Here is a 55,849-nt window from a genome sequence, read left to right on the forward strand (position 1 = left end):
CTTGGTGTCCAGGTCGAACTCGGTGACCTCGTCCATGACGCCGAAGGTGTACGCCGCCCAGATCTCCGCCGGGAAACCACCGCCGTTGACGCGGTGGTCGACGCCGCCCGCCTTGTACATCGGGACCTGCGGGTGCGGTTCCTTGTCGTCCTCGCCGAACAGGCCGACCGTGGTGACGAGACCGGGTGTGAATCCGCTGAACCAGGCGGACTTGTTGTTGTCGGACGTACCCGTCTTGCCGGCGACCTGCTGGCCGCGGCGCAGCGGGTTGTCCCGCACGGACTTCTTGGCCGTACCGTCGTCGACCACGCCGGTCAGCACGGACGTCACCGTGTCGGCGGCCTCCCGGCTGATGACCTGCTCGCCGATCGGGTCGGGGAAGTCGACCTTGCGGGAGTTGTGCTCGACCGACTTGACGACGGCCGGGGTGACCTTCTTGCCGTGGTTGTCGAAGGTGGCGTAGACGCCGGCCATCTCCAGCGGGCTCGCGCCCATACTGCCCAGGGTCTGCGCGGGCACGGCCTCCATGCCCTCGGTCTCCATGCCGAGTTCGCCCGCGACCTTCACGACCTCGGACATGCCGACGTCGATGCCCATCTGCGCGAAGACGGAGTTGACGGACTCGTTCATCGCCTTCTGGACGGTGATGGGGCCGTAGTCCACGTCGTCCTCGTTGGGCGGCGCGAAGCCGACCTCGCGGTCGCCGTCCATCGCCGGGCGCCTGCTCGTACCGTCGTAGATCGTGTTGGCCGTGATCGGCACGCCGTCCTGGGTCTCGGCGTCCTGGTCGACGGCCGCGGCCAGGATCACGGGCTTGAAGGTGGAGGCCGGCTGGTAGTCGTCGCGGGTGGCGTTGTTCGTGTAGTGCTTGACGTAGTCGACACCGCCGTACATCGCCACGACGCCACCCGTCTTCGGGTCGACGGACACGGCGCCCGCCTGGACGTCGGCGTCGACGTCGCGTTTGCCGGGGTCGAGCTTGCTGGTCAGCTGGGTCTGGACGGCCTTCTCCAGCGCCGCCTGCTTCTTCTTGTCGATGTTGAGCGTGACGGTCCAGCCGCCGGCGTCCACCATGGCGTCGGCCTGCTCGGCGTCCTCGGCGGTGCCCTGGGCGACGAGCCGCTCCTTGAGCGCGGTGTCGGCCGCCTCGACCAGGTAGCCGGTCTGGCCCTCCATCCCGGGGACGGGCTTGGGTTCCTCGGGCACCGGGAACTTCATGTTCCGGCGCTCGGCCGCGTCCAGCCACTTCATCTCGACCATGTTGTCGAGGACGTAGTTCCAGCGCTGCTGGACGAGCTTCTTGCCGGTGTCGCTGGCGATCGCCCAGTCGTACTGGTTCGGCGCCTGGAGCAGCGCGGCCAGGTAGGCGCCCTGCTCGACCGTCAGGTCCTCGGCGTCGACGCGGTAGTAGGCCTGGGCGGCGGCCTGGATGCCGTAGGAGCTGCGGCCGTAGAAGCTGGTGTTGATGTATCCGGCGAGGATGTAGTCCTTGGACTTCTCCCGGTCCAGCTTCAGGGAGATGACCAGCTCCTTCAGCTTGCGGGAGACGGTCTGGTCCTGCGTCAGGTAGTAGTTCTTGACGTACTGCTGGGTGATCGTCGAGCCGCCCTGCGCGCCCTTGCCGGAGAGCGTGTTCAGGATGCCGCGCGCGGTGCCCTTGAGGTCGACGCCGGCGTCCTTGTAGAAGGTCTTGTTCTCGGCGGCGACGAAGGTGTGCTGGACGTCCTTGGGGACCTTGGCCAGGTCGACGATCTCGCGGTTGTAGCCCTTGCGGGCCATGATCGAGCCGTCGCTGTACTTGTAGACGTTGCCCTGGGAGTCGGCGTCCTCGTTGCCCGCTGCGGGGATGTCGATCATCAGGTACAGCACGATGAAGCCGCCCATGGCGAGCAGGCACAGGCCGAAGAACGTGCCGAGGATCTTCTTCCAGGTGAACAGCCGGCGTATGCCGGTCTTCCCGTCCGCGCGCGACGAGCGGCGGCGTTTCGGCGCCGCGCGGCGGCCACCGCGCTGTCGCGCTCTTCTCTCTTCCGCTCGTCCCATGAGTCCGATCCGCTCCGATTCGGTCGTGTGTGCTCACCCGTCACACAGGTTCGCCACTCGGGTCAGCTCAGAAAACTAACACCGGGAGATATGACAAACGGCTGCGGATCCGGCCTTGTACGGACGTGAGAATCAGCACCCGCTCCATGGGAACCGACGTACGAGAGGGGTTCAGGGTTGCCGTGTACGGGTAAAGTGATATCACTTAGCTAGACCAGAGATAGATGGCGAGAGCGCCGGAGACAACCGGCGAGAACGGGGGATCCCTCATGTCCACACACGACACGTCGCAGGTCACCGCGGATGTGCCCGAGATGCCGGCCCCACGGGTCCGGGAGTTCACGGCGCACAGCATCGGCGGCGGGCTGGCGCTGCTGCTGGGCCTGGTCGGGCTGCTGGCCGGCGCCGGCCTGATCGTCGCCGCGACCGCGGTGTCGGCGACCGGCGCCAAGGCGGCGCTGATCATCGCGGGCATCCTGGTCGCGCTGGCCGCGTTCCTCGCGATGTGCGGCCTGAACATGGTGGCGCCGGGCGAGGCACGGGTCGTGCAGCTCTTCGGGCGGTACCGGGGCACCATCCGGCAGGACGGGCTGCGCTGGGTGAACCCCCTGACCTCCCGCAGGAAGATCTCGACGCGGGTGCGCAACCACGAGACGGCCGTCCTGAAGGTGAACGACGCCTACGGCAACCCGATCGAGCTGGCCGCCGTGGTGGTGTGGCGGGTCGAGGACACCGCCCAGGCGACCTTCGAGGTGGACGACTACGTCGAGTTCGTCTCCACCCAGACCGAGGCGGCCGTGCGGCACATCGCCATCGAGTACCCCTACGACGCCCATGACGAGGACGGCCTGTCGCTGCGCGGCAACGCCGAGGAGATCACCGAGAAGCTCGCCGTCGAGCTCCACGCGCGCGTGGAGGCGGCCGGTGTGCAGATCATCGAGTCCCGCTTCACGCACCTCGCCTACGCCCCGGAGATCGCCTCCGCGATGCTCCAGCGGCAGCAGGCCGGCGCGGTGGTCGCGGCGCGGCGGCAGATCGTGGACGGGGCGGTCGGGATGGTCGAGGCGGCGCTCGCCCGGATCACCGAGCAGGACATCGTGGAGCTGGACGGCGAGCGCAAGGCGGCGATGGTGTCCAACCTGATGGTCGTGCTGTGCGGGGACCGCTCCGCGCAGCCGGTCCTGAACACGGGGACGCTCTACCAGTGACCGATCCCTCCGAGGGCCCGGCCCCCAAGCGCCGGCCGCAGCAGCGCAAGCAGGTGCTGCTGCGGCTGGACCCGCTGGTGTACGAGGCGCTGGCCCGCTGGGCCGGCGACGAGCTGCGCTCGGCCAACGCGCAGATCGAGTTCCTGCTCCGCAGGGCGCTCGCGGAGGCCGGGCGCCTGCCCGGCGAGGCGGGCCCGATGCCGCGCCGCGGCCGGCCGCCCGGGGGCACGACCCCCGGGCCGCCGTCGTAGCGGAACCGTGACAAACGGCCTTGACCTGGAGCCCGGTACCCCCCGCCACGACCTCTGCACTCGGCGTATACACCCCACGTATACACCGTGTGTAGAGTGCTGGCATGTCCATCGGTCACACCCTCCTGGGGCTCCTTGAGTCCGGGCCGCGTCACGGTTACGACCTGAAGCGCGCGTTCGACGAGAAGTTCGGTCACGACCGGCCGCTGCACTACGGCCAGGTCTACTCGACCATGTCCCGCCTCCTGAAGAACGGCCTCGTCGTCGTCGACGGCATCGAGGCGGGCGGCGGTCCCGAGCGCAAGCGGTACGCCATCACCGACGCCGGCATCACCGACGTGGCGCAGTGGCTCGCCACGCCGGAGAAGCCGGAGCCGTACCTGCAGTCGACCCTGTACACCAAGGTCGTCCTCGCCCTGCTCACCCACCGCGACGCGGCCGACATCCTCGACACCCAGCGTTCGGAGCACCTGCGCTCCATGCGGATCCTCACCGACCGCAAGCGCAAGGGCGACCTCGCCGACCAGCTCATCTGCGACCACGCCCTGTTCCACCTGGAGGCGGACCTGCGCTGGCTGGAGCTGACCGCGGCGCGCCTGGACAAGCTCCGTGAGGCGGTGGCCGCCCAGTGACCGCCCCCGCCGGATCGCTGCTCGCCGCCGAGCGGCTGCGCAAGGCCTACGGCCCGACCCTCGCCCTCGACGGCGCCGAGTTCTCCATCCACCCCGGCGAGGTCGTCGCCGTCATGGGCCCGTCCGGGTCCGGCAAGTCGACGCTGCTGCACTGCCTCGCCGGGATCGTGACGCCCGACTCCGGGACGATCACGTACGACGGGCGGGAGCTGTCCGCCATGGGCGACGCCCGGCGCAGCGCGCTGCGCCGCAGCGAGTTCGGGTTCGTGTTCCAGTTCGGGCAGCTCGTGCCGGAGCTGACCTGCGTGGAGAACGTCGCCCTGCCGCTGCGGCTGAACGGCACGCCCCGCAAGGAGGCCGAGCGGGCCGCGCTCGGCTGGATGGAGCGGCTGGAGGTCGACGACCTGGCGAAACAGCGGCCGGGCGAGGTCTCCGGCGGCCAGGGGCAGCGCGTCGCCGTGGCCCGTGCCCTGGTCACGGGCCCGCGCGTGGTCTTCGCCGACGAGCCCACCGGCGCGCTCGACTCGCTCAACGGCGAACGCGTGATGGAGCTGCTGACGGAGGCCGCCCGGTCCACCAACGCCGCCGTCGTGCTCGTCACCCACGAGGCGCGGGTGGCCGCCTACTCCGACCGCGAGATCGTCGTACGGGACGGGAAGTCCCGGGACATGGAGCGCGCCCTGTGAACGCGCTGCAGTGGACCCGCGACCTGGCCATGGGCGTGCGGTTCGCGCTCACCGGCGGGCGCGAGGGCTGGACCCGGGCCCTGCTGACGGCCGTCGGCGTCGGGCTCGGGGTGGCGCTGCTGCTGCTGACGACGGCGATACCGAACGCGCTCGCCGTCCGGCACGAGAGGGAGGCCGCCCGCACGGACATCACCTTCGTCGACTCCGCGCCCCTGTCCCGGGCGGACGACACGCTCCTGGTCGCCAATGTCGGCACGGACTTCCGTGACGAGTCCGTCCGGGGCCGCGAGCTGGAGCCGGAGGGACCGCGGGCGCCGCTCCCGCCCGGTGTGGCGGAGTTCCCGGCGAAGGGCGAGATGGTCGTCTCCCCGGCGCTGAAGGAGCTCCTGGAATCGGACTCCGGGAAGCTGCTCCGCGAGCGGCTGCCGGACCGGATCGCCGGCACCATCGCCGAGGAAGGGCTGATCGGCTCCTCCGAACTCGCCTTCTACCGGGGCGCCGACGGGCTCGCCGCGCATCTCGGCAGCGGGAGGGTCACGCGGATCGACCATTTCGGCGAGGCCGACGAGCGTGAGCCGCTGGACCCGGTGCTGCTGCTGCTCGTCGTCGTCATGCTCGTCGTCCTGCTGATGCCGGTGGCCGTGTTCATCGCCACGGCCGTGCGGTTCGGCGGCGAACGGCGCGACCGGCGGCTGGCGGCGCTGCGGCTCGTCGGCTCGGACAGCCGGATGACCCGGCGGATCGCCGCCGGCGAGGCGATGGCCGGGGCGGTCCTCGGGCTGCTCTTCGGTGCCGGGTTCTTCCTGATCGGGCGGCAGCTCGCGGGACACGCCGAGGTGTGGCACGTCAGCGTGTTCCCGAGCTACCTCGACCCCTCGCCCGCACTGGCCCTGCTGGTGGCGGTGACGGTGCCGGCGGCGGCGGTGCTGGTGACGCTGTTCGCGCTGCGCGGGGTGGTCATCGAACCGCTCGGCGTGGTGCGCACGGCCAGGCCCGCACGGCGCCGGCTGTGGTGGCGGCTGCTGCTGCCGCTGGGCGGCCTCGCGATGCTCTACCCGATGTTCGGCCAGGGCAACGACGACGGGGAGTTCAACCAGTACCTGGTGGTGGGCGGCGTCGTCCTGCTGCTGGTCGGCGTGACCGCGCTGCTGCCGTGGCTGGTGGAACGGGTCGTCACGCGACTCGGCACGGGCGGGGTGTCCTGGCAACTGGCGGTGCGCCGCCTCCAGGTGAGCAGCGGCACCTCGGCCCGCACGGTCAACGGCATCGCGGTCGCCGTCGCCGGCGCGATCGCGCTGCAGATGCTGCTCGCGGGCGTCGACGGCGACTACACGAAGGACACCGCGTACGACGTCACGCGCGCGCAGATGCAGGTGAGTCTGCCGGAGGACGTGCCGGTCACCTCGGCCGCCGCGAAGTTCGGGCGCACGAAGGGCGTCCGGGGCGTGGACGCGTACTCCGAGGGCTACCTGGGCGACCGCCGCGAGGATCCGGAGCGGAGCACCATGCTGACCGTCGGCGACTGCGCGGCGCTGCGTGAGATCGCCACGCTGCCCTCCTGCCGGGACGGGGACGCGTTCGCCGTGATCGGGGCCGAGTACGACACCGACACCGAGAAGCTGGCGGCGCCGGGGCGGACGCTGTACCTCGACCCGTCGTACGAGGGCGGGCCGAAGAGCAAGGAGATCCCCTGGACGGTGCCGGAGGGGGTGAAGGAGGCCCGGCCGCGGATCGGTCCGACCGGCACCGAGCAGATGGGCTTCCTCGTCACCCCCAAGGCGCTCGCGGCCACCGCCGGACCCGCCCTGACCGGGCAGATCTACCTCCGGCTCGACGAGTCGGTGCCCGACGTGCAGGACCTGGTGCGCAACACCGCGGCGGCCGTCGACCCGCTCGCCTCGCCGATGACCTGGTCGGCCGTCGAACGCAACGAGCGGTTCACCGCGATCCGCACCGCCCTGTTCGCCGGCGCCGCCTGTGTGCTGGCGCTGATCGGGGCGAGCCTGCTGGTCTCGCAGCTGGAGCAGCTGCGCGAGCGCAGGAAGCTGCTGTCGTCCCTGGTCGCCTTCGGCACCCGGCGCCGCACCCTCGGCCTGTCCGTACTGTGGCAGACGGCGATCCCGATCGGGCTGGGGCTGCTGCTGGCGTCGGCCGTGGGCGTGACGCTGGGCGCGGTGCTGCTGAGGATGACGGACACCACCGTGCGCGTCGACTGGAGCGGCGTGCTGTCGATGACCGGCATCGGTGCCGCGGTCGTCCTGGTGGTGACGCTGCTGAGCCTGCCGCCCCTGCTGCGCCTGATGCGACCGGACGGCCTGCGCACGGAGTGACGCCCCGTCACACGCCTCACCCGCCCGGCCGGCCTCCCCGCCGGCCGGGCCCCGGCACGCGGGCCGGCGTGCCCGTACGGCGCTCGCTCAGCCCTGGACCGTGCGCACCGGCAGTTCCCGCATCGCCTCTCTGAGGGCCGCCGCCAGTTCCTCGTACTCCGCGGAGCGTGCCGCGCCCGTGCGCATGGCGAGGGCGATGCGGCGGGTGGGGGCGGGATCGGCGAAGGAGCCGGTGAGGAGCTGGCTGGAGCGGGAGGTCTCCACCCGGACCGCGGTGCGCGGCAGCAGCGTCACGCCGAGGCCGCCCGCCACCAGCTGCACCAGCGTCGACAGGCCCGCGGCCGTCGTGGTCGCCGGGACGTCCTCGCGGCCCGCCTCCCGGCAGATGTCGAGCGCCTGGTCGCGCAGGCAGTGGCCCTCGTCGAGCAGCAGCAGGTTCAGCTCGCGCAGCGCCGAGCGCGGGATGCCCTCGCGGCCGCCGAGCCCGTGGTCGAGCGGGGTGACGAGCACGAAGTCCTCGTCGAAGAGGGGGAGTTCGGTGACGCCGGGCACGCCGAGCGGCACCGCGAGGAGCAGCAGGTCGAGCCGGCCGGAGGTGAGTCCGTCCAGGAGGCTCGCGGTCTGCTCCTCGTGGACCTGCAGGTCGAGGGCCGGGTAGCGGTCGTGGACTAGGCGCAGCACCGTGGGCAGCAGATACGGCGCCACGGTCGGGATGACGCCGAGGCGCAGCGCCCCGGTGAACGGCGCCCGTACGGCCTCCGCCTCCTCCATCAGCGCCCCGACCTCCGCGAGCACCGCCTTGGCCCGCACCGCGAGCCGCTCCCCCGCCGGTGAGAGCAGCACCTTGCGCGTCGTACGCTCCAGGAGAGTGACACCGAGTGCCTCCTCCAGTGTGGAGACGGCACCCGACAGCGCGGGCTGGCTCATGCCGATCGCGGCGGCGGCATCGCGGAAGTGCAGATGCTCGGCGACGGCGGCGAAGGCGCGCAGCTGCGCCAGGCTGGGCTGTCGTTTCCTGCCCGTGGCCGCCCCGGTCATCCCCATGCTCATGCCCTCGACTCACTCCCGGTCACTGATAGACACACCCGATCAACCCGACCGAGTGTAGCTATTTCACTAATCAATGCACCCTGTGCCAACATCAACACCGTCCAACCCATGGGAAACGCTCGCAAAATGGGTGTTTCTTCGCTGCAAGGAGAGCGTGTGCTCACTGTCGGTGACAAGTTCCCCGAGTTCGAACTGACCGCCTGCGTCTCGCTGGAGAAGGGCAAGGAGTTCGAGAAGATCGACCACAAGACCTACGAGGGCAAGTGGAAGGTCATCTTCGCCTGGCCCAAGGACTTCACCTTCGTGTGCCCGACCGAGATCGCCGCCTTCGGCAAGCTGAACGACGAGTTCGCCGACCGCGACGCCCAGGTCCTCGGCTTCTCCGGCGACTCCGAGTTCGTCCACCACGCCTGGCGCAAGGACCACGACGACCTGCGCGACCTGCCGTTCCCGATGATGGCCGACTCCAAGCACGAGCTGATGCGCGACCTCGGCATCGAGGACGAGGAGGGCTTCGCCAAGCGCGCGGTCTTCATCGTCGACCAGAACAACGAGATCCAGTTCTCCATGGTGACCGCCGGCTCCGTCGGCCGTAACCCCAAGGAGGTCCTGCGGGTCCTGGACGCCCTGCAGACCGACGAGCTCTGCCCCTGCAACTGGAGCAAGGGCGACGAGACGCTGGACCCGGTCGCGCTGCTGGCCGGGGAGTGACCTGAGATGTCGCTCGACTCCCTGAAGTCCGCCATACCGGACTACGCCAAGGACCTGAAGCTCAACCTGGGCTCGGTCATCGGCAACTCCGACCTCCCGGCGCAGCAGCTGTGGGGCACCGTGCTGGCGACCGCCATCGCCTCGCGCTCCCCCATCGTGCTGCGCGAGCTGGAGCCGGAGGCGAAGGCGAACCTCACGCCGGAGGCGTACACGGCCGCCAAGTCGGCCGCCGCCATCATGGCGATGAACAACGTCTTCTACCGCACCCGGCACCTGCTGTCGGACCACGAGTACGGCACCCTGCGCGCCGGCCTGCGGATGAACGTCATCGGCAACCCCGGTGTCGACAAGGTCGACTTCGAGCTGTGGTCCTTCGCGGTGTCCGCGATCAACGGCTGCGGCATGTGCCTGGACTCGCACGAGCAGGTGCTGCGCAAGGCGGGCCTGGACCGTGACACGATCCAGGAGGCCTTCAAGATCGCGGCCGTGATCCAGGCCGTGGGCGCCACGCTGGACGCCGAGGCGGTCCTCGCCGAGTAACCGGACCGTACGACGGTACGACGAGGCCCCGCTCACCCGACGGTGGGCGGGGCCTTCGCTATGCCGGAGAGCCGTCCGAGGGGGGTTCGCGCCGCCGGTCCGGCTCGGGCGGCGGCTCCGCGGCCGGGGAGACGTCCGCCGACGTCGCGCCCCGGGGCCTCGGCGCCTGCCGTACGGCGGTCTCACGGGAGTACGCCCGCAGGTACCCCACGACGGTGTTCGTCACCGCCACCAGCGGTACGGCGACCACCGCGCCGCCGATGCCGGCCACCATGCCGCCGGCGGCCACCGAGAGCACCACGGCCAGCGGATGGACGCGTACCGCGCGCCCCAGGATGAACGGCTGCAGGATGTGGCCCTCGATCTGCTGCACCGCAAGGACGACGACGAGCGTCATCACCGCCGTGAACACGCCCTGCGTCACCAGCGCGACCACGACCGCCAGCGCGCCCGACACCACCGCGCCGACGAGCGGGATGAACGCGAACAGGAAGATGAACACGGCCAGCGGCACGGCCATCGGCACATCGAGGAAGTAGATGCCGAGTCCGATGAAGATGGCGTCGATCAGCGCCACTATCACCGTGCCGCGCACATACGCCGTCAGCGTCCGCCACGCGCGCGGACCGGCACCGGCCACGCCCGGCCGGGCCGCCGCCGGCACCAGCTTCAGCGTCCACTCCCAGATGCGCTTGCCGTCGTAGAGCAGGAACAGCGTCGAGAAGACGGCGAGCAGAATGCCCGTCAGCGCCTCGACGACGACGGTCACGCCCTCCAGGCCAGCGGAGGTTATCTGGTCGGTGTTGGCGCCGACCGCCTCGCGCAGGTTCTTGGCGATCTCGTTGATCTGCTTGTCGGTGACGTGGAAGGGGCTGTTGAGCAGCCAGTTGCGCAGCTCGTCGATGCCGTCCTGGACCTGGTCGGAGAGGTCGTCGATGTTCTCCATGACCTGCCAGGTCACGAACCAGCCGATCAGGCCCATCACCACGAACCCGAGGACCGCGGTCAGGGCGGTGGCCAGCCCGCGCGGGACCCCGTGCCGCCGCAGCCGCGCCACCGTCGGCTGCAGCATCGCCGTCATCAGCAGCGCGATCACGAAGGCCAGCACGACCAGTTGGACGGCGCTGATGACCCGCATCAGCACCCACACCGTGCCCGCGAGGACCAGCAGCCGCCACCCGGCCTCGGCCGCGACGCGCACGCCCCACGGCACCGCCTGCGCGGGGTCGGGGCGCACGGGGACCGCCGGCGGGTGGACCTCGGGCGGGTACTCCGGGGGCGGTGGCACGTGGTCGGGCGGCCGGGTCCCTTCGGCGCCGTCGGCGTCGCCCTCCCGTTCCACCTCGGCGCGGCGCTGGTCCAACCGCTTGCTCATCCGGGTCAGTCCGGCGCCGAGCCGGCCGAGCCACCCTGGCACTCGCGACATGATCCGTCCTCTTCCCCCGTCTCTCCCCACCACTCCCCCCTGGAGTCGTCCGCTCCGACCGTACATGGGGCAAGCCCCTCACCGTAGGACGGTGAGGGGCTGTGCGGGGTTGAGCGGCGGCCGGGTGGGCCGGGCCGGCTCAGTACCAGTGGTTGGCCTGCCAGAAGGACCAGGCCTCGCACGGGCTGCCGTAGCGGCTGTCCATGTAGTTGAGGCCCCACTTGATCTGGGTGGCCGGGTTGGTCTGCCAGTCGGCGCCGACCGAGGACATCTTGGAGCCGGGCAGGGCCTGGAAGAGACCGTAGGCGCCGGAGGAGGGGTTGACCGCCTTGTAGTTCCAGCTGGACTCGTGGTCGACGATGTTGCTGAAGCACTGCCACTGGCCGCTCGGCACCATCTGACGGGCCATCGCCTGGATCTGCGCGACGGTGTAGGAGCTCTGGACGGCGAAGGTGGTGGTCTCGCGCGCGGCCTCGCGGCTCGCCCGCTCCTTCTCCTCCTCCGCCCGCTTCTTCGCCTCCTCGGCGGCCTTCTCGGCCTGCTCCTTCTTGGCGATGGCGGTTTCGGCGGCCGCCTTGCGGGCCGCCTCCTCGGCGTCCTTCTTGGCGCTCACGTCCGCGGCGATGGCCTGCGCGTCGGCCTGCTGCGTCAGGGACGCGGTCTGCACCTGGGCCTGCTGGCCCGCGGGGATGTCCGCGAGCAGCGTCATGCCCGTGGCCGTCGCTTCGGCGTCGTTGTTCTGCGCGGTGCTGCCCGAGGCAACTCCGACGACGCTTCCGACAGCGGTGACCGCCGTGGCCGAGGCCACTGCGAATCCCCGGACCGAGATCCGGCTCACACGGTTTCCTTCCAGCATCGCCCGCTTCGGTGACCCTCGCGGACGCAATCGTGCCCCTGGCACTGGCCTCCCCAACTACGGGTCACGGGAGGCACGGGCCCGTGGGCAACTCCCCGGGGGGAGCGCCGCGTACTGCTCGGGCGGCATACGACGCTGCTATGGAGTTGAACTGGTGCATTTGTGGTGCCGTACCGCTGGGGGTACAGATGTGTCGTATGCGGGGCCTGACAGGAGTGAGACTCTGCCGCAACCCGACGGGGCAAGGCAATTCCCCGTTGCGTGTGAAAGCTCACATCCCGTTTGGCCCAGGGGATTCACAGAAACGCCAACATGCGAAGGCGCCGCCCGGCTAGGCTCTTCGCCTTTCCGGACGGCGCCGACCGACGCGTAACCGGCCCTTGTCGGGCCTGAATTCTCAGATGTGCCCGTCCTCCAGCATTTCGGTCACAAGCGCCGCGATCTGGGACCTCTCGGACCGCGTCAGCGTGACGTGGGCGAAGAGCGGATGCCCCTTCAGCTTCTCGACGACGGCGACGACTCCGTCGTACCGGCCGACCCGCAGGTTGTCCCGCTGCGCCACGTCATGCGTCAGCACCACCCGCGAGTTGGCCCCGATCCGCGACAGAACGGTCAGCAGCACGTTCCGCTCCAGCGACTGGGCCTCGTCCACGATGACGAACGCGTCGTGCAGCGACCGGCCGCGGATGTGCGTGAGCGGGAGCACCTCCAGCATGCCGCGGGCGGTGACCTCCTCGATGACCTCCCGGCTGGTGACCGCCGAGAGCGTGTCGAAGACCGCCTGCGCCCAGGGGCTCATCTTCTCCGCCTCGGTGCCGGGCAGATAGCCGAGCTCCTGCCCGCCCACCGCGTACAGCGGACGGAAGACCATCACCTTCTGGTGCTGCCGGCGCTCCAGCACCGCCTCCAGACCCGCGCACAGCGCCAGCGCCGACTTGCCGGTGCCGGCCCGGCCGCCCATCGACACGATCCCGACGTCCGGGTCGAGGAGCAGATCGAGCGCGATCCGCTGCTCGGCGCTGCGCCCCTTGATGCCGAACGCCTCCCGGTCGCCGCGCACCAGCCGGACGTTGCCCTCGGCGGTGACGCGGCCGAGGGCCTTCCCGCGCTCCGACTGGATGGTCAGCCCGGTGTGCACGGGCAGTCCGGCGGCCTCGGGGACGAAGACGTGCCCCTCCTCGAAGAGGACGTCCACCTGCTCGCCGGGCAGGGTCAGCTCGGACATCCCGGTCCAGCCGGAGGCGTCCGTGATGGCCAGCTCGGCGCGGTACTCCTCGGCGAGCAGGCCGACGGAGGATGCCTTGATCCTGAGCGGGAGGTCCTTCGACACGACGGTGACGTCGAACCCCTCGGCCTGCAGGTTGCGGGCGACCGCGAGGATGCGCGAGTCGTTGTCCCCCAGGCGGTAGCCGGTCGGCAGCACGCTGGGGTCCGAGTGGTTGAGCTCGACACGCACGGTCCCGCCGAGGTCCCCGATCGGGATCGGGGCGTCGAGGCGGCCGTACCGCACCCGGAACTCGTCGAGCAGGCGCAGGGCCTGCCGGGCGAAGTAGCCGAGTTCGGGATGGTGCCGCTTGGCCTCCAGCTCCGTCACCACGACGATCGGGAGCACGACCTCGTGCTCGTCGAAGCGGTTCAGGGCGTTCGGGTCGGCCAGCAGGACGCTGGTGTCGAGAACATAGGTGCGCCGATCTGGTTTGTGGCGCTTTGTGCTGGTCACCACGGAAGGACGTACCCCCTCGGATGAGGTCGGGGAGCGACGGAGTGGACGCTGGGCCGGGAAGGCGGGAGCGAGCCGGCCGGTCGACGGCCGCCATGCACTGGCGCGGGCCGAGAACCGGCCCTCCGCTGCTTCTTCCGTGTCGTGACCGCACGGTCGGGCTGGTGCAAAGGGCCTCCCGGGCGGACGGCTCCGTGCCGCCCGCTGAGATCCGACACCCGGGGTTCGGGCATCGACCTGCTTGCCTTATGCCCTCGAACGAGCGCGGCCATGCCATGCCACAGGACGGCGCACCGGTGAACTCCTCGTTACGCCGGCCCCTCGTTCCACGCCGGGACGGGTCGCATCGGGGGCGCGGGGAGCGCGGGAGGGCGGGGACAGAAAAACGGGCCGGTCCGTGGGGGGGAGACGGACCGGCCCGAGGGGGGGTTTCCACCATAACCCTTCGTAAGTGATGCTGCGTGCATCGGCGTGCCACAACTACTCTCCGAAGTCGCCCGGCGACGCCGTGGTGGCCACGGAACCCCTTATTCCAGCTGGAATCATGGCCAAAACACAGTGGAATCCCAGGGGAATGGTCTGACGAAGGCGGTCTTCCGGTGGAGCCGCCCGCGTCGGCCCCGCTGCGGCCGAATGCCCCCGCATCCCCCGACCGGGTGAACCCTGCGGCGAACGCCGACTTGACCGCGGCACCGCGCAGCCCCCTCCACTGCACGGTGCCGCCCGCGCAGCTTTGCTGACGCGAATTACGTTGGTCCGAACTTACGCGATCACGCGGGGCGGGCGCGACCCCCGCAAGGCAAGGCCGGATAACGATGTGGAAACCCTGTGAGGATCGGCGGGCGATTCCGCACATTCCTTCCGGCCGCGGGGATATTTGCGAAGGTTTGCGGTTTACCCGCAGAAGTCCCGATCTTCCGCTTCCGCCACGACGAGGACCGGCCGCCGCCCCCGGACCACCCGAATGGACGCTGGCAGGACAAGAGCTGTCCTACTACGCCCATGACGACGGCCAGGAGGATCAGCTGGGAAGCGGCGACCGCCCGACGGCCGGAACGGCAGTTCCTGGCCAGTGCCGCCCGGATGGGCACACCGGTGGAGGACGTGGTCGGCACGATGCCCGCCGACCGAGGGCCCGTTGCCTACGCCTGCGGCTTGCGGGCCTCGACGAGCTGGCGTGCGCTGTGGGCGACGAAGGGCCCCTCCGCCTCGATCCGCTCGTGCAGGGCGCGCAGCCGGGGCTCGTACGCCTCGACCGTGAATCCCGGGACCATCCACACCACCTTGCGCAGGAAGTGGACGACGGCCCCGACGTCGTGGAACTCCATCCGCAGCCGCTCCGCCCGCAGATCGACGACCTCCAGCCCGGCCGCCTCGGCACCGGCCCGCTCCCGGTCGGGGTGGCGTGCGTTGCGGTTCTCCTCGGGCTGGGGCCCGAGGAAGTACTCGACGAGCTCGAAGACGCTGCTGGGCCCGACGTGCTGGGCGAAGTAGGTGCCGCCGGGCGCGAGGACACGGTCGATCTCCGTCCAGCGGGGCACGACGGGATGACGGCTCACGACGAGATCGAAGGCCCCGTCCGCGAAGGGGAGCGGCGCGTCCTCGGGCGAGGCGACCACCGCGACCCCGCGGGGCCGGAGCCGGGCGGTGGCCTTGGCGACGTTCGGCGGCCATCCCTCGGTGGCGACGACGAGCCGGGGCGGGCGGGAGGCGGCCCCGAGCGCGAAGTCCAGCACCTCGCCTCCCCCGGTCTGCACGTCGAGCACGGCGGTGGCCGACTCCAGCCGGCCGGCCATGGACCGCGCGTACCCCCAGGAGGGCCGGGCCTCGGTGGCCCGCCCCTCGAACCAGGAGAAGTCCCACCCTTCGGTGGGGACGGAGGCGCCTTCGGCGACGAGTTCCTCGAAGGTGCGGGGATGTTTCCGAGCCATGAGACCGATCATTGCAGGGGACGGACATTGGCAGGGGGTGGCGACGCCCGGGGCCGGACGGGTACGGCCGTGCGCGGACGGCGGGCTCAGGCCACCAGCGGGCGGACCTCCTGGGCCGCGAACCGTACGAAGCCCTCCGGGTCGGGCTCGTCCCCGGTCGGCTGGAGGATCACGGTGTCGGCCCCGGCCTCGGCCAGCCGCTGGACGGCCTTGGCGACGGCACCCGCGTCCCCGGCGACCGCCAGATCCGGAACGGAGCCGAGACCTTCGGCGACCAGTTCGGCCCGCAGCCGGTCGGCGGCACCGGGCCCCGTGGCGGCGAGGAGGTAGACGACGACCTCGTGCGGCTCGGTCCGCCCGGCCGCCTCCCGCCCCTCGTCGATGAGCCGGCGGGCGCGCCGCACTCCGTCGGGCGCGGTGGCCGCGGTGAGAATCGTCCCGTCGGCGGCCTCGCCGGCCAGCCGCAGCGAACGGGGCCCGGTGGCACCGGCGAGCACCTGGACGTCCCCCTCCGGCGGCCAGTCGAGCGCCACGTCGTCGAGCCGGACGTACCGCCCGTCGGTGGTCACCCGCTCCCCGCGCAGCAGGGCCCGCAGGGCGAGCAGGTGCTCGCGCAGCAGGGTGACGGGCGACTCGACCCGCGCCCCGACCTGCCCCATCCAGTCCTGCACACCGTGACCGACGCCGAGGATCGCGCGTCCCGGGAACATCCGGTGCAGTGTGGCGGCCTCCATGGCGGTGATCGCGACGTTCCGGAGCGGCACGGGCAGCAGCCCGACCCCGACCCGCACCCGCTCGGTCCACGCCAGCGCAGCGCCGGCCGTCGAGATCCCTCCTTCGCGGAAGCAGTCCTCCCAGAGCCACAGCTCCTCCAGGCCCGACTCGTCGGCGGCACGGCAGACGTCACGCAGGCGTTCGGGGGCCAGTTGGGGACGGAAGACAGCACCGAGTCCAGTCATGGGGTCTTCCTATCTCGGGCGGCGCCGGCCGACAACAGCATTACGGGGCGCCGGCCCGTGTGGGGCCCCGGTCTTCGTGGGTACGTTCGGTCGGGACACCGGTGGTACGGAGGGGGCCTGGTTCATGGGGCGGCGCTGGGTGGACGGGCGGGGGGCCCTGGTCGTACGGGGTGGCCCGGGTGCGGCGGACGTCCGGGTGCCGCTGGAGGTAGCCGCCTCCTACCGGACGCGCACCAAGGGCCTGTTGGGGCGCGACCACGTCGACGGGGCGCTGCTGCTCTCCCCCGCGAACAGCGTGCACACCTTCGGCATGCGCATCCCCATCGACGTCGCCTACCTCGACCGCCGGCTCACCGTCATCGCCGTGCGCACCATGCGGCCGGGGCGGCTGGGGCTGCCCCGGTTCCGCTCCCGGCACGTGGTGGAGGCGGAGGCCGGGGCGATGGCGGGGTGGGGGCTGCGGGTGGGGACGCGGGTGGAGGTCGTGGAGGGCCGGCCGTCGGGTTCCTCGGGCGAGGCCCCGGGCCCTCTGGGCTGAGCGCGGTGACGTGACCCCGGCCCGCCGTGGCCGGGGAGCGACCGTGCTCACGGAACTGGCCGGGGAACTCGGGGCGCGGTAGCGGTGGGTGACGTTCATCGGTTGGCGGCTGCGACGGTCACTCTTCTGAGCGGGGGAAGGAGACTTCGACCCGGCGGTTCTTCTTGCGGCCGGCCTCCGTCGAGTTGTCGGCGATGGGGTACTGCTCGCCGTAGCCCCGGACCTCGTACGTGATGCCGGCGTCGTTCAGCTCCTGCACCAGGAGTTCCTGGACGGCGTTGGCCCGCTGCTTGGACAGGACGTCGCCGTGTGCGGAGGAGCCGAGGTTGTCGGTGAAGCCGAAGACGCGGACCTTGGTGGCGTTCTGGGTCTTGATCTCCTCGGCGATACCGGAGATCCGGGACTTCGCCTCGGCACCGAGCTTGGCGCTGTCCTTGCCGAACAGCACCTCGGCCTGGAGCGCGAACTTCACGTCCGAGTTGGTGTCCTCCCGCCGCTCGTCCCCGCTCTGATCCTCCACGACCGACTTGATGTCCAACACCTTGGCCTGCGCGAGGGTCGCCCCGTCGGGAAGCTTCAGGTCGGGGTCGTCGGGGTCCACCTCGACGGGGGCGGGGGCGGAGGCTTCGGTGCCGGGGGGGACGTTCGGGTTGTCGTCGGCGTGGGCCCACGTCGTGCCGACGACGTTCGTGGCCACGAAGAAGGAGGCGGTGAGGAGGATTGTGAGGCGGGTGTTCATTGTCGGCCTCACCCGGAGATCTCAATGGGCGCGGACGCAAAAGTGGGCAGCTGGAAGGTGACTTCCTCCGTGTCGGCGGGAGGTGCTGGGAACTGCATGAAGACAGAGATGGACGCGCCCGGCTTGATCCTGGGCATGTCCGTGGTCGTCAGAGGACGGCCGTCGGTGTCACGCAGCACGTAGTACCGCTTTTTGTTGGCGGAGTCCACGAGGGTTGCCCCCCCGAGCGACCCGCCGTGCCGCATGATCTCGGTCTCGTCACCCCGTGTCTGAATCGGAATACGAGCGGCCTCCGCACCGTCATTCTTGATCTCCCCGCTCACGGTCACAAATCCACCCGCGTCCCGGGCCGCGGAATCGATCGTGAGAATCAGGCCGTCCTGCCCTTTCAGTTCAGCCAGCGGGGCGTCCGTACCCTGCTGGGAGCTGGGTCCTGCCTTACCACCGGAGGTGGCGGACGCCGATGCCTTGGGCTTTTCGTCGTTGCCGCTCCCGCCGCCGCAGCCGGCCACACCGAGGGCCAATCCAGCCGCAACGGCCGTCGCGGCCATCCCTCTGCGGGCCTTCGCCGTGAACCGAATGTTCATGACTCAGCTTCCTTCGTCTCTCATCGTTCGCTTGTCAGTCGGCCAGATGGACGTCAAAAAGGTCTTGGGGCTCTGGAAGTTCAGCGAGATCGTCGGGGTCCAGGTCCCATTGTTGGTTCTCGCAAGTGAGCCTGGGCAGCTCGTCGTCCGCCACCGGGAGTTCGAACGAGCAGCGGGGTTCGATGACGGCGGTGGCGGAATCTCTCGCCTTCTTGTCCTCCGTGCCCGGCACGATGGTGTCGCCGACCGGCTCGTTGGTCTCGACAGCGACCGTGTAGGCCAAGAGCCCCTTCGGATCGCAATCCTCCAGTCGGGCGTCATTCTGCGCCGCGAGTTGAGCCGCACGCGCACAGGGCTTCCCTGTCGGCCCTATGCCGTCGAAGATGTCCTGCCACAAATCCGGCTTCAGCACGTTCTCCAGCCAGTGGTCCGCGAGGTGGTCTCGCGTCTCCTGAGCTGCCGCGAGTGCGGCGGCATCCGCCGCCGTCCGAGCCTCGTTACGAGTCGCCGCGGCCTGGCCCACCGCAAAGTAAGCGAACGCAAGAAAGAGCAGACCCGCCACCACCGTGATGTAGATGGGGAAGGCCTGCCCTGCGTCGTTGCGACCGGGACGCCGGATCAGTCGACGACCTCGTCGATCTTGTCGGTGATCGCGTTGTAAATCGTCTCGCCGATATCCGTCCCCGTAATGGCCAGCACGATCGCCACCACCACCGCGATGATCCCCAGATACTCCACCGCCGTCTGCCCCTTGTCGTTCCGGGCGGTGCGGTTCCGCAGGTACGTGGCGGTGGTGTGGAGCCAGTTGGTCATGGTGTTCCCCTCCAGGGTGGCCGGTGCCGCGTTCGGCCTCTGGAAGGTACGGCGGGACACCTCGTCCCGCGGAGGGCCCCAGGGCCCAATTCCGGGCCCAATCGGTGAAGGTCATCGCGGATCACCCCAGGCCCGCCGGGAGTCCGGTGCCGCGCCGAGCCACTTGGCGGCGGCCTCGGCGCGGCTGGTGCTGTGGAGCTTGGCGAAGATGCGGTTGATGTGGTTCTTGACCGTCTTCTCGCTGATGAAGCACGCGGCGGCGATCTGCTGGTTGTTCATGCCGGACGCGATGAGGTCCATGATCTCCGCCTCCCTCGTGCTCAGTTGGAACCTCGACCGGAACGACGACCTGTCAGGAGTACCGGACGACGACTGTCCCACAGATGGTTGCAGTTGCGAAAGAGGATGTGCCGAAATCGCGCTATCGGGCGGCGGGCCGAGGGGCGTTGACTTCGGCAGCGCATGTGCATTCGCACTCTGGCGGCCGCCACCCAGCCCCTCCGGCAGGCCCTCCTCCTCCCGCAGCCGGGCCAGCAGCGCGCCCGCCGCCGTCGGTGTGACGTGGGCCCTGCCCTCTCTGACGTCCCGCAGCGCCGTCACCAGTTGGTCGGCCGTGAACTCGCCGTGGACCAGGTAGCCGCCCGCCCCCCGGCGCAGTGCCTCCCGCACGATCTCCGACTCCCTGCTGTACGTCAGCATGATCACCGGTGCGATCCCCACCAGGTACGGGAGTGCCGAGATGCCGTCGACGCCGGGCATGCGGACGTCCAGGAGGACGACGTCGGGGCAGTGCCGGTCGGCCGCCTCGCAGGCCGCCCGGCCGTCCGCGGCCTCGGCGACGACCGTGATGTCCTCCCGCCCGGAGAGCAGGGCGGTGAGGCCGGCCCGGACGACCGGGTTGTCGTCCGCGACGACCACCCGCAGCGGGGGCGTCGGGGCCGGGGCGGGGATGGCGTGGTGGAGTGGGCTCCGGGTCCGGTCCGGGTCGTCCGGCATCGGGGGGCCTCCTCTCCTGTCGTGGGGGGGTCGGTTGCCGCGTGCTCATGTCTGTGGCCGCGGGTCCGGGGGCGTCAGTGCGGCCAGGGGGAGGTCGAGGCGGACCTCCGTGCCCCTGGGGTGGTCGCCCCGGCCGATGCGGATGCGTGCTCCGACCGAGGCGGCCCGCTCGACCATGCCGACCAGGCCGAAGTGACCCGCGTGGCGGAGCTGTTCGAGGGTGGTGCCCGGGGGGAGGCCGCGGCCGTCGTCGTACACGCTGATGCGCAGCAGGTCGCCGTGGACGCCCGCGTGGACGTCCACGCGGGTGGGCGACGCGTGGCGGTGGGCGTTCTCCATGGCTTCGGAGGCGATGGTCAGGAGTTGGCGGGCCACCGCCGGGGGGACGGCCGGCACGGCCCGGTCCGGGGTGGGGTGGTGGTACGTGGCGGGGACGCCGGTGCGGGCGGAGAAGTCCCTGGTGCGCGCCGCCAGTTCCGTCGTGACGTCCGTGGCATGGGACGGGTCGGCCTCGCGGCGCAGGTCGGTGAGGAGTTCGCGGGACTCGGCGGCGGCTCGACGGGCCGAGCGGGCCACCAGGTCCGCCTGCCGTCTGATCAGCGCCGGGTCCGGGCGGTCGCCGCCGGCCGTGGTGGCCAGTCCCTCGGCGGCCAGGGCCACGCCGTGCAGGGTCTTGGCCACGGAGTCGTGCAGTTCACGGGCCAGGCGGGCGCGTTCGGCGCTCACCGCCTCCGTGACGGCCAGCCGGGCCTGCACGGCCGTCAGGGCCTGGGTGGCGGAGCCGAAGCGGAGCAGGAGGTTGCGCAGGCTCGATCCCACGGCTCCGGCGATGACACAGAGGCCGGGGAGGAGCGATGCCTCCGCCGGACCCGGGCGCGGGTCCTCCAGCGTCGCGTGGACGAGGAGCAGGAGCAGGGACTGGAGGGAGGCGAAGACGGCCGCGCCGCGCCAGCCGTAGACCAGTCCCGCGAGGAGCGGGGTGCAGACGCTGACGTAGGCCAGTGTCGTGTCGGGGCCCGCCGAGATCAGGAGCAGGAAGCCGAAGAGGGTGTCCACCGCGAGGAGGGTGGGGTGGCGCAGGAGGAGGGGGCCGAAGCGTTCCCAGTCCCGGAAGAGGACGTAGGAGCCCATGAAGGTGACGACCACGGCGGCCCCGACCAGGCGCGCGCCCAGGCCCGGGTTGGCGTTGAGGAGGGCGGCGGGGGCGGCCACGGCGATCATGGCCAGGCGGAAGCCGAAGACCTGGCGGCACAGGGCCTGGAGGGCGTTCACCTGGAGGGTGATGGCGGGTGCGGGCCCGGGTGTGGGCCCGGGTACCGGGTCCTGGCTGTGCGCGGCCTCCGACCCTGCGACGGCGGCGGTGACGTCGGCCGGCCGGTCGTGCGCGGGCGTCCGTGGCGCCGGTGCGGGCCCCGGCTGCCTCGGCATCCCCGGCAGCGGTGCCTCGGCCGGCTCCCAGCCCGGCGGCAGTGCAGGCGTCGCCGTCGTCACCGGGACGTCGGGGGCGCCCGTGCGGGCGTGGGCCGGCAGGACCGTGCCCGCCGGCGGGGTGGTGATGACCGGCGGTCCCGGGCGGCGGCGCAGGCGCCTGGTGGGCCTCTCGGCCGGCTCCTGGGCCACCAGGTCATTCGCCGGCGGGTTCGTGGTCGGCATGTCGTCCTCCCCTACTCACCCGTGATCGTCCCGAAGTCCGTCCCCGACCCCAGGATCAGTCCGGCGCCGAGGAGGATCATGGTGGCCGGGACCATGAACGTCGTGATCATCATCGTGGCCTTGGGGACCGCGCGGGCCGCCTTGCGGCGGGCGTTCTGGGCGTCCGTGCGGCGCATGTCCTTGGCCAGGGACACCAGGGTGTCGACGATGGGGGCGCCCAGTTCCTCGCCCTGCTGGAGCGCGGTGACGAACATCGCCACCTGTTCGGAGTCGTTGCGGCGGCGCAGTTCCGCGAAGGCCTGGCGGCGGCTCATGCCGAGGTCCATCTGGCGCAGGGTGATGCGCAGCTCGTCCGCCCAGGGGCCCTCGTAGCGCATGGCGACGCGGTCCAGGGCCTGGCGGAAGCCCAGTCCCGCGCTCACCACGACCGCCAGGACGTCGAGGAAGTCGGGGAGGGTGCGTTCGATCTCGTCCTTGCGGATGCGGATCGCCGACCAGATGCCGACCTCCGTCCAGAACGCCCCGAAGGCCAGCAGGAGCAGGGCGACCAGGAACTGGCCGCGCATCAGGAAGACCAGGAAGCCGGTCAGGCCCAGGAAGCCGTAGACCGCCCGGCGGGCGGCGTACCGGTCGATGGTCAGGCCGCCGGGGTTGCCGGCCAGGTCGATCTTGCGGCGGTACTTGGCGACCAGGCTCGGGCCCATCAGGCGCAGGACGGCGGGGGCGTAGCGCATGCCGAGGCGGTCGACGAGGGAGTCGACGGCGCCGGTGCGGGTGGAGCCGACCTCCAGGGCGAGGGCGAGGTCGCCGGGGAGCTTGGCCTCGGCCCGGTACATGCGGATGCCGGCGAAGACGCCCCAGACGCTGAGGCCCATGACCAGTGCGAGCAGCAGTCCCATGAGATCTCCCCTGCGTCCTACACGTCGATGCGCGAGAGGCGGCGGATGAGGACGAAGCCGACGGCGTACAGCGCGAAGGCGACGATCACCGCGACCTGCCCGGCCGGTGAGCCCGTCATGCGTTCCAGGGCGCCGTCCTTCACGCCGTTCATCAGGAACAGGGAGCCGACGCCGAGCACGGGGACGGCGTACGACGTCATGTTCACCTGGGACAGCTGCGTACGGACCTCCCGTCGCGTCTCCTTGCGCTCCTCCAGCGTCTCCGTGAGGTTGCGCAGCGCGCTGACCACCTGGCCGCCCGCCCGGTTGGACAGGATGAGGGTGGTGACCAGGACGACCAGTTCGCGGGAGGGGAGCCGGTCCGCGAGTTCGCCGAGCGCGTCGTCCATCGAGGCGCCGAGCGTGAGCTGGTCGGCCACCTTGCCGAGTTCCTCGCCCGCCGGGGCCTCCAGTTCCTCGGCGGCCATGCCGATGGCGGTGCGCAGGGCGAGGCCGGCGTGGGTGGCGTTGGCGAGGATGCGGGCGAGTTCGGGGAGCTGGTTGATGAACTTCTCGATGCGTTTCTGGCGTTGCCAGTTGAGGAACTGCACCGCGGCGGCGGCGCCGAGGAGTCCGGCGAGCGGGCCGAAGAACGGGGCCAGGGCCGCCTGTCCGATCATCCACAGGCCCGCGACGCTGGCGAGCATGTAGACGAAGAACTCCCCGGGGGTGATGTCGAGACCGGTCGCCGCCAGGCGGAGTTCCAGCTTCCGGCCGGTCTTCGTACGGCGCAGACGGCGGTCCAGGGTGCGGAAGCGGCGCCGGCGGCCCGCGGACGGCGCCTGGCCGGTGGCCGCGAGACGGTCGACGAGGGCCTGGCGCTGCGCCTTGCCCGTGGCGTAGGAGTGCAGGCCGACGACCGCCAGGACGCAGGTCAGCAGGGTGATGCCGGTGGTGAGCGTGACGAGGTTTTCCAGTTCCATCGGCGGTTCCTACCTGGCTCGGGCTTCGGCTTCGGCGGCTTGCGCGGGCACGGTTCCTACCTGGCCTCTCGGGTGGCGAGCTGGTCTGCGGTCTGTGCGACGCCGAAGGCCTGCGGGATGGGCTGGCTCGCCATGTAGAGGCGGTCGGCGGTGCGGCGCGGGAGGGGGTAGTACTCGAAGGCGCCGTGGATCCGGCCGTCGGCGGTCATCGGCCGGGCGTTGAAGCGGGCGACCGTGGCCAGGCGGTAGGGCTCGCCGCCGTGGCTGGCCAGCATGGCGATCTCGGTGATGCGGCGGGCGCCGTCGGCGAAGCGGGTGAGCTGGACGATGACGTCGACGGCGCTGTTGATCTGGTCGTGCAGGGCCACGAAGGGGATCTCCACGTCGGACATGGAGGCGAGCGTCTGCAGACGCATCAGGGCGTCCTCCGCGCTGTTGGCGTGGACGGTGGCGAGCGAGCCGTCGTGGCCGGTGGACATCGCCTGGAGCATGTCGAGGGACTCGCCGCCGCGGACCTCACCGACGACGATGCGGTCGGGGCGCATGCGCAGGGAGTTGCGGACCAGGTCGCGGATGGTGACGCGGCCCTTGCCCTCGACGTTGGGCGGGCGCGACTCCAGGCGGATCACGTGCGCCTGCTGGAGCTGGAGTTCGGCCGAGTCCTCGATGGTGATGATGCGTTCGGTCTCCGGGATCAGACCGGACAGGGCGTTGAGGAGGGTGGTCTTCCCGGTGCCCGTGGCGCCGGAGACGATGATGTTGAACCTGGCCTGCACCAGGCCGGCGAGCAGGTACAGCATGTGCTCGTCCAGCGAGCCCAGGCCGATCAGCTCCTGGAGGGTGAAGGAGCGGGGGAAGCGGCGGATGGTGAGGGTGGCGCCGGTCAGGGACAGCGGCGGGATGATGACGTTGACGCGCTCGCCGGAGGGGAGGCGGGCGTCGACCATGGGGTTGGACTCGTCCACGCGGCGGTTGACGGTGGAGACGATCCGCTCGATGGTCTGCATGAGCTGGTCGTTGGAGGCGAAGCGGAGCGGCAGTTGCTCGACCCGGCCGCCGCGCTCGACGAAGATCGCGTCGGGGCCGTTGACCATGATCTCCGTGATGGAGGCGTCTTCGAGCAGGGGCTCCAGGATGCCCAGTCCCAGTGCCTCGTCGACGACCCGGCGGATCAGCTGGGAGCGTTCGACCGTCGACAGGACCGGGCCCTCGCGGCTGATGATGTGCCCGAGCACCCGCTCCAGCCGGGCCCTGCGCTCGGCCGTGGCCAGCGAGCTCATCTCCGCCAGGTCGATCTCCTCCAGGAGCTTGGCCCGGTAGGAGGCGACCAGGTGTCCGTCCTCGCCCCGGCCGGCGTGCTCCTCGGGGGAGTGGATGCGTGCGCGCAGGCTCATGCGTCCGGTGCTCCTTGCTCCTCGGTCAGTGGTCGAGCGGCATGGTCGCCGTCCTGGTCGCGTCCCCGAAGTCCCAGCCGGGGACGATCGAGGGGATGTCGACGGTGGCGGTGACCGTCACCTCGTCGGCGGCGTACGACGGCGGGCAGTCGGTGCCGTCGGCCAGCCAGCCGCTGACGGCCGCCCGGCACGCCTGGCCGGCGCTCTGCTGCAGCGAGGCGCCGCGCGCTCCGGCGCGGGCGGCGGTGCCGGCCTGCTGGGCGGTGTACGCGATCAGGCCGAGCTGCACGGCGGCCATGGCGACGAGGACGAGGATCGGCAGGAACCCGAGGTACTCGATGGCGACCTGGCCCCGGTCGCGCCGCCCGGTCCGGACGTACGGCATGTCAGTCGTCCTCCTCCTCGACGGCCCCGGCGTGTCCGCGCACGTCGAACGGGAAGCCGATCGTGCCCGGGAAGAGGACGGGGACCCTGAGCCGTACGTCGGCCGTGACATAGCCGTTCGCCGTGCCGCAGTTCACGTCGGCTCCCCCCTCCCACCCGCCGGGCAGCTTGTCGAGGCCGGCCTCCCGGCACGCGCCGGCCCGCTCCCCCGGGCCCGCCGCGGTCCCCGCCCGTACCGCCTCGTCCGCAGCATTACCCGCGAGGGTGAACGTGTATCCCACGAGGACGAGCTGCCACAGCACCACCAGAGTCACGATGATCGTCGGCGTCATGCCGAGGAACTCGATGGTGACCTGGCCACGGTCCCCTCGCGCGTTCCGGCCGCGTAACGCGCTCATCCTCCGCCCTCCTTGCGGCGCCGGAAGCTCACCGACCCCCGGTCGCCCCGGAACCTGCCGCCCTTGCGGTGGTCGCTCTCGGGCGCCTTGACCAGCCCCAGCTCGCCGGCGAGGCTCCACAGGGCCTGCTTGACGGTGCTGCGGCTGTCGAGTTCGTGGATGCGTCCGGCGTCCACGGCGCCCTGGAGTTCCTTGAAGCCCGCGGGGACGGCCGTCTCCGCGACCTCGGTGCCGGTGATCCGCCGGATCAGCGCGGGCTGGATCTCCGTGGCGCGGGTGTGCCGGTTGACGACGACGGTCGTCTCCTCGGCCTTGCGGATCTGTAGCCGGTCCCACATGCGCACCGCCCGCTTGGCGCCCCGCACCGCGACCACGTCCGGGGTCGTCACCAGCAGCGCCTTGTCGGCCATCTCCACGGCCGCCGCGCCGGCCCCGCCGAGCTGGGCGCCGCAGTCGATGACGACGACCTCGTAGCGGGAGCGCAGGGCGCCGACGATCTGGCGGGCGGCGCGGTCGGTGACGTCCTCGCCGCGTTCGCCCTCGCCGGGGGCGAGCAGCAGGGCGACGCCGGTGTCGTGGCGGAAGACGGCGTCGGCCAGGACGCGCGGGGAGATGTCGGTGATGGCGGCCAGGTCGACGACCGAGCGGCGGAACTGGACGTCGAGGTAGGAGGCGACGTCGCCGGTCTGGAGGTCCATGTCGAGCAGTGCCGTGCTCCGGCCGGAGGCCTGGGCGGCGAGGGCGAGCTGGATGGCCGTCACGGTCGCGCCCACGCCGCCCTTGGCGCCGCTGACCGTGACGACGGTGCCGCCGGTGCCGGTGAACACGTCGCCGCCGGTGCCCAGGTGCCGGCGTACGCCCACCGACCACTGGGCCACCGCCTGGACGCGGCTGGCGAGTTCCTCGTAGCTCAGGGGCAGGGCGACCAGGCCGCGGGCGCCGTAGTCCATGGCGGCCTGGAAGAGGCCGGGGCCGGCGTCGGAGGTGACGAGGATGACGCCGACGGCCGGGAAGCGCAGGGCGACCTCGCGGATCAGTTCGAGGGCGGGGACGGGGCCGATCCGCTCGTGCACGACGACGACCTCGGGCAGTTCGTCGACCGATTCGGCGGCCAGCCGGGCGAGGGTGTCCACGAGCTGGGTCGAGTCGACGACCGGGGCCACGGGTTCGGCGTCCGGGAGCTGGCTGAGCAGGGTCGTGATGGACCGTACGGCGTCCGGGTCGCCGACTGCCGGGAGGATCCTCGTGGGCATGCGGGCCTCTCACTTGTCCTTCGCGAGTTCGTACGTCCGGTCCTTGTCCGGCACGGCGCTGTCGCCGCCCGGTGCCACGAGCGCGAGCCGGACCCGCTGGGCGAACGACTCGGCGTAGGTGATGCGCTGGGCGTCGATGGTGGACAGGGCGAAGGTGATGGGGACGGCGTCGGTGGGCTGCCGGTCGCGGCTGTTCTCGTCGGGTTCCAGTGAGGTGAGTTCGCCGACGTCGAGGACCTTGGCGTTTGTTACGATGATCTTGGATTGAGCGGGGTCACCCTCACGCTCTCCCTCGAAGGTGGCGTACACGTTGACGGTGGAGCCCGGCGTGATCTTGCCGGCGACACCGGTCGCCGCGTCGATCATGATGGCGACCTCCTGCTGCCCGGGCTGCAGGGCGGGCTGGTCCACGATCATGTCGCTCTGCAGCAACGAGCCCTGCTTCAGCGTCGTCACGGCGATCTTGCCGCGGATCCGGTCGAGATCGGTGACCGCGTTCTCCGACAGCCAGCGCTCGGGCATCTCGATCTTCTCGAACTGGCTCGCGTTCAGGGCCGTGTACGGCTCCACGTTGGTTTTGAGCCGGTAGGCGGTGACCTCGGGGCCGACCTTGGACTGCACGTCGCGGATGACGGACAGCACGCCGGCGAACGCGCCGAGGGCGCAGACGACCGACAGGATCAGCAGGATGATGCCGCGGCGCTGACGGGAGTTCATGAGCCGTGCAACCTCATTGGGGGTTCGGTTCGGGCCGGAACGGAGGACGGGGGGCGGGCCGGTCGTGGGCCGGACGTGCGCCGGGGTGGCTCACCCGGTGAGCATGCGGGGGCCGGTGCCGCGGCGGAGGCCGGGCCGGCCGCCTGGTCGGGCCTCCGGCCGGCCGTCCGGCCGGCCGTCCGGCCGGGTGTCGTGCGCCGGGGGCGCCGCGGAGCAGAACACGCAGCGGTCCCCGATGACGTCGATGCCGCACCAGTGGCACCGGCTCTGCCGCACGGACGTGACGAGCTGGTACAGGACCGACAGGTCGGGCAGGTAGGCGCAGAACTCCGTCAGCCTGCCGGTGCCCCACCAGCCCGGGGACTCGGCGGGGAGCGGGGCCTCGCGCTGCCCGAGCACGTTCCAGGACGGGGCGAGGGTGCCGGTGACCCAGTCGGACGGGAGCTGGCCCTTGGCGACCAGCAGCCAGGTGCCGAACTCGGGCCCGGCGAGGGCGGCCCCGGGCGCGATCCTCACCAGCTGCGGCTCGGGATGGGCGACGACGCCGAACTGGCTGCCCGGCATCCAGGACTTGGCGTGCGACTTCAGGCCCACGGGGACGCGGTCGAGCCGGGCGACGGAGCCGAGGAGGGCGCCGGAGTGGATGTAGTGGGTGAGCAGGCGGCCGGCCGAGGCGAGGACGCCGGGGCTGAGGTCGCAGGAGGCGAGCTGCCGTAACTGGCGGGCCAGTACGGCGAGCCCGAGCGGGGGCAGGGGCGGCCGGAACAGGGCGATCCGGTCGGTCTCCAGCAGGGACCGGATGGTGTGCAGCCGCCGCTCCACGCCGGCGGGGACGGCCTGCGAGCACACCACGATGACGTGCCCGTACTGATCGACCAGCGACTGCATCTCGGTCAGCGCCTGCTCCAGAGGACGCTGGTCGACGTCCTGGAGCACGACCGCGGGCAGGGTCCGTTCGTCCTGCGGTGGCAGCGCCATGTCGGCACTGGTCACGGCGATGGCAGTTGGCACACGCGGCTCCCCGTCTCCCCATGCCCCGCGGCTGGGCCGGCGCTCGCACCGACACACCCGGACGACTTCACAGCGTGACTACCTGAGCACTGTATCCATGCGTCTGTGACCGGAGAACAGCGTTTCTGTAGCTCTGGAACAACTCGTGTGGCACAAGTCACGCCAAACCGGGTCAGGTTGCTTCGGCATCGGTCGCAACTCGGGCCTGCGTGCGCCCCATAGCGGTCGGCGGCGACACCGACAGGCCCGGCCCGGCACGCCTCCAGCGCGCCCCGGCGGTCGACGCCTGCCCCTGACGGCCGCCCCTCAAGAGAACTCGTGCAGCACCACCCAGTATTCGTCCTCCTCGACCGAGGTGGCACACAGCCGCCGGCCATCGACGGAGACCGCCAGGAACTCGGGCGACCCGGTCACCCTGCCGACGCGCGACGGCAGCTTGCCGCCGACAAGATCCCTGACCTTCACCCAGCCGACCTCGCTACCCCCGGACAGAGGCGGAAGCATCAGGAACTCACCGCGTTCACCGTGCAGCGCAGCCGCTGAAGCATGGTGCTGCCACTGCCGGTCGAGCTCCTCGGCAGCACCAGGGGAGGCCGCGGGGACGGCAGCGACCGGCACGACGTCGAACCCGGCGGCAGCGTGGATGGCGGCCTCCACGGACGGCCCGCCCGCCGCCGCCACTCCCACCACCTGAAGACCACAACGCCCGAAGACGCGCAGCCACTCCGGGTTCTCCTGCTCCCGCACGGAACGGAAGAACGAATCTCGCACCTGGCATTCTCCACTTCAGCACAGAGAGTCGGCGAAGGGATCCCGCCGCATGGAACTGTGCGGAGACATCATTACAGGAAGATGAAAATCATCGACGCCTGCAGTCCTGCGCCACAAATTTCTTAATCTGGCCAGCCCGCGAGACCCGTCCTGTACGCTGATTGCGGGTCAGTCGGGCATCTGTGCGCGCAACGCCGCCTCCATACCTGGATCACACAAAAGCACTGTCCGGAACGTGACTTTATCTTGCCCCGGGAGGTCTGCCTTCGCAGCCCAGTATTTCGCCGCGCCAGAGAGCATGCGATAGAAACTTCGCCGCTCGTCATTCATTTCCTGGAGAATGCTTTCAGCGGCGTCAATGGTCAGCAGGATGTGGGCGGCGGGGAGCCAGTGAAAATCGTGAAGGCAATCTCGCAACGCGTCCCAGTTCCAGCCGAAATAGTCGGGGAGTCGCAGATGTTCGTAAAATTGAGTGAAAACTCCGTCAGCGTCGACCATGTCTTGCCCGGACATCCTGGCCGAGTAAAAGAGACCGCTGGGCGGCAGCGCATGAATGGCCGAAATCTGCGTGACGCTAGATACGACGGTTAGCTGCTTCGTTTCTTTCCACCAGAGTTGCTCGATCACCGGCCCTGCTCCATGACGATGTAGGTTTGATAATGGGTGGGAGTGTAGTAAGCAGAACCATCTGATCCGGTCACGATACGCTCACCTCCCCACTTAGGATTCTGTGCGGACTGGACAGTACCCCATTCTGTGTACTTGACAGGGTTGCCCTGGCTGTCAAACTCTGGCAGTTTGTACCCGCCGTTCTTCCCGCTATTTTCGAACGGCTTGGGGATGGAAGGGCCCATCAGTTGGGGGCCAGCTCCCTGCGCTTCCACCCCGAACTGCCGGATGTCCTGCAGCACTGCCCAGGACTCAGGTGGGACGTCCGTAGGGATCCAGCCCTTCAACGTGGGTAGCGGGCGGTTTCGGGGTCGTAGTGGCGGAAGTAGTTGTAGTGGAGGCCGGTTTCGGGGTCGTAGTACTGGCCCGGGAAGCGCAGTGGTGTGCACGTCGTGCTGTTCGCCGCCCAGGCAGTCGTGCCCCACAGCGTGCTTCGCGTTCGCCACGAGATCTCCCCCTGTTCGTCGATCAGTTCGCTGGGGGTGCCGACGAGGTCGGTGATGATGGCGAAGAAGCGGGAGTCGATCTCCTGCTGCGAAGCCTCGGCGGTGAGGATGCGTTCCGTTTGGGCGAGGGGGCGCAGGCCCTGGTGGTCCCAGGTGAGGGTGACCGGGTGGGGGAGGTCGGGGGAGGTCGTGGTCTGTTCGCACAGCACCGTGCCGTCCCAGGTGAAGTCCACCCGCTCCGCGATCGTTTCGCCGTCCTCGGCCAGGCGGAGTTTTGCCGTGCGGCGACCCAGGGGGTCGTAGGTGTAGCGCCAGCGGACGCCGTCCGGAGTGACCACCGACGTCAGGCGGTCCTCGGCGTCCCATTCATAGCGCCAGGTGTCCGGCCTGCGGGACAGGCGGGTCTTCTGGCGCAGGGTGATGCGGCCCAGGGCGTCGTGTTCGTAGCGGACGCGGCCCGCGCGGGTGATGCGCGTGCCCGTGTATGCCCGTTCACCCGTCGCCTCGCCGCCCGGGTGGGACGACGGCCAGTCGGCGTGCGTCTGGTTGCCGGCCGCGTCGTAGGCGTACGTCTCCGTCCAGTCGGCCGCGTGGACCGCCGTCACCCGGCCGACCGCGTCCAGGTCGAAGCGGTGCGGGCCGGAGAGCTGGTCGTCGATGCCGGTCAGGTTGCCGTCGGCCCGGTAGGTGTAGGTCCGGTGCCGGACCCTTCGGCCGCCCGCGCCCGTCACCGACTGGCTCGTCAGGCGGCCCAGGGCGTCGAAGGCGTGTTCCAGGGTGATCGTCTCGCCGATGCGGCGGGACAGCTCGCGGCCCGCCTCGTCGTACGTGACGACGATGGAGCGGCCCGAGGCCACCAGCCCCGTCCGGCGGCCCGCCGCGTCGTACGTCCATGTCGTCGTGGCCCCGGTCGGGGTCGTACGGCCCGTGCGTCGGCCCAGGTCGTCGTACGTGTACGTCAGGGTGCGGCCGTCGACCGTCTCCTCCCGCACTCTGCCGTAACGGTCCCGCAGGATCGTCAGCGCCGTGCCGTCCGGGCCCGTCGCCTGGGCGAGGCCGTCGGTGAAGTCGTACGCGTAGGTCGTGACCCGGCCGGCGGCGTCCTTGCGGACGACCTGGCCATGTTCGGGATCATCACATTGTCGCATTGCCGATCGCAACGCGGCCCTCTGGTCCCTGCCGCGGAAGCGCGAGCCCGGCAGCACGGCCCTTGTCACTTACGGGAGTTGGTCCGGACCTACCTCTTGACACCCTCAATTGGTCTGGACCACCTTGTACTTCAGCGGTGGCCACCGTCCCCATCCCTCCCCACTCCCCCACCGGAGGCTCCAGTGGACCCCGTACGCAGACGGCGCAGACGCCGGCTCGGTACCTGGTCGGGTGCCGTCACCGCCGCCCTGGCCCTCGCGGTCACGGCCGTCGGCCCGGCATCCGCCGCGGACGTCAACAACGTCAAGAACGCCGGCTTCGAGTCCGGTCTGAGCAGCTGGACCTGCTCGGCGAACAGCGGTACGACCGTCGCCTCCCCGGCGCACGCGGGCTCCGCCGCGCTGAAGGCCACGCCGGCCGGGCAGGACAACGCCCGGTGTTCGCAGAGCGTCGCGGTGAAGCCCAACTCGACGTACACGCTGAGCGCCTGGGTGCAGGGCGGGTACTCCTACCTGGGCGTGACGGGGACGGGCACGACGGACGTGTCGACCTGGACGCCGGGCTCCGACGCGTGGAAGCAGCTGAAGACGAGCTTCACCACCGGTTCGTCGACGACGTCGGTCACGGTGTACACGCACGGCTGGTACGGCCAGTCCGCCTACTACGCCGACGACGTTTCCGTGTTCGGCCCGGACGGAGGCGGCAACGGCGAACCGGAGCCGACGGTCCCGGCCACCCCGGCCGGACTGAACGTCTCCGGGACGACGTCCTCCTCGGTGTCACTGGCCTGGAACACCGTGTCGGGCGCGACCGGCTACAACATCTACCGCGACGGTACGAAGGTCACGGCGGTGACCGGCACGTCGGCGACGGTGACCGGCCTCGCGGCCGCGACGTCGTACTCCTTCCAGGTCACGGCGACGAACGCGGCCGGTGAGTCCGCCAAGTCGGCGGCCGTGACGGCCCGTACGAAGGAGCAGGACGGCGGCGGCAACGGCGATCTGCCCAAGCACGCCGTGACCGGCTACTGGCAGAACTTCAACAACGGGGCTGCGGTCCAGAAGATCTCGGACGTCCCGTCCCAGTACGACATCATCGCGGTGGCCTTCGCCGACGCGACGGCGACGCCGGGCGCGGTCACCTTCAACCTGGACTCGGCCGGGCTGGGCGGTTACACGGTCGACCAGTTCAAGGCGGACATCCGCGCGAAGCAGGCCGCCGGGAAGAAGGTCATCATCTCGGTGGGCGGCGAGAAGGGCACCGTCTCGGTGAACGACTCGGCCTCGGCGACGGCCTTCGCCAACTCCGTGTACTCCCTGATGCAGACGTACGGCTTCGACGGCGTCGACATCGACCTGGAGAACGGCCTCAACGCGACGTACATGACGCAGGCGCTGCGTGCGCTGTCCGCGAAGGCGGGCCCGGACATGATCCTCACGATGGCGCCGCAGACGATCGACATGCAGTCGACGTCGGGTTCGTACTTCCGGACCGCGCTGAACGTGAAGGACATCCTGACCGTCGTCAACATGCAGTACTACAACAGCGGTTCCATGCTGGGCTGTGACGGCAAGGTGTACAGCCAGGGCACGGTGGACTTCCTGACCGCCCTGGCCTGCATCCAGCTGGAGGGTGGCCTCGACCCGTCCCAGGTCGGCCTGGGCCTGCCGGCCTCGACCCGTGCCGCGGGCGGCGGCTACGTGTCGCCGAGCGTGGTGAACAACGCGCTGGACTGCCTGACCAAGGCGACCAACTGCGGGACTTTCAAGCCGTCCAGGACGTACCCCGACCTGCGGGGCGCGATGACCTGGTCCACCAACTGGGACGCGACGGCGGGCAACGCCTGGTCCAACGCGGTGGGTCCGCACGTACACGCGCTGCCGTAACCGACCCGGCCCCGGCCGACAGGCCCCTCGCCCACGAGAACGTGGGTGGGGGGCCTTGTGCTGGCCTGCACGCACTCATCGAGGGGCCCATGATGTAGTGGCGCATGGGAGCACACTGCGAACTCCCCTGCCCTGTCATCGAGGAAGTTGATGCGACTTATCGGTTTCTATCGTGAGCTGTCAACGAATGACCCTTCATACGAAGAGAAGATGCCGGAGCCTGGTTCCGGGACAGCCCAATATCCTTCCAAAGAGGTGGGGCGTTACCTGACTTCAGGGCACCCCGTTCTCGACGTCACGGAGCTGACGACGGATGCGATCGGGAACCGTTTCCGTGTGCCTGGTGGCTCATCTGTGCTGACTGACGGCACACATGCATGGCGGGCAGATCTCGCACACTACGTAAATCACTACTCCATTGCTTTGCCCGCAGAGTTCACGCAGTTCATGGACAAGCATGGATACCGAGTTCCGCAGGTGACACGGAAGAAATTGATCGACATCTCGATGGACGTCACCCGGTTTCTCGGCTTCCGGGCCGATGCAGGTTCACGGCGCCGAGGCGACACCTGATCGACCGCCTATGCCTTATTACGCCGACCTGAGTCCGTACACCTACGATTCATCCGATCAGAACGCTCTGAGTGTTGGGTGGCTCGACAGCGATCACCCATATCCTACTGGGCCCACGCCTGATGGGCTGGTATCAGCTCTTGTGCAGCACGCCAACCATCCGGTAAACGTGCATCGCGGTATGCACTTCTGCAATCTCTGTCCAGATTTTCAGACAGCAAGGAGCAACATTTCGAGAGGGAACCATTTCATTGGGAGCGGAGAGATCCACATCAAAGGACGCGATGGCCGTGTTTACGCGGCGCCGCTAATGATAATTCACTACTTAGAGGCCCATCGATACCTGCCGCCGGAAGAGTTCTGTGCCGCTGCGCTCGGGGCGGACCGGCCGGATGGAACGGATAATTGATGCCACACCTGATCACCCTCTCCAGGGACACGCCGATCTCGACCGTACATGCATTGTTGCCCAGTGGCCTCTTCTACTCGGCCAGGATGTCCGGGCGGGACATGCCTGACGCCGACGGAGTCTTCGCACAGTTCTACGAGCATCTGCGACTCCCCGACTATTTCGGCTGGAACTGGGACGCCCCGCGGGACTGCCTTCAGGATTTCCACTGGCTCCCCGCCACACACGTACTGGTGGCCATTGACGACGCTGCGTACATTCTCCCGGAAATTGATGCATTCCCTACCGAATACTATCTGACGCAGCGAAATACCGGGACGGAAAGGCCGACATTCCAGGGCAGGAGAAAGTCACGATTCAGACCCGTCTTCAAGGCCGCGCTGCCCCCGTTGCCCGAGCACGAGGTCGCCCTGCGCCTGGCGCACCGACTGGAGCGTCAGCGGGTGCTGGAGGGCGACAGCCCCACCGAGTACGTCGGGGTACTGCATGAAGCCGCGCTGCGTATGCAGTTCGGTGGGCGGAAGGTGGCGCGTGGCCAGTTGGAGCATCTGCTCGCCTTCTCGGAACTGCCCCACGTGTCACTGCGGGTTCTTCCGTTCGCGGCCGGCGCCTTCCCGGGCGCCGGGCAGACCGTCGTCTACATGGAGGGGCCCGTGCGACGGCTCGACACGGTCCAGATCGACAGTTCGCACGGGCCGGAATTCCTTCACCACGAGGCTCAGTTGTCCAAGTACCGGGCGCAGCTCGACTGGATGGAGCAGCACGCTCTGTCGCCCACGGAGTCGTACGCCCTCATCCAGGACATCGCCAACCAGCTCTGAGGAGACACCATGCCCGACATCACGTGGGAAGAGCCGTTCTGCGCCGAGGGATCGGCCTGCTTCCGTCTCGGCACCGACGACGCCGGCAACGCCTACATCGCCATAGCCGGCGAAGAGGACGCCTACCTCACCGACAGCCGGGACGCCCTGCGCCGGATGATCCTGGACATCAAGGCGGGGAAGGCCGACCACCTCCTCTGAGGCCGGTGCCGGGCAGCCGGCCGGCCTTCGTCAGCCTCCCAGGAGTCTTCCGAACGTCTCCCCCGCCACAGCGCGCAGCAGTTCGTCCTCGACCGCGCGCAGCCCTCCGCCGGACCGGCCGGCCCCGGACGACGCGCCGTACGGGCGTCCCTTGGCGCGCCAGACGTGTTCGGCGCCCGGCGTGGCAACCAGGCAGTCCATGCGGAGGTCCCCGGCGATCCACAGGGCGCCCCGGCCGTCGCGCATGCGCAGCCAGATCTCCTCGGGCACGCTGGACTCCAGTTCCCGGGCCACCTGGCCGTCCGGTGCCAGCAGCAGGATCAGGCGCTTGCCGTCCGCAGTCCGCTCCAGCTGGCACGGCCAGGCCTGGAACGGATGCGCGGCGGCGATGCGTACCAAGGCCGCGTCGTTGGCGTACGCCAGCCAGCCGCCCAGCCCGAAGAAACCCCCGAGCACGAGCCCGACCGCGCTGATGATGATGGCCGCTGTCGTTCCGAAGGGCCAGGCCGAGGCCGCGGTGAGGATCACCACCGCAAGCAGCGAGGCCAGTAGCGCCGTGCCCAACAGCGCGAGCCGGAGGTAGACCTTCCGCGAGTGGCGCAGCCGTTCGCCGACCCAGGACTCGGCCCGGCGCCGCGACACCTGGTACCCGTACTCGTTCGCCAACATGAGCCTTCGCCCCCCGTGAGTTGGTCTGTACATGGTCTCCGGCCCGGCCCCTCCGTGGAAGGGCGGCCGCAGCGGTCACCGTGTGAAACATTTCCCCGGGCCCACCGCATCAATGAGGTGTAGGCAGCACGAGGGGGGTCACGCACATGAGGCAGAGGCGGGCGGACGAGTACGCCGAGTTCGCGGCGGCGCGGGCCGGGCATCTCTACCGGTCCGCGTGCCTGCTCACCGCCGGGGACACGCATCTGGCCGAGGATCTCGTGCAGGAGACCCTCGGGCGGCTGTACGTCCGCTGGGGACGCGTCTCGCGGGTCGGGAATCCCGCCGCGTACGCGCAGACCGTACTCACCCGCGCGTTCCTCGCGCACCAGCGGCGGCGCAGCAGCGGTGAGCGGGCGACGGACGTGTTTCCCGACCTGCCCGGTGCCGGCGACGGGGACGCGTCCCTCCGGCTGACCCTGCTGGCCGCGCTCGCCCGGCTGCCCGCCAAGGACCGGGCCGTCATCGTCCTGCGGTACTGGGAGGACCGCTCGGTCGAGCAGACCGCCGACGTGCTGAACGTCAGCTCGGCGGCCGTGCGGACGCGGTGTGTCCGTGCGCTCGCCCGGCTGCGCGAACTGCTGGGCGAGGACCTCTCGGAGTACGCCAGACCCTGACGAGGACGCCGCTTCTCACGCTCTCTCATCTCACACCTTGCGGAAAGGGTGGTTCGCCATGCCCGAAAACCAGTCCCCCGACCCCTTCGAGGGCCGGCTCACCGCCGCCCTGCGTGACACCGGGGACCGCTTCGACACCGACCGCGCGGCGCTCGTCGCCGGCGGGCAGACCCGCGGGCGTAGGGCCCGGATGCGGCGCCGGGCCGGGGTGCTCGGCGGAGCCGCCGGGATCGCCCTGGTCGGGGTGGGCGGGGCGCTGCTCCTGCCGACGGAGGACTCGTCCGGCCCCGAGCGCTCCTCCGTGGCCTCCAGCACCACTGCGCGACCGTCCGCCTCCGCTTCCCCGGCTCCCTTCTCCGACGACGACCTCCTTCGTGAACTCAAGAAGCTGCTGCCCGAGGGCGAGTTCAGCGAAGAGGGGGCCAGGGGGACGGCCGACGAACTGGGTGCGTTCGCGCACCTCGTGTACGACGACGGGAAGGGAGCCGCCGCGATCGGCATCAGCTTCGCCCGGGTCGAGCCGGGCAGCCAGCAGATCCGTGAGCTGACGGAGTGCCCGGACAGGACGTTCGTCGAGTACGACGACTGCTCCACCAGCCGGCTGCCCGACGGCTCGCTGCTCAAGCTGTACCAGGGTTACGAGTATCCCGACCGGCGCGTGGACACCAAGTTCTGGTCCGCCGACCTGGTCACCTCCAAGGGGCAGCACGTCACGCTCAGCGAGTGGAACTCCCCCGCGCAGAAGGACGCCCCGATCACCCGCCCGAACCCCCCGTTGTCGACCGCTCAGCTGAAGGAGGTCGTCACCGCCGAGGTGTGGCGCCGGGTGGTGGACGCCCTGCCGGAGAACCCGAAGCAGCCGACGAAGAAACCCGCGGCGGACCCCCTGCCGCCTGGTGTCTCGGGCAAGAAGATCGGCGAGACGCTGACCGCGCTGCTCCCCCAGAAGCTGGACGTGGTCAAGCAGGGCGGTCAGGACACCGAGTACGCCTACGTCGTCGTCGACGACGGCAAGGGCCAGAGCCTCGTCCAGATCAACGTGCAGCACGGCATGTCCGATGTCGCCGACCAGCTCTACGGCAACGGCGAGACGCTTCCCGACGGCACGCGGGTCGCCACCCGGCAGGGGAACGGTGACGACCGCGTCGCGGGGGTGGTGATGTGGACCGTCGACACCATGCGGCCCGGCAGCGACGGGTTCCGGGTGGTGGTCAGCGCGTTCAACAACGGTGCCGCGCACGCCGAGCCTGGCCGCGCCACCCCCGCCCTGACCATGGAGCAGCTGAAGGAGATCGCGCTCAGCCCGAAGTGGGATCAGCTCGCCAAGTAGCGCCCTAGAAGAACTCCGACCACGGCTGGTCCCAGATCTGCTTCACGCACAGCACCAGGAACAGCAGGCCCGCGATCGCGAGCATGCCGTTGCTGAGCCAGCCGTTGCGCCACTCGCGGGGCGTGCGGGTGGAGTTGAGGAGCCAGATCAGGGTCAGGGCGAGGAAGGGCATGAAGGCCGCGCCCAGGACGCCGTAGACGATGATCAGGCGGAAGGGCTGGCCCTGGAAGAGGAGGACGATGGGCGGGAAGGTGAGCCAGAGCAGGTAGGCGCGGAAGGCCCACGAGCGCTCGCGCCGGCCCGAGGCCACCTCGTCGCCGCCCCTCGCCTCTCCCTCGCCCCGCAGCCGGGCCACGAAGTCGGCGAACATCAGGCTCACGCCGTGCCAGACGCCGATCAGGGAGGTGAAGGAGGTGGCGAAGAAGCCGACCAGGAAGAACTTGGACGTCGCCGTGCCGTACTCCTCCGCGAGGATGTCGCCGAGCTGGATCAGGCCCTTCTCGCCGCTGGCGATCGCGACGTTCGCCGAGTGCAGCAGCTCCGCGCCGACGAAGAGCATCGCCACCACGAAGATGCCGGTCGTCGCGTAGGCGACGCGGTTGTCCAGCCGCATGATCTTCATCCAGCCGGTGTCGGTCCAGCCCTTGGCGTTGACCCAGTAGCCGTACGCGGCCAGCGTGATGGTGCCGCCGACACCGCCGATCAGGCCGAGGGTGTTGAGGACGGAGTCCTTCTCGTCGGGGAGGACCGGGAGGAGGCCGGCGAAGGCGTCGCCCAGGTTGGGCGTGACCCTGATCGCCAGGTAGACGGTCACCACGAACATGACGCCCACCAGGACCGTCATGACCTTCTCGAAGACCGCGTACTTGTTGAACCAGACGAAGACCAGGCCGACCAGGCCGCAGGCCACGGCCCACCACTTGAGGTCCATCACGTCCGGGAACAGCGCCTGCAGCGGCAGCGCGCTGGACGACATCGCCGCCGCGCCGTACACGAAGCCCCAGATCACGACGTAGACCGCGAAGAACCACGTCGTCCAGCGGCCGAGGCTCGCCCAGCCGTCGAAGAGCGTGCGGCCGGTGGACAGGTGCCACCGGCCGCACGCCTCGGCGAGGGAGATCTTCACCAGGCAGCCGATGATCGCGGCCCACAGCAGGGTGTAGCCGAAGTTGCTGCCCGCGATGAGGGTCGCCACGAGGTCGCCGGCGCCCACACCGGTCGCCGCGACGACGATGCCCGGACCGATGTAGCGCCAACTGGATTTACGCGGTGCCGGGACGGTGCCGTCGGGCGCGCCGGTGTTCCTGGTGTTGCCGGTGATGTCCGCCATGCAGGTCAAGAAAGCCCAAAGCCGGCGGCGGGACAAGAGGGCGTGCAGGGATCTTCACGCGTTGCGCCTACTCGCCGCCCTTGCTCTTGACGGACTCCTCCGCCTCCTTGGGCTCCTTGGGCTCCTCGGGCTCCTTGGCGTCCCTCGGCTCCCCGGGCTCCCCGGCGTCCTCCTCGCCGTCGTCGAAGTACGCGTCCAGTACCTCGTCCAGCGCGGACTCCCACTCCTTGAAGCGGCTCCTGGCGGGCGCGTCGACCTCGATGGGGTACCAGCGGCGGTCGGTGGTGTGGACCGTGACGGTGAACCGCTTGCCGAAGCGGGCCGTCTCCGTCTCGACCGCGCCGATCTCGTCCCAGCGGAACTCGCACTCCTGGTCGTCGAGGGCGAGCCGTACGCCCTTGTGGTCGGCGACGATCCGGGCGCGGCGGTCGGCCGCCTCGAAGACGGGGCCGTCGGGGTCGCCGGCCTCGGGGTCGCCGGCCTCTGGCTCCTCGGCGGCGGCCTCCTCCGGCTCGGTGGCCTTCTCCGACGCGGCGGTCCCCTCCGGCTCGGTGGCCTCCTCCGTCTCCGAGGCCCGCTCCGCGTCAGGGGAATCCGCGTCACCGGGCTTGCCGGCCCCGGCCTTCGTCTCCGCCTTCTCCGGCTTCTCCGGCTCCGCGCCCCGCGGCTCGCCGGACGCGGGTGTCGTGAGCCCGGGGATGAAGGCCGGGTCGAATCCGGCGCCTTCCAGGGGCTGGCTGCTCGAACCTATGCGCTGCTCCACAGCGGAGCAGTATGGTCGACGATCCTGTGCCGGACACAGCCAGCCCCGGCATCGTTATCAGACGCCTACAACCGAACGGGCCTCTAGACGAAGAGACTCAGGACCGCCGCCACCGCGAATCCGCCCAGCGACAGCACGCTCTCCAGCACGGTCCACGTCTTGAGCGTGTCCCGTTCGCTGATGCCGAAGTACTTGGCGACCATCCAGAAGCCGCCGTCGTTGACGTGCGAGGCGAAGATGGAGCCCGCGGAGATGGCCATGATGACCAGGGCGACGAACGCCTGCGAGTGGTCGCCCTCGGCGAGCAGCGGGGCGACGATGCCCGCCGTCGTGACGATGGCGACCGTCGCCGAGCCCTGGGCGACCCGCAGCACGACGGAGATCAGGTACGACAGGACGATCACCGGCAGACCGACGTCGTTGAAGGTGTCGGAGAGGGCCTGGGCGACGCCGCTGGCCTTGAGGATGGCACCGAAGACGCCGCCCGCGCCGACGACCAGCAGGATGTTGCCGACCGGCTTGAGCGAGGACGTCGAGACGGTCTCCAGGGACTTGCGGGACCAGCCGCGCCGGACGCCGAGCAGGTAGTAGGCGAGGAACAGGGCGATGGTCAGGGCCACGAAGGGGTTGCCGAAGAACTCGATCACCGAACGGGTGGTGGAGGGGTCCAGGGCGATGGAGGAGAAGGTCGCGGCGAGGATCAGGACCAGCGGGGTGCCGATGATGCCGAGGACGGTGCCGAGCGGCACCGGCGTCTCCCGCGGCTCGACGCCGGACGCGCGCTGCTCGGCGAGCACGGCCTGCCGGGCCTCCTCGGCGGCCTCCACCATGTCCTGGGGGACGGCGACGAAGATGCGGCGGCCGATCCAGGCCGAGAAGGCCCAGGCGGCGAGCACCGCGGGGATGCCGCAGACGATGCCCATGAGGATCACCCAGCCGAGGTCCACGTGCAGCAGGCCGGCGGCGGCCACCGGGCCGGGGTGCGGCGGCAGGAAGGCGTGGGTCATGGACAGGCCGGCGAGCAGGGGCAGGCAGTAGAGCAGGACCGACTTGCCGGAGCGCTTGGCGGCGGCGTAGACGATCGGCGCGAGGACGAAGATGCCGACGTCGAAGAAGACGGGGATGCCGAAGATCAGGCCGGTGAGGCCCATGGCGAGGGGGGCGCGCTTCTCGCCGAACATGCCCAGCAGCCGGGAGGCCAGCACCTCGGCGCCACCGCTGACTTCGAGGATCGCGCCGAGCATGGTGCCCAGGCCGATGATGATCGCGACGTGGCCGAGGATGCCGCCCATGCCGGACTCGATGGTGGAGACGGCGTCGGACTTCTGGACGGTGCCGAAGAGTTCGGTGACCGACAGCCCGGCGAGCAGGCCGACGGCTATGGAGACGGCGAGGAGGGCGACGAACGGCTGGAGCCGCACCTTGATGATCAGGAAGAGCAGGAGCGCGATGCCGATCGCGGCGACGGTCAGCAGGCCCGCCGTGCCGTCGATCAGGAGCAGCAGTCCGCCGGTGTGGGGTGGGGTCTCCGCGGGGGCGGATGCGGCGAGCGGGAGGGACAGATGGGACATACGGGGGTCCTCGGGGTAAACACATACTGCTTTCGGGCAGGGAGGAGCGCGGCACGGCGCCCCGGGAGCGGGGAACGCCGTGCCGTTCACGACATGCGAAGGAAAGAGGGGGGAGCGTCAGCCCAGGACGGCGAGGGCGTCGATCTCGATGAGGAGGCCGGCGGGCAGACCGACGTAGACCGTCGTGCGGGCGGCCGGGGGCTGGGTGAGGCCCTGCTCCTCGAAGTAGGCGTTGTAGATCTCGTTCATCTCGGCGAAGTGGTCCACGTCCGTGAGGTAGACGCGGATCATCATCACGTCGTCCCAGCTCGCGCCGCCCTCTTCGAGGATCGCCTTGACGTTGGCGAGGGTCTGGAGGGTCTGCTCGCGCAGCGTCGGGCCCGCGGGGGTCGGGGCCTTGCCCTCCTCGTGGGGGAGGAAGCCGACCTGGCCGGCGACCTGGAGGATGTTGCCCTTCTTGACGCCGTGGGAGAACTTCGCCGGCGGGACGGTGTGGGTCGCGGGGGTGAGGGCGATCTTGTCGGTCATGGGGTGTCCTTGTCGGGGTGGTGCTGGGGCTCGGCGTGGTGCACGGGGGTTCTGCCGGAGTACTCGCCGCTGATGGCGTCCGCCGTACGGCGCACCAGCGGGAGCAGGGTGAGGAGTTCGTCGGCGGTGACGACGACGTTCGGCGCGGAGACCGACATCGCGGCGACCACCCGGCCGTCGGCGCCCCGGATGGGCGCGGCGACGCAGTTGATGGACTCCTCGTGGCCGCCGAGGTCGGTGGCCCAGCCCTGTTCGCGCACCTTGGCCAGCTCCTTGAGGAAGGCGTCGGCGTGGGGTGTCGAACGGGCCGTGTACAGGGGGTAGTCGAGTTTCTCGACGACGGCGCGGCGCTCGCCCTCGGGCAGGTCGGCGAGGAGCAGCTTGGCCACGGCCGCGACGGTGATGGCGACGGGCTTGCCGATCCGGGAGTACATGCGGACCGGGTAGCGGCTCTCGACCTTGTCGATGTAGAGGACCTCGTCCTCCTCGTAGACGGCGAGGTGGACGGTGTGTCCGCACTGTTCGTTGAGGCGTACGAGGTGGGGGTGGGCGATCTCGCGGACGTCGAGGTTCTCCATCGCCTCCTGGGCGAGGGCGATCAGCCGGGCGCCGAGGCGGTAGCGCTGGTCGGACTGGCGGTAGACGAAGCCGTGGTCGTGGAGCGTGCGGAGGAGGCGCAGGGCGGTGGACTTGTGCACCCCGAGGCGGTCGGCGACCCGGCCCAGGTCGGCGGGGCCCTCGGCGAGCAGCGGCAGGATGCTGAGCGCGCGGTCGACGGTCTGGCTCATGGTGTGCGTACCTCCTCGTCGGCCCCTTCGTCGGCCTGTGTCCAGCCGGGGCCGAGTCGAAGTCTCCCCCACGCGGCGTCGTCGAGGGCGGCCAGGCGGTCGGCGTGGTGCCGGGCGGGGGGTGCGGCGAGGTCTCCGGGGACGGTGAGGGCGGCGGCGGCCGTCAGGTGGCCGTGGCGGAGGCGGTCGCGGACGGGCAGTCCGCGCAGGGTGGCGGAGAGGAACCCGGCGGCGAAGGCGTCGCCGGCGCCGACGGCGGCGACGACGTCGACGGTGAGGGCGGGGACGAAGGTGGCGTGCGGCCCGTGGAAGGCGGTGGCGCCGGTGCCGCCCTGCTTGACGACCAGGACGTCGGGCTCGGGCAGCGCGGCGCGGACGGCCTCGGGGCCGCCGAGGTCCCACGCCTCGTCCTCGCCGACGAAGACCAGGTCGGCGCCGCGGGCCAGTTCCCGCAGGACGGCGGGGCCGTCGTCGCCGTTCCACAGTCCCGGCCGGTGGTTGACGTCGAAGGAGACCAGCGGCCGGCCGGGGCGGCGGGCGGTCAGCTCGCGCATCAGCTCCCGGCAGTCGGCGGAGAGCGCGGCGGTGATGCCGGACAGGTGCAGGATCCGCCCGGCGCGGACGGCGTCCAGGTCGATGGTGCGGACGGACATCGCGGAGGCGGCCGACCCGGCCCGGTAGTACGCCACCTCGTGCGCGTCGGTCGCCCGGTCCCCGGCGGTGCGGAAGTACACGCCGGTGGGGCGGGCGGGGTCGCGGCGCACGGCGGAGACATCGACGCCGTAGGAGCCGATGGCCTCGGTCAGGTGGTCGCCGAATCCGTCCGCGCCGACCCTGCTGACCCAGCGCGCGGAGTGCCCGGCGGCAGCGAGCACGCAGGCGACGTTGGACTCGGCTCCGCCGATGGCCCGGTCGAAGGAGGGGACGTCGGCGAGGCGCCCGGGGCGGGAGGGCAGGAACGTGACCATGGACTCGCCGAGCGCGACGACGTCCACGACGTCGGGGGCGGTGCTGCGGGGTCCGTCGGGGGTCACGATGGGGAGGCTCCTTGTCGCGTCTCGCGGGCGGCGGCTCCGTTGACCCCGCGTTCGCCGAGATGTTAGACAGCAGTAAGCGATATACGCAATGGACGTTGCAGAGCATGCAACGCACCAGATCAGGGAGGCTCCATGGCCCTCGACACCGGTACCGAAGCCCTCGCCAAGCTGGCCGAGGAACATGTCGACCACCGTTTCAAGGGCCTTCCGCCGGACGCGTACGGCCTGACCGTCGCCGAGCTGGCGGGCCAGCGCCGCAACCTGTTCACCGGCGGCTTCACCACCCCCGTCCTGGCCCTGTCCGCCGAGCGCCTGGAGCACAATCTGCGGCTGATGGAGACCTACGCCGCCCGGCACGGCCTCGCGTTCGCGCCGCACGGCAAGACCTCGATGGCCCCGCAGCTCTTCCACCGCCAGATCGAGCACGGCGCCTGGGGCATCACGCTCGCCGTCCCCCACCAGGTGCGCGTCGCGCGGGCCTTCGGGATCCGGCGGGTCTTCCTGGCCAACGAGCTGGTCGACGCCGCCGCCCTGCGCTGGATCGCCGCCGAGCTGGCCGCCGACCCGGACTTCCGCTTCGTCTGCTACGTCGACTCCGTGCGCGGGGTGGAGCTGATGGACGAGGCGCTGCGCGGCGCCGCCCGCCCGGTGGACGTCGTGATCGAGCCGGCCGCCGGCGAGGGCGCCCGCACCGGGGCGCGCACGGAGGCCGAGTGCGCGGCCGTCGCCGACGCGGTGGCCGCCGCGGCCTCCCTCCGGCTGGTGGGCGTCGCCGGGTACGAGGGCGAGGTGCCGGACGCCGACGGGGAGAAGGTCCGCGCGTGGCTGCGGCGGCTGGTCGCGCTCGCCGCCGGCCTCGACAAGGAGGGGCGCTTCGCGGACACGGACGAGATCGTGGTGAGCGCGGGCGGCAGCGCCTGGTTCGACGCGGTGGCCGACGTGTTCGCCGAGATCCCGGGGTTGTCCCGGCCGGTGCTGAAGCTGCTGCGCTCCGGCGCGTACGTCAGCCACGACGACGGGCACTACCGCGAGCTGACCCCCTTCAACCGGGTCCCCGAGGAGGGCGCCCTGGAGCCCGCGTTCCGCCTGTGGTCGCAGGTCGTCTCCCGCCCCTCCCCCGCGCAGGCGTTCACCAACGCGGGCAAGCGGGACGCGGCGTACGACCTCCACCTCCCCGTCGCCCAGGTCGTGCGCAGGGACGGCACCGAGCGTCCGGCCGACGGCGTGGAGGTGACCGGCCTGTCCGACCAGCACGCCTGGCTGCGCACGTCACCGGAGGCGGACCTGGAGGTCGGCGACTGGGTCGGGATGGGCCTGTCCCACCCGTGCACGGCCTTCGACAAGTGGCAGCTGATCCCGGTCGCGGAGGCGGACGGGACGGTCGTCGACTACATCCGAACGTTCTTCTAGAGGAGGCTCGCGTGGAAGAGCTGGTCATCCGGGACGCCGACGTCGTGGACGGCTCCGGCCAGAGCGCCTACCGGGCGGACGTCGTGGTCGACGGCGGCCGGATCGTGTCGATCGTCAAGGAGGCCGCGGCGGCCGGCTGCCAGCGGCCCACCGCCCGCCGGGAGCTGGACGCCGAGGGCCTGGTCCTCTCCCCCGGCTTCATCGACATGCACGCCCACAGCGACCTGGCACTGCTGCGCGACCCCGACCACAGCGCCAAGGCCGCGCAGGGCGTCACCCTGGAGGTCATCGGCCAGGACGGGCTCTCCTACGCACCCGTCGACGACCGCACGCTCGGCGAGGTGCGGCGCGCGATCGCCGGGTGGAACGGCCCCGGCGACGACATCGACTTCGACTGGCGGTCGGTCGGCGAGTACCTGGACCGGCTCGATGAGGGGATCGCGGTCAACGCCGCCTATCTGATCCCGCAGGGCACGGTCCGCGCGCTCGCCGTCGGCTGGGAGGACCGGGAGGCGACGCCGGCCGAGCTGGACCGGATGCGGCGGCTGGTCGCCGAGGGCATGGAGCAGGGCGCGGTCGGCATGTCGTCCGGGCTGACCTACACGCCCGGCATGTACGCCAAGGACGCCGAGCTGACCGAGCTGTGCCGGGTGGTGGCGGAGTACGGCGGCTACTACTGCCCGCACCACCGCTCGTACGGGGCGGGGGCGCTGGAGGCGTACGAGGAGATGGTGGAGCTGACCCGGGAGGCCGGCTGCCCGCTCCACCTGGCCCACGCCACGATGAACTTCGGCGTGAACAAGGGCCGGGCGCCCGAGCTGCTGGCCCTGCTGGACGACGCGCTCGCCGCCGGCGCGGACATCACCCTCGACACCTACCCGTACACCCCCGGCTGCACGACCCTCGTGGCGCTGCTGCCGAGCTGGGCGAGCGAGGGCGGACCGGAGGCGGTCCTGAAGCGGCTGGCGGACGACGACACCGCCGAACGCATCCGCCACCACCTGGAGGAGACCGGCTCCGACGGCTGCCACGGCGTGCCCGTCGAGTGGGAGACCATCGAGATCTCCGGTGTGACCGACCCGGCGCTCGCGGAGTACGTCGGCCGTACGGTCCTGCAGTCGGCGCGGCTGCGGGGCGAGGCCCCGTGGACGGTCGCCCGCCGCCTGCTGCTGTCGGACCGGCTGGCCCCGACCATCCTCCAGCACGTGGGCCACGAGGAGAACGTCCGCGCGATCATGCGGCACCGGGTCCACACCGGCGGCTCGGACGGCATCCTCCAGGGCGCCAAGCCCCACCCGCGCGCCTACGGCACCTTCCCGCACTACCTGGGCCACTACGTGCGCGAACTGGGCGTGCTGTCCCTGGAGGAGTGCGTGGCCCATCTCACCGCGCGGCCGGCGGCCCGGCTGCGCCTGCCGGACCGGGGCCTGGTCCGCGAGGGCTACCGGGCCGACCTGGTCCTCTTCGACCCGGCGACGGTCGCCGCGGGCTCCACCTTCGCCGAGCCGCGCACGCTGCCGGCCGGCATCCCGTACGTCCTGGTCGACGGCCGCTTCGTCATCGACGACGGCCGCCGCACGGACACCCTGGCGGGACGATCGGTACGCCGCACACCGGCGTGACCGGGCCCCGGGCTCCCCTGCCCGGGGGCCCGGGGCCCGGTCGGGAGCGGACCGTGCGCCTGCTACTTCGGCCCCTTGCCGCCCCGGCCGCGGCCCGGCTTGCCGTCGGAGTTGCCGGGGGCGGTGGCCGCGGGTGTCGCCGGGGGCGCCGGGGCCGTGGTCGTGGGCGCCTGCGAGGGCGGTGCGGTGTCGGACGGGTCCGGGGACGGGGACGGGCTCGTCGACGACCCCCGGGACGGTGTCGCCGTACCCGCCTGGTGCCCGGGCTCCGGGGAGCGGGCCGGGTCCGCCTCGTCCGGCCCCGCGGGGCCACCGGTGTCCGGCACCGTCGGGCTGACCCGGTCCTCCCCGTCCGCCGCCCCGTCCGAACCCGAGAAGGAGACACCGGCGATCAGCGCCGCCGACGCCGCGCCCACCGCGCCGGCGACGACGGCCGCCCGACGGGAACGCCAGGTGGCGCGCGGCTTGCGGCGGGCCCCGCGGGCCGTCCCCCGCGGGCGGACGCCCGGCGTCTCGGGCACCGGGGGCAGTTCCTCGGTGCGGTCGTAGGCGTTCTGCCAGCCGTGGGCCGCCGCCGGATCGGTGTACTCGTCGTACGCCGGAGGAGGGACGGACTGCGGAACGTACACCTTCGAAGCGTGCCGACCGTCCGCCCCGTCGTCGTACTGAGGTGGCCTGGACATGGCCGCGCATTGTAGGGACGGAAGGGACCGGTGGGACAGCCGTCGGCGATAACCACCCAAAACGCCGTGTCTCACGTGGCGGAAAACACGGCCCTTGGGGCGTAACCGGGTCGTAAGCTCACGGACATGCAGGTGATCCAGTCGACCAAGCTCGCCAACGTCTGTTACGAGATCCGGGGCCCGGTGCTCGAGGAGGCGATGCGGCTTGAGGCGGCCGGGCATCGGATCCTCAAGCTGAACACCGGCAATCCGGCGGCGTTCGGCTTCGAGTGCCCGCCCGAGATCCTGGAGGACATCCTCCGCAACGTGTCCTCCGCGCACGGCTACGGCGACGCCAAGGGCCTCCTCGCCGCGCGCCGGGCGGTCGTCATGCACAACCAGACCCTCGGCATCGAGACGGACGTCGAGCACGTCTACATCGGCAACGGCGTCTCCGAACTGATCGTGATGGCGATGCAGGGCCTCCTCGACGACGGCGACGAGGTCCTCGTACCGGCGCCGGACTACCCGCTGTGGACGGCCGCCGTCTCACTGTCCGGCGGCACGGCGGTGCACTACCGCTGCGACGAGCAGTCCGACTGGATGCCGGACCTCGCGGACGTCGAGCGCAAGGTCACCGACCGCACCAAGGCGATCGTCGTCATCAACCCGAACAACCCGACCGGTGCGGTGTACGACGAGGCGGTGCTGCGGGGCCTGACCGACATCGCGCGCCGCCACAACCTGCTGGTCTGCTCCGACGAGATCTACGACAAGATCCTGTACGACGACGCCAAGCACATCCCCACCGCCGCCGTCGCCCCGGACCTGCTCACCCTCACCTTCAACGGCATGTCCAAGGCGTACCGGGTGGCCGGCTACCGGGTCGGCTGGATGTCCGTCTCCGGGCCGCGCGCGCACGCCGAGTCCTACATCGAGGGCCTGACGATCCTGGCGAACATGCGGCTGTGCGCGAACATGCCGGGCCAGCACGGGGTGGTCGCGGCGCTCAGCGGGCGGCAGTCCATCAACGACCTCGTCCTGCCGGGCGGGCGGCTGCGCGAGCAGCGGGACGCCGCCTACGAGGCGCTGACGCAGATCCCGGGGGTGACGTGCGTGAAGCCGAAGGGGGCGCTGTACCTCTTCCCGCGCCTCGACCCGAAGGTCTTCAAGATCAAGGACGACCGCCGGATGGTGCTGGACCTGCTGCGCCGGGAGAAGATCATGGTCGTCCAGGGCACCGGCTTCAACTGGCCCGAGCCCGACCACTTCCGGGTGGTGACCCTGCCGACGGCCAGTGATCTGCGGGACGCGGTGGACCGGATCGGCAACTTCCTGGACGGCTACGGGCAGCCCTGACCCTCACGGTCCGTGTACACGGACTCCTGTCTTGTGAACGACTCAACTTTAGACGGAATCTAAGCTAGGATGGCTTCCTGTAAGCATTCAGGAGGCCATCCATGTACGAACCGATCCGCAACAAGTCGGTCCACAGCACGATGGCCGGCAGCACCTCGGACTTCCCCCACCGGTCTCGTGAGGAGGAGCTGGACATCCAGCTCGCGGGCCATCTCGCGGCACTGCTCGCCGTCACGGACGAGCTGCGCGCGCTGGCGCCCTCGGACGACCTGGACACCGCGGCCGACCGGCTCGCCGAGCAGGTGACCCGGCTGCGGGGAGGCCATGCGCCGGCCCGCGTGCCGGTGACCGCGGCCCCGTCCGAGCCGCACCAGGCGGCCCTGCACCGGCGGGCCCACACCCTCGCGGGACGCGCGCTGGTCGTCGCGGCCTCCCGCGCCGACACGGCGGCCGCCATCCTGGCCGCCGAGCGGATGGACGCGCACTCCGCGGCCCTGGAGCCGCGCGAACTCGCGTCCCGCTGAGCCCTCGGGCTCCCCCCGACGGCCCCGGTCCGCGCGCACCCGCAGCGACGCGCGGACCGGGCGCCACTCACCGGGCACCATGCACCGGACGACATTCACGAGCCGTGTCAGTGGCCGGTCCTAGGATCGCAGCGCATCCAGTGACCGACCGAGCGGAGAACGCCGTTGTCCTCGATACACGACTTCGTGACCTGGGAGCCGCTGCTGCGGCTGGTGCGGGATTCCCACGCGGAGCAGCTCGCCGCGCCGGGTCGTTGCTTCACGGGGCAGATCACTCTCGGCAGTTGGACCCTGCCCGCGCCACAGCCGCGCCCGGTGCCGGGGCGGGCCCTCCAGGTGGCGGACATGCAGGACCAGTTCACCGCCGTGGAGCGGGTACAGGACGCCCTCAGGGCCGACGGCGCGAGCCGCGTGTCGTACATGGTGGAGAGGGCGCCGGACGGGAAGCTGCTGCTCCATGTCGTCGACCCGGGCCCTGCCGTGGAGCACGGCGTCGTCAGCCCCTTCGTGGGAGCCCTGCTCCTGGTCGAGGGCGCCGTTCCCGAGCCCTGGCGGCGTCTGCCCGAGGCGGTGCCGGGCGCGGCGCCGGCGCCGTCGGCGGACCCGGCGCTGCTGGAGCGGACCCTGCGCGAACGGCTTCCCGACGCCATCGGCGCCACCGAGGAGGAGATCGCCGAGGCGGAGGCGCGTCTCGGTGTCGCGCTGCCCGACGAACTGAAGGCGCTCTACCGCGTCACCCGTGCCCGGTGGGAGGACTGGAACGGCGACTACGCGGCGCAGGAACGCGTCAGCGATGCGGTCGGCTGTGAGCTCTTCTCCCTGGACGAGCTCTACATCGCGGACGCCCGGTCGCGTCCCTGCCCTTGGCAGTTCGCCGCCGACGACGCCGCCGTCACCGCGCCGGACGCCGCCGTGCAGGGCCTCGTCGGCTCGCCCGGCTGGATCGCCTTCGGCGACAACGGCGGCGGCGACCGGCTGGCCCTCGACCTCACGCCGGGCCCGGGCGGACACACCGGGCAGGTCATCGTGATCGACCACGAGCGGACCATCGGCGCCGGACTGCTCGCCGAATCCCTCACCGACATGGTGATCAACCGCCCCGACGGCTGGCACCAGGACCGTGACGCGGACAACCCTCCGGTGGTGGCCCGGGTGAACACCCACCGCCTGGGCAGTGTGGAGGCCGCCGCCCGTCCCGAGCTGGAGGTGCTCGTCATCGGCGGGCGGGCGAGCGCGCCGGTCGGTCTCGCGCCGGTCGTCGGGCTTCCCCGTCTGCGGACCCTCACCGCCCACCCGGGCTCGCTCGCCGATCCCCTGGAGATCGCCGGGCTGACGGGTCTGGAGTACCTGAGCCTCGGCCCCGAGGACTGGCGCGCCCTGCTCGATGCCGGTGCCGTCCCCCGGAGTCTGTCGGCGGCCGGCATCGAGGTGCGGGGCGAGCAGCCCCCGCTTCCGGTCCTCGACCTCGCGAACGAGCTCCTCGCCCTGTGGGACCGCCCCCTGATCACCCGGACCGTCCTCGAAGGCGACCTGGACGCCGCCCGGTGAGCGAAGACGGGCCGGCGGAGTGGGCGGCGCCGCCCGAGTACCTGGTCGAGATCGGTACCGAGCCGCTGGACCGGCCGGCCCGGAACTCGGTGGGCGGGTGGCCCTGCTTCGACGACGACCAGGAGTGGCCGCGGTGCTTCTGCGGCGACCGGATGGCGCTGTTCTTCCAACTGGATCTGCCGGACGACATCGAGTTCTTCGGCGGGGAACACCTGTCGGTCTTCCACTGCGCCCACCACAACGACGCGTCCGACCCGGTCACGGCCGACGGGCGCCTCGTGCCCCGGTTCTGGGAGGCTCCGCAGCCACCGTTTCCGGGCTCGTTCTGGCGGGTGCTGCTCCAGCGTGACCCGGGGATTCCGGAAGCGGAGCCCGAACCGGCCGTGCGCGCCCTGCCCCTGTCCCTGCGGCCCTTCGTGGACGCGCACGGGCCGTTCGGCATGCATTTCAAGGTGGGTGGCACGGCGGCCTGGGCGCAGTACCCCGAGCGGTACTGGTGCGCGTGCGGAGCGGAGCTGGCGTTCGTCTGCCAGGTACCGGCGTACCGGGAGTTCGGCGTCCGCCCCGGGGCCCCGGTGCAGCCCTACGGCCTCCGGGACGACGCCTACATGCTGTTCCTCGGCAACGAGGTCTATCTGCTGGCCTGCCCGAAGCGTTGCGACCCGGCGGCCGTCCTGCCGGTGAACCAGCGCTGACCGCGGGTGACTTGAGGGACGCGACGAACGACGTCCCCGCAGTTGCCGCACGCAGGCCGCGGAGTGGCGTGTTCCTGTTGCATACCGGTATGGGGCGGACACCCTCCGTTCACCGGCGGCGCCCGGGAACGTTGGGTTCCGGCGGGACGCTGCGGGTGTGAGACGTATCGCTGGAATCGTCCTCGCGGTCCTGCTGATCGGCGGCGTGGTGGCAGCCGTCGTCGCGGGCCGGGACAACGAGGAGACGGGCACGGCAACGAAGACCGTGCGCATGGTCATCGGATCGGAGAAGGCCGAGTTCTTCGCGGATCCGGACGTGGTGAAGGCCCTCGCCGCCAAGGGCTACACCGTCGAGGCGGAGACCTCCGGGTCCTGGGCCATGGAGGGGCTGGATCTCAAGGGGTACGACCTCGCCTTCCCCTCCAGCCGGGCGCCGGCCACCGAACTCGCGGCCCGGCACGAGGTACGGGGCGCCCTCCCCCGCCCCTTCTACTCGCCGCTCGTCGTCGTCGCCCGTCGCGGGGCGGCGACCGTCCTCGCCGGCAACGGGCTGGCCACGCTCGACGCGAAGAACCGCGGCACGCTGAAGATGGCCGCCTACCTCGACGCGGCCGAGCGTGACCGGACCTGGCAGCAGCTCAAGGGGGCCGGCAGGTACGGGGAACTGAGCGGCACGCTGTTCATCTCCAGCACCGATCCCGAGAGTTCCAACTCCGGTGCCCTGTACCTCGCCGCCGCCTCCTACGTCGCAGGCGGCGGCAAGGTCGTCGCGAGCGACGCCGAGGTGGAGCGGACCGCGCCGCTGCTGCGCAAGCTGGTCAGCGTGCAGGGCGCCCAGCAGACCGGCACGGACGCCGTCTTCCGGGACTTCGTCAGCGGGGCCGGGAACCCGCTCGTCCTCGTCTACGAGTCACAGGTGGCCGCCCTCCTCGACGAGCAGCCGGACGCCGAGGACCTGGTCGTGCTGTACCCGGACACCACCGTCAACAGCGACCACACCGTCGTCCCGCTCACCGAGAACGGCAAGGGGCTCGCCGAACTCCTCGGCAGCGACCCGGAGCTGCGCAGGCTCGCCGTCCGGCACGGATTCCGGCCGCAGGGCGACGCCGCCGAGTTCGCGGCGGCCGCCTCGGACCGCACCACCTACCTCAAGCAGCGACTGACCGGCGTCCGCCAGGCGCCCGTGCCCACCGCCGCGGTGCTGCACGAGCTGGCGCGGCGGGCGGTCGGACAAGGGGGGCAGTAACCGATGAGCAGCACCGACGGAGACTTCACGCTCACTCCGCCCGAGGCCGTCACTCCCGTGCCCCGGGAGAAGGCCGGCGGGCTGGTGCCCGTCGACGACGGCGTACGCGCCGACATGGCGGCCAAGGCCGCCGCGTACGTCGAGGGGCTGGCCGCCCTCGACGCCCGCTCGCCCGAGTTCGCGGGCAAGGTCGGTGAGATCACCGCGCTGGGCGCCGGTGAGATGCGTACCGCCACCGCGCAGTCCAACCGCATGCTGGAGCGCACGGTCCGCAGCCTGCCGGACAAGGGCGGGGACGCCCAGTCCAAGGTCGCCGGATCACTGGTGGAACTGCGGCGCGTGGTCGAGGACCTGGACCCGCGGGACCTGCCCGCGAACAAGGGCCGCAGATTCCTCTCCCGGCTGCCCGGCGGGAACAAGCTGCGCGACCACCTCGCCAAGTACGCCTCCGCGCAGGGCACCCTGAACGGCATCGTGGCCGCGCTGCGCGGCGGGCAGGACGAACTGCGCCGCGACAACGCCTCGTTGCAGACCGAGCGGGTCCGCCTGTGGGAGACCATGGGCAAGCTCCAGGAGTACGTCATCCTGACGGAGGCCCTGGACTCGGCCGTCGAGCAGCACATCACGGGCGTCGAGGCGGCCGACCCCGCGCAGGCCGACACCCTGCGCGCCGACCTGCTCTTCCCGGTCCGGCAGAAGCACCAGGACCTGCTGACCCAGCTCGCCGTGTGCGCGCAGGGCTACCTCGCCATGGACGTCGTACGCCGCAACAACGACGAGCTGATCAAGGGCGTGGACCGGGCGGCCACGACGACCGTGTCGGCGCTGCGGATCTCCGTGATGCTGGCGTCCGCGCTCGACCACCAGAAGAAGGTCGTCGAGCAGGTCAACGCGCTGCGCGGGACCACCGAGGAGCTGATCCGGGGCAACGCGGAGATGCTGGCGACGCAGAGCGGGGAGATCCAGCGCATCGCCGCCGACCCGGCGGTCGGGGCCGAGACCCTGCGTGCCGCGTTCCAGCAGATCTACCGCACCCTCGACGCCATCGACACCTACAAGGTGCAGGCCACCGAGGCGATGGCGGTGACGGTGGAGAACCTGACCTCCGAACTCCGGCACGCGAGCACCTACCTGGAGCGCAGCCGGTCGCGGGGCGCGCTGGAAGGGGGGCTCGGATGAGACGACGGGCTCCGGGCTCCCTGCTCGTCGCCGCCGCGGCCGCGACGCTGCTGGCCGCCTGCACCGCCGCACCGGAGGAGGACGAGGACCCGGACGCGGCCGCGCCGGGCACGCTCCGGGTGCTGGCCTCCAGCGAGCTCAGCGACATGACACCGGTCCTCGAACGGGTCGAGAAGGACACCGGCGTCACCGTCCGGCCGACCTACATCGGCACGCTCGACGCCGTGGACATGCTGGCCACGGGGAAGACGGACGGCCGGTACGACGCCGTGTGGCTGTCCTCCAACGACTATCTGCGGCTGCGTCCGGACGCGGAGAAGAAGGTCGTCTCGCAGACGCCGGTCATGTCCAGCCCGGTCGCCATCGGCGTCCGGTCCGCCGTCGTCGAGGAACTGGGTTGGAAGCCCGAGGAGGTCACCTGGTCCCGGATCGAACAGGCCGTCCGGGACGGCAGGCTCACCTACGGCATGACCGACCCGGCCCGCTCCAACTCCGGTTTCTCCACGCTGGTCTCCGTCGCCTCGGCGCTCTCCGGCGCGCAGTCGGCGCTCACCGACGCGGACGTGACGAAGGCGGCGCCGCGGCTGAAGGAGTTCTTCAAGGGACAGAAACTGACCTCGGGTTCGTCCGGCTGGCTGGCGGGCGCGTACAACCGCCGCGGTGACGTCGACGCGCTCCTCAACTACGAGTCCGTCCTCAAGGGGTTCGAGGGCCTGACGGTGATCCGCCCGAAGGACGGTGTGGTCACCGCCGACTATCCGCTGTCCTCCCTCGCCTCGACCGACGCGGCCACCCGTGAGGACGTGCGCCGGGTGACCGAGGCGCTGCGCTCGGACGCCGTCCAGCGGCTGATCACCGACCGCACGCTGCGCCGCCCGGTCGTCGCGTCGGTGCCGCCGGCGGCCGGGCTGGACACCGGCCGCCGGCGCGAACTGCCCTTCCCCGGCAGCCGTTCCGTCGCCGACGGACTGCTCGACTCCTACGAGAACGAACTGCGCCGCCCGTCGCGGACCGTGTACGTGCTGGACACCTCGGGCTCGATGGAGGGCGGCCGACTGTCCCGCCTGAAGTCCGCCCTCACCGGTCTGACCGGCGACTTCCGTGACCGCGAGGAGGTGACGCTGATGCCGTTCGGCTCGGACGTGAAGAGCGTGCGGACGCATGTCGTCGACCCCGCCGACCCGCGGTCCGGTCTGGAGGCGATCAGGAAGGACACCGAGGCGCTCACCGCCGAGGGCGACACGGCCATCTACACCTCCCTGGAGAAGGCGTACGGCCATCTGGGCGCCGGCCGGGACACGTTCACGTCGATCGTGCTGA

56 protein-coding genes and 1 pseudogene (2 of these 57 only partly in view) are annotated in these 55,849 nt (G+C 70.9%); 24 read left to right on the forward strand and 33 right to left on the reverse strand.

Translation table 11 applies throughout. From position 1 onward, the window contains the following. Window positions 1-2,043, reverse strand: partial view of a transglycosylase domain-containing protein gene (locus H0H10_RS27765; protein ID WP_188183881.1) — the 5' portion only. Its footprint begins 276 nt before the window's first position; only the first 2,043 of its 2,319 coding nucleotides appear in the window; its start codon is at window positions 2,041-2,043; its stop codon lies off the left edge, out of view. 269 nt (window positions 2,044-2,312) lie between these two features. On the opposite strand from H0H10_RS27765, the gene H0H10_RS27770 reads away from it, so the two are divergent. From H0H10_RS27770 to H0H10_RS27790, 5 genes are all read left to right on the forward strand, one after another. After that, on the forward strand, window positions 2,313-3,251 hold the full coding sequence (locus H0H10_RS27770) for an SPFH domain-containing protein (protein WP_188183882.1): 939 nt from the start codon (window positions 2,313-2,315) through the stop codon (window positions 3,249-3,251). Continuing rightward, complete coding sequence (locus H0H10_RS27775) at window positions 3,248-3,502, forward strand: type II toxin-antitoxin system antitoxin (RefSeq protein ID WP_373566894.1); 255 nt, start codon at window positions 3,248-3,250, stop codon at window positions 3,500-3,502. Before H0H10_RS27770 ends, H0H10_RS27775 begins: the two co-directional genes overlap by 4 nt. A gap of 104 nt (window positions 3,503-3,606) precedes the next feature. After that, complete coding sequence (locus tag H0H10_RS27780) at window positions 3,607-4,134, forward strand: PadR family transcriptional regulator (RefSeq protein ID WP_188183884.1); 528 nt, start codon at window positions 3,607-3,609, stop codon at window positions 4,132-4,134. Then, complete coding sequence (locus tag H0H10_RS27785; protein ID WP_188183885.1) at window positions 4,131-4,820, forward strand: ABC transporter ATP-binding protein; 690 nt, start codon at window positions 4,131-4,133, stop codon at window positions 4,818-4,820. Before H0H10_RS27780 ends, H0H10_RS27785 begins: the two co-directional genes overlap by 4 nt. Further along, the gene (locus tag H0H10_RS27790; RefSeq protein WP_188183886.1) at window positions 4,817-7,150 is read left to right on the forward strand and encodes an ABC transporter permease; all 2,334 of its coding nucleotides are present in this window, start codon (window positions 4,817-4,819) and stop codon (window positions 7,148-7,150) included. Before H0H10_RS27785 ends, H0H10_RS27790 begins: the two co-directional genes overlap by 4 nt. Before the next feature lie 87 nt (window positions 7,151-7,237). Here H0H10_RS27790 and H0H10_RS27795 read toward each other — a convergent pair whose 3' ends face one another. Continuing rightward, window positions 7,238-8,200 carry a LysR substrate-binding domain-containing protein gene (locus tag H0H10_RS27795; protein ID WP_223180518.1) on the reverse strand — a complete coding sequence of 321 codons (963 nt, stop codon included), beginning with the start codon at window positions 8,198-8,200 and terminating at the stop codon, window positions 7,238-7,240. Window positions 8,201-8,356: 156 nt separating this feature from the next. Here H0H10_RS27795 and H0H10_RS27800 point away from each other — a divergent pair, with 156 nt between their 5' ends. Then, window positions 8,357-8,911 (forward strand): peroxiredoxin, encoded by a 555-nt coding sequence (locus H0H10_RS27800; RefSeq protein WP_188183887.1) that lies wholly within the window; start codon window positions 8,357-8,359, stop codon window positions 8,909-8,911. Between the two features lie 6 nt (window positions 8,912-8,917). After that, entirely contained in the window at window positions 8,918-9,451 is a 534-nt protein-coding gene (locus H0H10_RS27805) for an alkyl hydroperoxide reductase (protein WP_188183888.1), read from the forward strand. 58 nt (window positions 9,452-9,509) lie between these two features. Here H0H10_RS27805 and H0H10_RS27810 read toward each other — a convergent pair whose 3' ends face one another. The 5 genes from H0H10_RS27810 to H0H10_RS27830 form a co-directional block, all read right to left on the reverse strand. Next, window positions 9,510-10,877, reverse strand: coding sequence for an AI-2E family transporter (locus H0H10_RS27810; protein ID WP_188183889.1), 1,368 nt, complete (start codon window positions 10,875-10,877; stop codon window positions 9,510-9,512). A 139-nt stretch (window positions 10,878-11,016) separates the two neighbouring features. Beyond that, window positions 11,017-11,715, reverse strand: coding sequence for an aggregation-promoting factor C-terminal-like domain-containing protein (locus H0H10_RS27815; RefSeq protein WP_309141914.1), 699 nt, complete (start codon window positions 11,713-11,715; stop codon window positions 11,017-11,019). Window positions 11,716-12,130: 415 nt separating this feature from the next. Continuing rightward, on the reverse strand, window positions 12,131-13,456 hold the full coding sequence (gene phoH2 / locus H0H10_RS27820; RefSeq protein WP_188183891.1) for an RNA 5'-3' helicase PhoH2: 1,326 nt from the start codon (window positions 13,454-13,456) through the stop codon (window positions 12,131-12,133). A gap of 1,139 nt (window positions 13,457-14,595) precedes the next feature. Beyond that, a complete protein-coding gene (locus tag H0H10_RS27825; RefSeq protein WP_223180520.1) occupies window positions 14,596-15,384 on the reverse strand; it encodes a class I SAM-dependent methyltransferase in 789 nt (262 codons plus the stop codon). An 86-nt stretch (window positions 15,385-15,470) separates the two neighbouring features. Beyond that, window positions 15,471-16,343 carry an LLM class flavin-dependent oxidoreductase gene (locus H0H10_RS27830; protein ID WP_188183893.1) on the reverse strand — a complete coding sequence of 291 codons (873 nt, stop codon included), beginning with the start codon at window positions 16,341-16,343 and terminating at the stop codon, window positions 15,471-15,473. Between the two features lie 124 nt (window positions 16,344-16,467). Between H0H10_RS27830 and H0H10_RS27835 the strand changes: the two genes are divergently transcribed. After that, window positions 16,468-16,881 carry a DUF192 domain-containing protein gene (locus H0H10_RS27835; RefSeq protein ID WP_188183944.1) on the forward strand — a complete coding sequence of 138 codons (414 nt, stop codon included), beginning with the start codon at window positions 16,468-16,470 and terminating at the stop codon, window positions 16,879-16,881. A gap of 118 nt (window positions 16,882-16,999) precedes the next feature. Here the strand turns inward: H0H10_RS27835 and H0H10_RS27840 are convergent, their stop codons facing one another. The 18 genes and pseudogenes from H0H10_RS27840 to H0H10_RS27925 all read right to left on the reverse strand — a co-directional run. After that, entirely contained in the window at window positions 17,000-17,620 is a 621-nt protein-coding gene (locus H0H10_RS27840; protein WP_188183894.1) for an OmpA family protein, read from the reverse strand. Window positions 17,621-17,628: 8 nt separating this feature from the next. After that, the gene (locus H0H10_RS27845; protein WP_188183895.1) at window positions 17,629-18,207 is read right to left on the reverse strand and encodes a hypothetical protein; all 579 of its coding nucleotides are present in this window, start codon (window positions 18,205-18,207) and stop codon (window positions 17,629-17,631) included. Window positions 18,208-18,241: 34 nt separating this feature from the next. Next, on the reverse strand, window positions 18,242-18,826 hold the full coding sequence (locus H0H10_RS27850; protein ID WP_188183945.1) for a pilus assembly protein TadG-related protein: 585 nt from the start codon (window positions 18,824-18,826) through the stop codon (window positions 18,242-18,244). Next, window positions 18,826-19,020 (reverse strand): Flp family type IVb pilin, encoded by a 195-nt coding sequence (locus H0H10_RS27855; protein ID WP_188183896.1) that lies wholly within the window; start codon window positions 19,018-19,020, stop codon window positions 18,826-18,828. The genes H0H10_RS27850 and H0H10_RS27855 overlap by 1 nt, the downstream gene beginning before the upstream one ends. Window positions 19,021-19,131: 111 nt before the next feature. Further along, window positions 19,132-20,016 (reverse strand): response regulator, encoded by an 885-nt coding sequence (locus tag H0H10_RS27860; RefSeq protein ID WP_188183897.1) that lies wholly within the window; start codon window positions 20,014-20,016, stop codon window positions 19,132-19,134. A gap of 45 nt (window positions 20,017-20,061) precedes the next feature. Beyond that, window positions 20,062-21,669, reverse strand: coding sequence for a sensor histidine kinase (locus H0H10_RS27865; RefSeq protein ID WP_223180521.1), 1,608 nt, complete (start codon window positions 21,667-21,669; stop codon window positions 20,062-20,064). An 11-nt stretch (window positions 21,670-21,680) separates the two neighbouring features. Further along, window positions 21,681-22,568 carry a DUF5936 domain-containing protein gene (locus tag H0H10_RS27870; protein WP_188183898.1) on the reverse strand — a complete coding sequence of 296 codons (888 nt, stop codon included), beginning with the start codon at window positions 22,566-22,568 and terminating at the stop codon, window positions 21,681-21,683. A gap of 17 nt (window positions 22,569-22,585) precedes the next feature. Beyond that, window positions 22,586-23,530, reverse strand: a complete 945-nt coding sequence (locus tag H0H10_RS27875) for a type II secretion system F family protein (RefSeq protein ID WP_188183899.1) — start codon at window positions 23,528-23,530, stop codon at window positions 22,586-22,588. Between the two features lie 56 nt (window positions 23,531-23,586). Next, entirely contained in the window at window positions 23,587-24,924 is a 1,338-nt protein-coding gene (locus H0H10_RS27880) for a TadA family conjugal transfer-associated ATPase (RefSeq protein ID WP_188183900.1), read from the reverse strand. A gap of 25 nt (window positions 24,925-24,949) precedes the next feature. Continuing rightward, window positions 24,950-25,309 (reverse strand): TadE/TadG family type IV pilus assembly protein, encoded by a 360-nt coding sequence (locus H0H10_RS27885; RefSeq protein ID WP_188183901.1) that lies wholly within the window; start codon window positions 25,307-25,309, stop codon window positions 24,950-24,952. A 1-nt stretch (window position 25,310) separates the two neighbouring features. Beyond that, window positions 25,311-25,706: a pilus assembly protein gene (locus H0H10_RS27890; protein ID WP_188183902.1), complete on the reverse strand. Its 396-nt coding sequence runs from the start codon at window positions 25,704-25,706 to the stop codon at window positions 25,311-25,313. After that, window positions 25,703-26,959 (reverse strand): CpaE/TadZ family protein, encoded by a 1,257-nt coding sequence (locus H0H10_RS27895; RefSeq protein WP_188183903.1) that lies wholly within the window; start codon window positions 26,957-26,959, stop codon window positions 25,703-25,705. The genes H0H10_RS27890 and H0H10_RS27895 overlap by 4 nt, the downstream gene beginning before the upstream one ends. Before the next feature lie 9 nt (window positions 26,960-26,968). After that, window positions 26,969-27,676, reverse strand: coding sequence for a Flp pilus assembly protein CpaB (cpaB, locus tag H0H10_RS27900; RefSeq protein ID WP_188183904.1), 708 nt, complete (start codon window positions 27,674-27,676; stop codon window positions 26,969-26,971). 90 nt (window positions 27,677-27,766) lie between these two features. Next, on the reverse strand, window positions 27,767-28,654 hold the full coding sequence (locus H0H10_RS27905; RefSeq protein ID WP_223180541.1) for a hypothetical protein: 888 nt from the start codon (window positions 28,652-28,654) through the stop codon (window positions 27,767-27,769). Between the two features lie 339 nt (window positions 28,655-28,993). Next, a complete protein-coding gene (locus H0H10_RS27910; RefSeq protein WP_309141915.1) occupies window positions 28,994-29,458 on the reverse strand; it encodes a hypothetical protein in 465 nt (154 codons plus the stop codon). Window positions 29,459-29,626: 168 nt separating this feature from the next. Then, the gene (locus H0H10_RS27915) at window positions 29,627-30,085 is read right to left on the reverse strand and encodes a barstar family protein (RefSeq protein WP_309141916.1); all 459 of its coding nucleotides are present in this window, start codon (window positions 30,083-30,085) and stop codon (window positions 29,627-29,629) included. Continuing rightward, window positions 30,082-30,369: a ribonuclease domain-containing protein gene (locus H0H10_RS27920; protein ID WP_188183905.1), complete on the reverse strand. Its 288-nt coding sequence runs from the start codon at window positions 30,367-30,369 to the stop codon at window positions 30,082-30,084. Before H0H10_RS27920 ends, H0H10_RS27915 begins: the two co-directional genes overlap by 4 nt. 50 nt (window positions 30,370-30,419) lie before the next feature. Beyond that, a pseudogene (locus tag H0H10_RS27925) lies at window positions 30,420-31,694 on the reverse strand (RHS repeat-associated core domain-containing protein); the annotation flags it as partial. Window positions 31,695-31,904: 210 nt separating this feature from the next. On the opposite strand from H0H10_RS27925, the gene H0H10_RS27930 reads away from it, so the two are divergent. The 5 genes from H0H10_RS27930 to H0H10_RS27945 all read left to right on the forward strand — a co-directional run bounded on the left by H0H10_RS27930 (window position 31,905) and on the right by H0H10_RS27945 (window position 35,612). Next, window positions 31,905-33,608, forward strand: coding sequence for a chitinase (locus H0H10_RS27930; protein ID WP_188183906.1), 1,704 nt, complete (start codon window positions 31,905-31,907; stop codon window positions 33,606-33,608). A gap of 255 nt (window positions 33,609-33,863) precedes the next feature. Then, a complete protein-coding gene (locus tag H0H10_RS27935; RefSeq protein ID WP_188183907.1) occupies window positions 33,864-34,181 on the forward strand; it encodes a hypothetical protein in 318 nt (105 codons plus the stop codon). A 10-nt stretch (window positions 34,182-34,191) separates the two neighbouring features. Beyond that, window positions 34,192-34,590, forward strand: coding sequence for a DUF7919 family protein (locus tag H0H10_RS41520; protein WP_444875697.1), 399 nt, complete (start codon window positions 34,192-34,194; stop codon window positions 34,588-34,590). Then, a complete protein-coding gene (locus H0H10_RS27940) occupies window positions 34,590-35,411 on the forward strand; it encodes a Scr1 family TA system antitoxin-like transcriptional regulator (RefSeq protein ID WP_188183908.1) in 822 nt (273 codons plus the stop codon). Before H0H10_RS41520 ends, H0H10_RS27940 begins: the two co-directional genes overlap by 1 nt. A 9-nt stretch (window positions 35,412-35,420) precedes the next feature. Further along, window positions 35,421-35,612, forward strand: a complete 192-nt coding sequence (locus tag H0H10_RS27945; RefSeq protein ID WP_188183909.1) for a hypothetical protein — start codon at window positions 35,421-35,423, stop codon at window positions 35,610-35,612. Window positions 35,613-35,642: 30 nt separating this feature from the next. On the opposite strand, the gene H0H10_RS27950 is transcribed toward H0H10_RS27945, so the two are convergent. After that, window positions 35,643-36,281 (reverse strand): hypothetical protein, encoded by a 639-nt coding sequence (locus tag H0H10_RS27950; RefSeq protein WP_188183910.1) that lies wholly within the window; start codon window positions 36,279-36,281, stop codon window positions 35,643-35,645. A gap of 146 nt (window positions 36,282-36,427) precedes the next feature. Here H0H10_RS27950 and H0H10_RS27955 point away from each other — a divergent pair, with 146 nt between their 5' ends. Both H0H10_RS27955 and H0H10_RS27960 read left to right on the forward strand, forming a co-directional pair. Next, on the forward strand, window positions 36,428-36,937 hold the full coding sequence (locus tag H0H10_RS27955; protein ID WP_188183911.1) for a SigE family RNA polymerase sigma factor: 510 nt from the start codon (window positions 36,428-36,430) through the stop codon (window positions 36,935-36,937). A gap of 58 nt (window positions 36,938-36,995) precedes the next feature. After that, window positions 36,996-38,267, forward strand: a complete 1,272-nt coding sequence (locus H0H10_RS27960) for a hypothetical protein (protein WP_188183912.1) — start codon at window positions 36,996-36,998, stop codon at window positions 38,265-38,267. A gap of 4 nt (window positions 38,268-38,271) precedes the next feature. Here the strand turns inward: H0H10_RS27960 and H0H10_RS27965 are convergent, their stop codons facing one another. The 6 genes from H0H10_RS27965 to H0H10_RS27990 all read right to left on the reverse strand — a co-directional run bounded on the left by H0H10_RS27965 (window position 38,272) and on the right by H0H10_RS27990 (window position 44,281). Continuing rightward, window positions 38,272-39,597, reverse strand: a complete 1,326-nt coding sequence (locus H0H10_RS27965) for an Nramp family divalent metal transporter (protein WP_188183913.1) — start codon at window positions 39,595-39,597, stop codon at window positions 38,272-38,274. Window positions 39,598-39,664: 67 nt separating this feature from the next. After that, window positions 39,665-40,360, reverse strand: a complete 696-nt coding sequence (locus H0H10_RS27970; RefSeq protein WP_309141917.1) for a hypothetical protein — start codon at window positions 40,358-40,360, stop codon at window positions 39,665-39,667. Window positions 40,361-40,443: 83 nt separating this feature from the next. After that, window positions 40,444-41,931, reverse strand: coding sequence for a GntP family permease (locus H0H10_RS27975; RefSeq protein ID WP_188183914.1), 1,488 nt, complete (start codon window positions 41,929-41,931; stop codon window positions 40,444-40,446). Window positions 41,932-42,048: 117 nt separating this feature from the next. Next, window positions 42,049-42,459 carry a RidA family protein gene (locus tag H0H10_RS27980; RefSeq protein ID WP_052839635.1) on the reverse strand — a complete coding sequence of 137 codons (411 nt, stop codon included), beginning with the start codon at window positions 42,457-42,459 and terminating at the stop codon, window positions 42,049-42,051. Further along, window positions 42,456-43,247, reverse strand: a complete 792-nt coding sequence (locus tag H0H10_RS27985; protein ID WP_188183915.1) for an IclR family transcriptional regulator — start codon at window positions 43,245-43,247, stop codon at window positions 42,456-42,458. Before H0H10_RS27985 ends, H0H10_RS27980 begins: the two co-directional genes overlap by 4 nt. Continuing rightward, a complete protein-coding gene (locus H0H10_RS27990; RefSeq protein ID WP_188183916.1) occupies window positions 43,244-44,281 on the reverse strand; it encodes a sugar kinase in 1,038 nt (345 codons plus the stop codon). Before H0H10_RS27990 ends, H0H10_RS27985 begins: the two co-directional genes overlap by 4 nt. Window positions 44,282-44,416: 135 nt before the next feature. On the opposite strand from H0H10_RS27990, the gene H0H10_RS27995 reads away from it, so the two are divergent. Next, window positions 44,417-45,694 carry an amino acid deaminase gene (locus H0H10_RS27995; protein ID WP_188183917.1) on the forward strand — a complete coding sequence of 426 codons (1,278 nt, stop codon included), beginning with the start codon at window positions 44,417-44,419 and terminating at the stop codon, window positions 45,692-45,694. Between the two features lie 11 nt (window positions 45,695-45,705). Next, window positions 45,706-47,316: an N-acyl-D-amino-acid deacylase family protein gene (locus H0H10_RS28000; protein WP_188183918.1), complete on the forward strand. Its 1,611-nt coding sequence runs from the start codon at window positions 45,706-45,708 to the stop codon at window positions 47,314-47,316. A gap of 62 nt (window positions 47,317-47,378) precedes the next feature. Here H0H10_RS28000 and H0H10_RS28005 read toward each other — a convergent pair whose 3' ends face one another. Then, on the reverse strand, window positions 47,379-47,999 hold the full coding sequence (locus tag H0H10_RS28005; protein ID WP_188183919.1) for a hypothetical protein: 621 nt from the start codon (window positions 47,997-47,999) through the stop codon (window positions 47,379-47,381). A gap of 126 nt (window positions 48,000-48,125) precedes the next feature. Between H0H10_RS28005 and H0H10_RS28010 the strand changes: the two genes are divergently transcribed. The 7 genes from H0H10_RS28010 to H0H10_RS28040 form a co-directional block, all read left to right on the forward strand. Then, window positions 48,126-49,337, forward strand: a complete 1,212-nt coding sequence (locus H0H10_RS28010; RefSeq protein ID WP_188183920.1) for a pyridoxal phosphate-dependent aminotransferase — start codon at window positions 48,126-48,128, stop codon at window positions 49,335-49,337. Window positions 49,338-49,438: 101 nt separating this feature from the next. Further along, window positions 49,439-49,861: an SCO4983 family protein gene (locus tag H0H10_RS28015; protein ID WP_188183921.1), complete on the forward strand. Its 423-nt coding sequence runs from the start codon at window positions 49,439-49,441 to the stop codon at window positions 49,859-49,861. A gap of 165 nt (window positions 49,862-50,026) precedes the next feature. Next, entirely contained in the window at window positions 50,027-51,409 is a 1,383-nt protein-coding gene (locus H0H10_RS28020; RefSeq protein WP_188183922.1) for an SMI1/KNR4 family protein, read from the forward strand. Beyond that, entirely contained in the window at window positions 51,406-52,104 is a 699-nt protein-coding gene (locus tag H0H10_RS28025; RefSeq protein WP_188183923.1) for a hypothetical protein, read from the forward strand. The genes H0H10_RS28020 and H0H10_RS28025 overlap by 4 nt, the downstream gene beginning before the upstream one ends. A gap of 157 nt (window positions 52,105-52,261) precedes the next feature. After that, the gene (locus H0H10_RS28030; protein ID WP_188183924.1) at window positions 52,262-53,350 is read left to right on the forward strand and encodes a substrate-binding domain-containing protein; all 1,089 of its coding nucleotides are present in this window, start codon (window positions 52,262-52,264) and stop codon (window positions 53,348-53,350) included. Window positions 53,351-53,353: 3 nt separating this feature from the next. After that, a complete protein-coding gene (locus H0H10_RS28035; protein ID WP_188183925.1) occupies window positions 53,354-54,529 on the forward strand; it encodes a toxic anion resistance protein in 1,176 nt (391 codons plus the stop codon). Then, on the forward strand, window positions 54,526-55,849 hold the 5' portion of the coding sequence (locus H0H10_RS28040; RefSeq protein ID WP_188183926.1) for a substrate-binding and vWA domain-containing protein. It continues 224 nt past the right edge of the window; 1,324 of the gene's 1,548 nt are visible here — the first part of the coding sequence; the start codon lies at window positions 54,526-54,528; the stop codon falls past the right edge of the window. The genes H0H10_RS28035 and H0H10_RS28040 overlap by 4 nt, the downstream gene beginning before the upstream one ends.

It is taken from the genome of Streptomyces griseicoloratus, from assembly GCF_014534645.1.
Classification (GTDB): Bacteria; Actinomycetota; Actinomycetes; order Streptomycetales; family Streptomycetaceae; genus Streptomyces; species Streptomyces griseicoloratus.

Excerpts from the sequence above, each read along its gene's own strand:
- H0H10_RS27975 (WP_188183914.1), bottom strand. The coding sequence starts at position 41,931 with ATGTCCCATCTGTCCCTCCCGCTCGCCGCATCCGCCCCCGCGGAGACC.
- H0H10_RS27810 (WP_188183889.1), bottom strand. The coding sequence starts at position 10,877 with ATGTCGCGAGTGCCAGGGTGGCTCGGCCGGCTCGGCGCCGGACTGACC.
- cpaB (WP_188183904.1), bottom strand. The coding sequence starts at position 27,676 with ATGAACTCCCGTCAGCGCCGCGGCATCATCCTGCTGATCCTGTCGGTC.
- H0H10_RS27870 (WP_188183898.1), bottom strand. The coding sequence starts at position 22,568 with ATGGGACTGCTGCTCGCACTGGTCATGGGCCTCAGCGTCTGGGGCGTC.
- H0H10_RS27980 (WP_052839635.1), bottom strand. The coding sequence starts at position 42,459 with ATGACCGACAAGATCGCCCTCACCCCCGCGACCCACACCGTCCCGCCG.
- H0H10_RS27960 (WP_188183912.1), top strand. The coding sequence starts at position 36,996 with ATGCCCGAAAACCAGTCCCCCGACCCCTTCGAGGGCCGGCTCACCGCC.
- H0H10_RS27830 (WP_188183893.1), bottom strand. The coding sequence starts at position 16,343 with ATGACTGGACTCGGTGCTGTCTTCCGTCCCCAACTGGCCCCCGAACGC.
- H0H10_RS27875 (WP_188183899.1), bottom strand. The coding sequence starts at position 23,530 with ATGGAACTGGAAAACCTCGTCACGCTCACCACCGGCATCACCCTGCTG.
- H0H10_RS27855 (WP_188183896.1), bottom strand. The coding sequence starts at position 19,020 with ATGACCAACTGGCTCCACACCACCGCCACGTACCTGCGGAACCGCACC.
- H0H10_RS27835 (WP_188183944.1), top strand. The coding sequence starts at position 16,468 with ATGGGGCGGCGCTGGGTGGACGGGCGGGGGGCCCTGGTCGTACGGGGT.
- H0H10_RS27950 (WP_188183910.1), bottom strand. The coding sequence starts at position 36,281 with ATGTTGGCGAACGAGTACGGGTACCAGGTGTCGCGGCGCCGGGCCGAG.
- H0H10_RS27780 (WP_188183884.1), top strand. The coding sequence starts at position 3,607 with ATGTCCATCGGTCACACCCTCCTGGGGCTCCTTGAGTCCGGGCCGCGT.
- H0H10_RS27840 (WP_188183894.1), bottom strand. The coding sequence starts at position 17,620 with ATGAACACCCGCCTCACAATCCTCCTCACCGCCTCCTTCTTCGTGGCC.
- H0H10_RS27905 (WP_223180541.1), bottom strand. The coding sequence starts at position 28,654 with ATGGCGCTGCCACCGCAGGACGAACGGACCCTGCCCGCGGTCGTGCTC.
- H0H10_RS27825 (WP_223180520.1), bottom strand. The coding sequence starts at position 15,384 with ATGGCTCGGAAACATCCCCGCACCTTCGAGGAACTCGTCGCCGAAGGC.
- H0H10_RS27955 (WP_188183911.1), top strand. The coding sequence starts at position 36,428 with ATGAGGCAGAGGCGGGCGGACGAGTACGCCGAGTTCGCGGCGGCGCGG.
- H0H10_RS27865 (WP_223180521.1), bottom strand. The coding sequence starts at position 21,669 with ATGCCGACCACGAACCCGCCGGCGAATGACCTGGTGGCCCAGGAGCCG.
- H0H10_RS27945 (WP_188183909.1), top strand. The coding sequence starts at position 35,421 with ATGCCCGACATCACGTGGGAAGAGCCGTTCTGCGCCGAGGGATCGGCC.
- H0H10_RS27795 (WP_223180518.1), bottom strand. The coding sequence starts at position 8,200 with ATGAGCATGGGGATGACCGGGGCGGCCACGGGCAGGAAACGACAGCCC.
- H0H10_RS27860 (WP_188183897.1), bottom strand. The coding sequence starts at position 20,016 with ATGCCGGACGACCCGGACCGGACCCGGAGCCCACTCCACCACGCCATC.
- H0H10_RS27895 (WP_188183903.1), bottom strand. The coding sequence starts at position 26,959 with ATGCCCACGAGGATCCTCCCGGCAGTCGGCGACCCGGACGCCGTACGG.
- H0H10_RS28005 (WP_188183919.1), bottom strand. The coding sequence starts at position 47,999 with ATGTCCAGGCCACCTCAGTACGACGACGGGGCGGACGGTCGGCACGCT.
- H0H10_RS27985 (WP_188183915.1), bottom strand. The coding sequence starts at position 43,247 with ATGAGCCAGACCGTCGACCGCGCGCTCAGCATCCTGCCGCTGCTCGCC.
- H0H10_RS27940 (WP_188183908.1), top strand. The coding sequence starts at position 34,590 with ATGCCACACCTGATCACCCTCTCCAGGGACACGCCGATCTCGACCGTA.
- H0H10_RS27770 (WP_188183882.1), top strand. The coding sequence starts at position 2,313 with ATGTCCACACACGACACGTCGCAGGTCACCGCGGATGTGCCCGAGATG.
- H0H10_RS41520 (WP_444875697.1), top strand. The coding sequence starts at position 34,192 with ATGCCTTATTACGCCGACCTGAGTCCGTACACCTACGATTCATCCGAT.
- H0H10_RS27890 (WP_188183902.1), bottom strand. The coding sequence starts at position 25,706 with ATGAGCGCGTTACGCGGCCGGAACGCGCGAGGGGACCGTGGCCAGGTC.
- H0H10_RS28010 (WP_188183920.1), top strand. The coding sequence starts at position 48,126 with ATGCAGGTGATCCAGTCGACCAAGCTCGCCAACGTCTGTTACGAGATC.
- H0H10_RS27845 (WP_188183895.1), bottom strand. The coding sequence starts at position 18,207 with ATGAACATTCGGTTCACGGCGAAGGCCCGCAGAGGGATGGCCGCGACG.
- H0H10_RS27885 (WP_188183901.1), bottom strand. The coding sequence starts at position 25,309 with ATGCCGTACGTCCGGACCGGGCGGCGCGACCGGGGCCAGGTCGCCATC.
- H0H10_RS28035 (WP_188183925.1), top strand. The coding sequence starts at position 53,354 with ATGAGCAGCACCGACGGAGACTTCACGCTCACTCCGCCCGAGGCCGTC.
- H0H10_RS27995 (WP_188183917.1), top strand. The coding sequence starts at position 44,417 with ATGGCCCTCGACACCGGTACCGAAGCCCTCGCCAAGCTGGCCGAGGAA.
- H0H10_RS28015 (WP_188183921.1), top strand. The coding sequence starts at position 49,439 with ATGTACGAACCGATCCGCAACAAGTCGGTCCACAGCACGATGGCCGGC.
- H0H10_RS27965 (WP_188183913.1), bottom strand. The coding sequence starts at position 39,597 with ATGGCGGACATCACCGGCAACACCAGGAACACCGGCGCGCCCGACGGC.
- H0H10_RS27880 (WP_188183900.1), bottom strand. The coding sequence starts at position 24,924 with ATGAGCCTGCGCGCACGCATCCACTCCCCCGAGGAGCACGCCGGCCGG.
- H0H10_RS27805 (WP_188183888.1), top strand. The coding sequence starts at position 8,918 with ATGTCGCTCGACTCCCTGAAGTCCGCCATACCGGACTACGCCAAGGAC.